The sequence below is a fragment of the Ruegeria sp. YKSD179 genome (assembly GCF_059612885.1).
Genome location: NZ_JBXWRL010000035.1, coordinates 1 through 53,584 on the forward strand (window position 1 = coordinate 1; position 53,584 = coordinate 53,584).

Genomic DNA, 53,584 nt, shown 5'->3' on the forward strand with positions numbered 1-53,584 from the left:
TCCATGGTCAAAACCCGCTCAATTCCTGCGCCAGTCAACATATTCGCGACTAGCTTGGCGCTGATTGGTGTTCGGGCTTTGGTACGGCGATCCTGCCGGGCATAGCCGAAATAAGGAATCACAGCAGTAATCCGCGAAGCCGAAGATCGGCGCAGGGCATCTGCGATAATCAGTAGCTCCATCAGGTTGTCGTTTGCCGGGTTTGAGGTCGGCTGGACAATGAACATATCCTCGCCGCGGACGTTTTCGAAAACTTCGACAAATATCTCACCGTCATTGAACCTTTCAACCCTTGCATCAACTAGGCCTTGGTCAACGCCGCGATGCAGGCTCATACGTCGTGCTATGGTTTCGGCAAGCGGAAGATTGGCGTTCCCAGCAATTAGCTTGGGTTCGTGAAGTGTCGGCATCGGCTGATTATCCCCGGCAGCAATGGCTATGTGACAGATTCGTGATGTTGACACCGCTTAGCATGGCCTTACCGTCCCGCAAAGATAACGCAGCGGAGAAATTGAACATGGCCCAGATTGACTACTTTTTTGCGACACTGTCGCCGTATACTTATTTGGCAGGAACAAGGCTGGAAGAGATTGCCGCAAAACATGGTGCGACGATCAACTACAAACCGCTGGATATCATCGCGTTGTTTGGTCGCACCGGAGGGACCCCACCCAAAGACAGGCATATTTCGCGGATCGAATACCGGGCACAAGAGTTATTGCGTCAGTCAAAAAATCTTGGGATGGATTTCAATTTGCAACCAGCACATTGGCCGACCAACGCTGCACCGTCATCCTATGCGGTGATTGCCGCGATTAAGGATGGATCAGGCGACGTCGGTAAACTTTGCCACTCGCTTTTGCGGGCGTGCTGGGCCGAGGAAAAAGACATTGCCGACGACGCGGTCATTCGTGATTGCCTTGAAAAAGCAGGCTTTGACCCGAATCTTGCCGACAGTGGTCTTTTGGTTGGTGCGGAAACCTATGCAGCCAATTTGGAAGAGGCTGTAGACAGGGGAGTCTTTGGCGCGCCCTTTTACATCACCCCGGATGACCAGAGGTTTTGGGGGCAGGATCGTCTGGACGATTTGGACCGGCACTTGGCCGAGATGAAGTAGTCCCTGTTTTCGGACGTATTAAACCGAACAACTGATCAGGTAGGGGGTAAAGCCCCTTACCCCTGCAACAGGCTCAAAAATTGATCGATCTGCTCGTTTGTAATGGACCAGTCACAAACCAATCTGCATGTCAGCAATTCTTCTTCGTCAGAGCCATCTAGCGTACCGGCCCACAAATGGTAAACCGCACCAGCCTGGTGAAGGCGTTTGTGCTGTTTACGAGTAAGGTTTGCAAAAATCATGTTGGCGTGCGGTTCATACGGAAATTCAGCACCCGCGTCGCGTAGGCCATTTGCTAGCCTGTTACAATTGGCGTTGGCCTGACGCGCGGACTTCAGCCAAAGATCATCTTTTAGATAGGCTGCCATCTGCGCCGACAAATAGCGATGTTTCGAAAACAGATGTGCCCCGCGCTTTCGGCGCAACTCGAATTCCCAGGCTTTACTTTCGTCAAAGAACACAACGGCTTCGACCCCCATCAGCCCATTTTTTGTACCGCCAAAACTAACCGCGTCAACTCCGGCCTTCCATGTCATATCTGCGGGCGAGCAATTCAGCGCGACTAAGGCGTTAGAAAATCGGGCACCATCCAAATGAACGGGCAGGTTGAATTCCTTGGCTACCGAGCAAAGTGCTTGCAGCTCTTCCAGAGTATACACCGTTCCCCGTTCCGTTACCTGAGTGATCGAAACCGGTCCACGTTGCGGCCCGTGCACGCCACGGGTTTCTTCGCCAGTGATGGATTGGCGCAGGGCATCGGGCGCCATTCTGTCGCCGCCAGGCACGAGGGTCAGTTTTGCGCCGCTGTAAAATTCCGGCGCGTTGCACTCATCCTCGTGTATATGAGCTACGGGAGAGCAGAATACCGTCTCCCATGGTTTGGAAAGAGTGGCCAGAGCCAGAGAATTCGCTGCGGTGCCAGTAGCAACCAAATAAACCGCCGCGCCGGGGGCCTCGAATATCCCGCGAATTCGATCTCGAACTTCGTTCATCAAAGTGTCGGCGCCATAGGCCATCTGATAGCCATCATTTGCTTTGGCCAGGGCAGCCAGAACTTCGGGATGAACTGGACCGGAATTGTCAGAGGCGAAATGCATTAGGTCGGCTCCTCAATAATGTAATCTTCCCATTCCTCTGTGGGGGTCTCAAATTCCGAGACAGTGCGACGTTGAACCGAGATTCCGGCTTTGTGAACGCTGTTCGGCGTACCAGACAATAACGGGTGCCAATCATAAAGGGGCCTGCCTTCCCACAAAAGACGGTAGGCGCAAGTTTGCGGCAGCCAGTAGGCGTGATCGTCGATATTGTCCGGCCTCATTACGATGCACTCCGGCACAAATTGATGCCGAATATCGTATTGGGTGCAGCGACAGGTCTCATCATCAAATAAGCGGCAGGCTACGCAAGTAAGCGCAACCTCACCGGTATCCTCATCTTCAAGCTTGTTCAGACAGCACTTCCCGCACCCGTCGCACAGCGCCTCCCATTCCTTCGGGCTCATCTTCTGCAGGGGCTTACGCTCCCAAAACTTTGGGGTCAGGCCAGATCGATCAATCGGATCAGCTGTCATAGAGCCGCCAGAATATCTTGGGCTTGCGCGCAGTCGTCATTCATTCTTGCGATCAAATTATCAAGTCCGTCGAAAGTCATTTCCGGCCTCAGATATTCAACTAAAGCAACGGATAGAGTCGCGCCGTAGAGATCGCCCGAGAAGTCAAAAAGATAGGTCTCAATATTTGGAATTTCGCCTTTAAACATGGGTCGAGTGCCAACAGACGCTGCGCCGCAATAGCTGCCCTGATGCGGTCCGCCAAGAACGTCAACCAATACGGCGTACACTCCGAATCTTGGCGGGTGGAGTCCTTCGATTGACATATTAGCGGTTGGAAATCCAAGCTCACGCCCGCGCTGCTCGCCACCGATTACTTCGCCTTCAATCCGGTGCCAATGTCCGAGCATAGCTGCAGCATCACGCGGCCTCCCGTCGCTCAATGCCTCCCGAATTGCTGTCGACGACACAACGTTTTCCGAACGTTCTTTCAGCGGAGCAATGGTTACCCCAAAGTCCATTTCCTGCCCAAACTTCACCAAGTCGGCCGCTGTCCCACTCCTTGCCTTGCCAAAGCAGAAATCGGCCCCAACGACCACGTGCGACAAGCCTAATCCGTTGCATATCACGTTTTGTGCAAATTCTTTAGGTGTGAGCCCGGCGAGCCCAGCATTAAACGGTAGCTCGTACAGCTTTTGGACACCCAACTTTTCCAATCGGTGTGCCCGGGCATTGCCACGCATCAAGCGAAATGGAGGCGCGTCAGGCGCAAAAAATTCACGTGGGTGTGGTTCAAAGGTCAGAACACCCAGTGGCGCATCCGGCGCCACATTGCGAGCCATTTCAATTACTGACCGATGGCCTAAATGCACCCCATCGAAATTCCCGATCGCTACGCTTGCGCCTCGATTCTCTGGCTCGACAAACTGAAAGTCACGGATGATCTGCATAACGACTGCCTAGCGGGACTGAGAACAGGGTTCAAGCATCTCATTGCGCTGAGCACACTCCGAAATTTGCATTTGTGGCGCAAAACCCAAACTATCTGTCTTATCGACCAACTTTGAAAGGATAATCCATCCGCAATGGGTAAACCTGCGGGGTCTAAAGCGCCCAAAACAACGTTGTTTTGTCCGAAAATCAGTCGAACTTGCGAGAAGGTGCCAGCACCATGGCTTCGCCAACCAATACCTTCTTGCCATCAACCGAACAATGGCAATCCAGCTTAACCCGGCGCTTGGAAAAGTCGATATCGATCACTTTGACCTCGGCATAAACCATGTCTCCGGGGCGAACGGGTGCGAGGAACTTCAGGGATTGGCCCATATACACCGTTCCGTGGCCGGGAAGCTGTTCGCCAATTACGGCTGATATCAAACCGGCTGTTAGCATGCCATGAGCAATACGACCTTCAAAAATCGTGTCGCGCGCGTAGTCATCGTCCAGATGCACAGGGTTTCTGTCGGTCGAGATCTGCGCAAACATCTCGATATCTTCGTCGGTTACTACTTTGCGCAGGTACCGGGTCATACCCATTTCGATGTCTTCTATGCAGATCGTCCCGCGAGGAAGATTGTCCAACATGATGCCCTCATCAAGAATCGTATGAGCAACAAAAGACCGTCAATTGTGCTCTGTTGGCAACTTTATTACTTCGCAACTGCAGAAAATCAAGTCTTTTTTATCTACCGCAAACGCCCAATCGAGTAAGTTGGATTGATATTTTCTTTTTCGTTGTGGGATCTTAAGGCATCTTCGTTGGGGTGGAGCGACGTTTTCGTTTCTACAGCGGATAATCCGCCAGTAATGAACAAGGAATCGAGGCCTTCGCCCATGCCGCCAGCAATATCAGTTTGCGGCCCGTCTCCGATCACAAGAATATCTGAGTCCGCAATGTCTGCCCCGAGTTCCAATAGCCTGCGCCTCGCCAGATCATAGATAGGCGGATGTGGTTTTCCAAAATACAGACTCTCACCGCCCATCTCGGTGTAAAGCTTTGCCAACGCCCCCGCGCACCATTCGCGTACCTCGCCGCGGTCAACGACGATATCGGGGTTCGCGCAAAGTAACTTCATGTCCTTCTGTTTGGCATAAAGGAAGTCCGGTCTGTTTACCGCCGGGTCTGCCATTGGATCAAAAGGTCCGCAGCAGACGATCCCGTCAGCCTGGTCAAGTGGTACACGTTCAATATGCAATGGATGATCCAGCAGTTTCAGCGGTTCAAAGAAACCGGCGTCTCGTTCCCATTCGCCCATAAAATAGACTTTTTCACCGACCGCGCCGCGAAACATTGCTGACCTCGCCGAGTCGCCACTTGTAGCGATGGTATCATAAGTGTCGCGCGGCACATTGAATTGGACAAGTTGTTCTGCAACACCTGCGCGGGGCTTAGGGGAATTGGTCACCAGAACTACACGACCACCTGTTGCGCGATAGGCTTGCAATGCTGCTACGGCCTCGGGATAGGCTGTAATACCATTGTGAACGCAGCCCCACAAATCGACAAAGAGTGCTTTGTATCGATTGGAGATTTCCGAAAGCGTGGAGATGATTTGGGTCATGGGTTCCTCATGGGGCGGGACGTATCATGTACCGATCCCTATGACAGAGGCTTCTATGATTGGCTATAGGAGGCCTTGTTATCTTCCGCACAACAACAGAAATTTTTTGGCACTCAGAAAGACTTACGAGAAATCTTTTTTCATCATGCTGAATAGGCTTTCGCGCGCGCGGATGCATTAAGAAGACTAAGCGCCCATGTAGGGCGCTTTGAGGTCGCGTATTACACTTTAAGGTTTGGTATGATTTGTTTCTTCCGGCTCATGATGCCCGGCAGAACAACAGAGTCGCCTTCCACTGTCACGCCAAAGCTCTTTTGAGCCACTGATTTGACCACGTCGTTGGGCACCAACAAGGTTGCCTCTTCATTCAGGATGTCGACAACGAACAAAAGGACTTGATCGACACCGTCTTCTTTCGACACCTCGATCATAGTTTCCGCCAAGCTCGCCTTTCGATCCAGTACGACACCAGGCGCGGTAGTTTCCAGAACTGAGACTCGGAACTTGGTTCCATCGACCTCATATTCCTTGCTGTCCATTCGGATCAACTCGGCGTCCGAGAAAGAAGAGACATCGGATTTTGCCGCAAACATCTCAGCGGCATAGGACGAGATATCTAATCCAAGTTCCGCTGCAAGGCTCTCGGCCACTTTACGATCGTGCGGGGTGGTTGTGGGTGAGCGGAACTCCAGAGTGTCGGACAGGATGCAAGTCAGCGCTGCGCCCTTGGCCCAGTCAGGCATTTTAGCCGCGTCTTCGCCCATCAAATCAACCAGAATGGTCGCTGTACATGCAAGTGGGCGTACGGTGATGTCGATCGGGCCCTTCGTTTCCAGCCCACCAACCAACTTGTGGTGGTCGATGATCGCGCGGATATCAGCTTGGTTTATGTTGTCGGGCAACTCTGCTGGATTGTTCGTATCAACGATGACAACAGGCGCGCTTTCGGTAACCTCGTTGATAATGCGTGGCTTTGGCAGATCCCAACGATCCAGCATGAAGGCAGCTTCGGTGTTGGGTTCGCCCAACAGCACGGCTTCGGCCTGTTCGCCTTTTACTTCGTTCAGATACCAAGCCCAAACTATAGGAGAACCAGTCGAGTCAGTGTCGGGTGATTTATGGCCAAAAACTTGGATTGTCATATCAGTGTCCTGAGGATGTACGATTTGCGGGCCTTATAGGGCTGGCAGAACCTGTTGTCACGCGACAGGACGGGGCTGCGACGGTTGGTCTGGCTTGGACCGCAGGTTAGAACGGTGCTCTTTCCAGTTTGTATCCAGCCAACTCAAGTTGGCGCAACAGGCCGTGAGTATCCGCCAGATGCCCGGCGCCTACTGCGATGACTACTGTTTGGTCTTTCAAAGGCAGAATTTTTTGCAGCCAATTGTTGTTTCGTTGCACAAGCAGCTGGTCTTCAAAACCTTCCCACTCTGCCTCAAATTCCTGGGGCGTCAGGCCTGAGGCCCTTTGTCCCTGTATTTTCGCCAATTGAATGATTTCCGCGTGCTTTTCCTCGAGATAAGCATTTGCCATGGTCATGAGTTGGTCATCACCTGACTGCAGCGCGCCTGCCAGCCTGACCAAAGACTGCACCTGTTCTTCCAGTGAATGGCTGTCGAACATGGCAATTAACTCTTCGACGCTTTCCAGAGAGTGTCTTGGGATCGCGTGTTCTTTGGCTATCTCAGTCAGGCGGGCATCCATGCCCCGGTCGAAATCCGGTGTTTCCATCAGGCAAGGTGGAATGCCTAGCATCATGCTCAGGAACCAAGGCCGCATTTTGGCGGCCATCCACCCTGGAATTCCACGCTCTGCCAGATTTGCGGATAGGGCCGCCCATTCTTCTTCGGCCATCAGATCGATCAGTGTTGGGCCCGAGGTAATCATTACTGGGCTAAAATCCTGCGCCAGATCCCGCTCGAAAGCGTCCATTTCTTCCTGAGTGATTTCGAAGTAGAAGGCATCTGCCTTTGACAAGGTTGGCGTCAGCCTTTCGACCACGTTGCCCATCCTTTCGTCATTGGTGTGCAACGTGCCGATCAAATGTAACACCGTATTGTCTTTCCGAGCGATCCAATGGTTGCCTTCGGGGAAGACAATTGAAGACAACGCTTTATCCAATTCTGCCCTTTCCTCAGACGACATTTCCAGCCGCAGATCGCGTCCTTCGCAGGCTCCGTACGCCGAAATCGGCAGAAGTAAGCAAGTGAGTAGAATCAACACGCGCATAGTTATCTTTCTGCCTCGTTCACGATGGTCACAGTGAGGTTTTAGCCCCCTGACTTTAATCCATGCAAGACGATATGTTTTCAGGACCGGGTCTGGCATTCCCTGCCAATCTGCCTAGCATGGTCCCATGGACCGCGAGCAGGATCTCTATCCCCCCGTCAAGGCTCTGTTAGAGCGTCAGGGGTACACAGTTAAAGGCGAGGTTGGCGCCGCAGATATCGTCGCCGTCAAGGGCGATGATCCGCCCATTATTGTAGAGTTGAAATTGAGGTTCACTTTGGCCTTGTTTCATCAGGCAATTTCGCGACTCACGATAACGGATCAGGTATATATAGCGGTTTGCAAACCTAAAGGTCGCACTGCTCGGCGTGCTCTCCGAGATAATCTGTCTTTGTGCCGTCGACTAGGGCTTGGGCTGATTACAGTTAAACCCGATGGCAGGGTCGAAGTACAATGTGACCCCGGACCATATGCGCCGCGTAAAAATCGAAGCAAGTCTGTCCGATTGTTACGCGAATTTGACCGGCTCTCAGGCGATCCGAACGCGGGAGGGGCAACGCGGCATGGAATTGTGACGGCGTATCGTCAGGATGCTCTGAAGTGCGCCGCTTATTTGGCCGAACATGGGGCGACAAAGGGCTCAGAAGTTGCAGGCTCAACCGGTGTTAGCGGAGCGACTCGGTTGATGCGTGACAATCACTACGGATGGTTTGAAAAGGTAGAAATAGGCGTCTATACCCTGACAGCCGTCGGGTCCGAAGGTTTGAAGCACTGGGCTTATAGTTGGGAAGAAACCAGCTGAGCAACTTGTTGACGAGCGTACACTAAAAAATTTTCCTGACATTGTTGACTCGTCCCCGATCACCCCTTAGCTATGCGTCGTTATCACTCGGAGACGTCGAGTGCTAACGCCTCGCTTTTTGGCGAGGGGAGGATAAACAAACTTTGAGCCCAAGGAGCTGCAAAGATGGCATTGAAACCGCTTCATGACCGTGTGCTGGTTCGTCGCGTGGAAAGCGAAGAAAAAACCGCAGGCGGCCTGATTATTCCCGACAGCGCAAAAGAAAAGCCAAGTGAAGGCGAAGTCGTTGCGACCGGCGAGGGAGCACGCAAGGACAGCGGCGAATTGATCGCGATGGCTGTTAAAGCTGGCGACAAGATTTTGTTCGGCAAATGGTCGGGCACCGAGGTTCAGATCGACGGCGAAGAGCTGCTGATGATGAAAGAAAGCGACATCATGGGGATCATTGAGTAAGCCGAATGCTTTCTCTGATCTTCATCACAACATAATTTCTCAAGGAGAAACGAAATGGCTGCAAAGGACGTCAAGTTCGACACCGACGCCCGTAACCGTATGCTGGCGGGTGTAAACATCCTGGCCGACGCGGTAAAAGTGACCCTGGGCCCTAAAGGGCGCAATGTGGTTCTGGACAAGTCTTTCGGTGCACCTCGCATCACCAAAGATGGCGTAACTGTCGCCAAGGACATCGAACTGGAAGACAAGTTCGAAAACATGGGCGCGCAGATGGTGAAAGAAGTCGCCAGCCGCACCAATGATGAAGCCGGTGACGGTACCACTACGGCAACCGTTCTGGCTCAGGCTATCGTCAAAGAAGGCCTGAAGCAGGTTGCTGCCGGACTGAATCCGATGGACCTGAAGCGCGGCATCGACCTGGCGACCGCCAAGGTCGTTGAGGGAATCCAAGCGGCTTCGCGCGAAGTCAAAGACTCGGCAGAAGTGGCACAGGTCGGTACCATCTCGGCCAACGGCGAAGCAGAGATCGGCCAGCAGATTGCAGACGCGATGCAGAAGGTTGGTAACGAAGGCGTTATCACCGTCGAAGAAAACAAAGGTCTGGAAACCGAGACCGACGTTGTCGAAGGTATGCAGTTCGACCGTGGTTACCTGTCGCCTTACTTTGTCACCAACGCAGACAAGATGATCTCAGAACTCGACGACTGCATCGTCCTGTTGCATGAAAAGAAACTCTCTTCGCTGCAGCCAATGGTTCCGCTGCTTGAGCAGGTGATCCAGTCGCAAAAGCCGCTGCTGATCATCGCAGAGGACGTTGAAGGCGAAGCGCTCGCAACTTTGGTTGTGAACAAACTGCGTGGCGGCTTGAAAATCGCGGCTGTCAAAGCACCTGGCTTTGGCGATCGTCGCAAGGCCATGCTGCAGGATATCGCGATCCTGACCGGTGGTCAGGTCATCAGCGAAGACTTGGGCATGAAGCTTGAAAATGTCACAATGGACATGCTGGGCACTGCCAAGAAGATCGAAATCACCAAGGACGAAACCACCATCGTTGACGGTGCAGGCGAGAAAGCCGAGATCGAAGCACGTGTTGCTCAGATCCGCACCCAGATCGAAGAAACCTCTTCTGACTACGACCGTGAGAAGCTGCAAGAACGCGTTGCCAAACTGGCAGGAGGTGTTGCTGTTATCCGCGTCGGCGGCATGACCGAAGTTGAAGTGAAAGAGCGTAAAGACCGTGTTGACGATGCTCTGAATGCAACCCGCGCTGCCGTTCAGGAAGGTGTTGTTGTGGGCGGTGGTGTTGCGCTGGTTCAGGCAGGCAAAGCACTGAACGAACTGGAAGGCGCAAACGCGGACCAGAACGCTGGTATCAACATCGTCCGCAAGGCGATCGAGGCGCCGATGCGTCAGATCGCTGAAAACGCTGGCGTGGACGGTGCCGTAGTTGCTGGCAAGGTTCGCGAGTCCTCAGATGCCGCGTTCGGCTTCAACGCACAAACCGAAGAATATGGCGACATGTTCTCGTTCGGCGTCATCGACCCGGCCAAAGTTGTCCGTACCGCTCTGGAAGATGCGGCATCGGTTGCGGGCCTGTTGGTTACCACCGAAGCGATGGTTGCAGACAAACCTGCCAAAGAAGGTGCAGCGCCAGGCGGCGGTATGCCTGACATGGGCGGAATGGGCGGCATGATGTAATCTGCTCAGGTCTCAGACTTGTCCGCGGGGTCGCCCTTGGGCGGCCCCGTTTCGTTTTTGGCACAACCGATTTCAGATTAAGTTCCGAAAAACCAACAATCAAACCGGCATCGCTGTCTGCCGATTCAGAGTGTGCAAAGGTGGCCTGAACCGATATGTGGTGGATATGAGACTGTTCCTTTTGACCGCTTTGACTATGTGTGCATTTGCGGCGAACTCTATCCTCAATCGCATGGCGATTGACAGCGGGGCGGCCGATCCTTCTGGTTTTGCGGTGGTTCGGGTTCTTACAGGTGCGTTGACGCTTGCTGCGTTGGTGCTTTGGAGCGGTAAAAAACTGCCCGTGCTACATCGTCGACGCGTGATCGGAGCAGGCGCGCTGTCTGTCTACATGGTCGGTTTCTCATTGGCTTATGTAACGCTTGATGCAGGCCTGGGCGCACTGATCCTGTTTGGGGTCGTGCAGATTTCTATGTTTTCTTTTACGGCATTGACTGGGCTGGTGCCCACGTCCCGTCAACTGATCGGCGCGGGTATAGCCTTGTTCGGGCTTGCATACGTTCTATGGCCGACCGGCGCTGTGCAAGTTGACACCAAAGGCGCTCTTTTAATGACCAGTGCTGGTATAGGATGGGCGGCGTATTCGTTGGCTGGGCGGTCCGAACCTGATGCTTTGTCTGGCACTGCGGCAAACTTTGTCGTGGCGTTGCCAGTGACCGCCATCGCTTTGAAAATCTCGGGCATGTACTGGCAAATGACAGGTATGGGTTTTGTCCTGGCTGCCTTGTCTGGCGCAGTGACATCTGGGCTGGGATATGCCTTGTGGTATAGTGTTCTGCCCGGACTTTCGCCCGCAATAGCTGCGGTCGTACAACTTAGTGTTCCCGTCATTGCCATCATCGGAGGCGTGCTGTTGTTAGGCGAGGTCGCATCTTTTGAACTGTTACTCGGTGCAGTCATGGTTTTGGGCGGGATTGGGTTGGCGGTCGGCCGCTTGCCGCGCCGCTAGGGCTTCCATCAGGACGGCGCAGCCCTTAACTAGCGGGCATGAAGTTGCTTCTCGCCACGTTTTTCTTTTTAGTTCCAGCAGCGGTCAGCGCGAAATGCGTTGTCCTGTTGCACGGCTTGGCACGCACTGAGGCTTCATTTTCTGTTATGGAGCAGCTCTTCAAAGCGCACGGCTACACAGTTGTGCGGCCCGGATATCCTTCGACAGACCTGCCGATATATGATTTGGCCAACCAGACGTTGCCCGAAGCATTTACGGGTTGTGGGGACGACAAAGCCAACGTGGTTGCGCATTCCATGGGCGGCATCCTTTTGCGTTACTGGATGCAAGACAATCAGCCGGAAAATCTGGGCCGAGTGGTAATGTTGGGTCCGCCAAATCAGGGTAGTCAATTGGTAGACGAGTTGGGGGACTGGGAAGTTTTTGGCCTGCTGCACGGTCCTGCGGGGCTGGCATTGGGGACCGGTCCAGAAGGCGTTCCACGCCTCCTGCCGCCGGTTGAATTTGAGCTCGGGGTAATTGCCGGTGAAAACTCGCTGAATCCCTTCTTTTCCTCGCTGATTGATGGACCAGATGATGGCAAAGTCTCAGTGGAGACCACTAAGGTCGACGGCATGTCCGATCACATCGTAATGCCGGTGACACATACTTTTATGATGAATAACCCACGTGTGATGGCGCAAGCGCTTCACTTTATCGAGTTTGGAGAGTTCGACCCCCAAATTACTTGGCTGGATGGGGTTTTGGACGTGATCGACGAAATCTGTATTGGCCAAGATTGTGCAGAACCAGCTTCGGATTCGACTAGATGACGGCACTGGAGTTGACGTTTTCCGGTGCAGATGTGCTGTTGCCGGAGTATGGCTTAGCTCGCGCTGACCTTAGCATTGCTGATGGTTTGGTGCAGTCAAAACAAACTGGGCGGTGCATTGATTTATCCGGGTATATCGTTTTACCCGGAATAGTTGACCTGCATGGTGACGGGTTCGAGCGCCATATTGCTCCGCGACGTGGAGCAATGAAGCAGATTGCCGAAGGCATACTTTCGGTTGAGGCGGAACTGGCCGCAAATGGAATTACGACTGCTGTCTTGGCCCAATTCCACAGCTGGGAGGGCGGGGTTCGCGGCCCGGAATTTGCTGATCAAGTTTTCAGGGGTATCTCTGAGGTCAAAGATAGTGTTGTTACCGATCTGATCCCGCAGTTGCGATTTGAAACGCATATGCTTGACGATTTTGCGGGACTACCTGAACGCGTCGCCGCGTGGGAGGTTCCCTATTTGGTTTTCAATGATCACTTGCCGCATGACCGACTGGCCGAAGGGCGCACGCCGCCGCGACTTACCGGGCAAGCATTGAAAGCTGGTCGCAGCCCAGAGAACCACTTTGAGTTGCTGAAGACCTTACATGCGCGCCGAAACGAAGTTCCTGCGGCATTGGATGAACTTTGCATGGCCCTTGCCGCGAATGGCGTCCGATTGGGTAGCCACGACGACGCGACCGCTGAAACCAGATCGCAATGGCGTACGCGCGGAGTACGAATATCTGAGTTCCCTGAGACACTTGCAGCCGCAGAAGCGGCGCGGCAAGAAGGGGATTTCATCGTACTTGGATCCCCAAATGTAGTACGCGGGGGATCGCACAAAGGAAACGTGAGCGCGCTTGACTTAATTTCGATGGGTCTGTGCGATGCGCTTGCTTCTGATTACCATTACCCAAGCCCGCGTCGCGCGGCTCTGATGTTGGCAAATAGCGGGTTTATGGATTTGGCTGGCGCTTGGAATCTCGTATCTTCTGGCCCCGCGCGCGTGTTGGGAAAGACTGATCGAGGGTCTTTATCAACCGGAAAACGTGCAGATTTGGTGATATTGGACTCCAAAACGTTCCGGGTTGCGGCCACTTTGTCCGCTGGGCGATTAAGTTATATGTCAGGCGATATTGCTGCCCGGTTTGCTGCCTAAAGTCCAGCGAAGACCTATTTGGTATTCGTAGAGCGCATCAGCGAATGACGCGGTTGAAATGTCCCATCTTTCGACCGGCCTTGACCTCAGCCTTGCCATAAAGATGTAAGGCCACGTCTCGTTCCTGCACAAGATCAGCCACTTTATTCACGTCGTCGCCAATCAGGTTTTCCATCACCACATCCGAATGACGCTGTCCATCGCCCAGAGGCCACCCTGCAACCGCTCGAATATGCTGCTCGAATTGATCCACAGCACATCCATTCTGCGTCCAGTGTCCAGAATTATGAACTCGAGGAGCGATCTCGTTAACTATCAGGCCTTCTGGTGTCACGAACAGCTCGACTCCCATTACGCCCACGTAATCCAACGCGTTCAATATGTTGGCCGCAAGCAATACCGCGTCTGTGCGCATCGCGGGTGGGAGACGAGCCGGGACTGTCGTCGTATGCAAGATGCCATTGCGGTGAACGTTTTCGCCCGGATCGAAACATGAAACTTGGCCGTCCAATCCCCGCGCGGCAATGATTGAAATTTCATGGCTGAAGTCGATGAAACCTTCGAGGATGGCAGGCGCTCCGGCCATCTCCGAAAGCGCTGTTTCAGCATCTTCGGGCCTTTGCAGCCTGACCTGACCTTTTCCATCATAGCCAAACCTGCGGGTCTTTAGAATTGCTGGAGCACCAATCTGTTCAATTGAAATACGCAGACTTTCGAGATCGGTGACATCAGCGAACGGTGCTGTTCGGAGCCCAAGACCCTGCAGAAAGGCTTTTTCGGTCAGACGATCCTGACTAACACGCAAAGCCTCGCGTCCCGGATGGATTGGGCGGTGAGCCTCCAGCAGGTCCAAGGTTTCGGTCGGGATGTTTTCGAACTCGTAAGTGATGACGTCCACCGAAGCAGCAAAGGATGTCAGCGCATCGGCATCGTCATACGCGGCAGTTGTTACATGGGCAGCCACCTGGCCCGCAGGCGGGTTAGGGCCGGGCTCGTAGATGTGGCTTACAAATCCCAGTCGGGCTGCAGCAACCGAGAGCATCCGCCCAAGCTGACCACCACCCAAAATCCCGATTTTCGCGCCGGGTTGCAGTGCCTTACTCATCAACGGGTTCCTTAGGAATAGAAGCGGACAACGCGTCACGCCAGGCGTCCAGCCGTTTGGCTAGCCCTTCGTCCTGTAAGGCAAGAATGCCTGCTGCCATCAACCCTGCATTTGAGGCTCCAGCCGATCCAATGGCCATTGTTGCAACCGGGAAGCCCTTGGGCATCTGAACGATTGAATAAAGTGAATCAACGCCCGACAACGCGCGGGTTTGCACAGGAACACCTATAACCGGCACCCGTGTTTTCGAAGCCATCATGCCGGGTAAATGGGCTGCTCCTCCTGCGCCGGCGATTATCACCTGCAACCCGCGAGACACAGCGCTTTTTCCGTATTCCCATAACCGATCCGGGGTACGATGAGCTGAGACAATGCGTTTTTCATAAGCGATGCCCAGTTCATCAAGAATATTGGCGGATTCCTTCATGGTGGACCAGTCCGACTGGCTGCCCATGATGATTCCAACTTTGATCTCGCCCATCCGCCAGCACTCCGCCCTTAGAAAGAGCGCGCACTATAGCCAAATCCACCTTGGTGGCAATGTAGAGCAGGGTTTTCAGGCGATGATATCTGGGGTCAGACGATCTTCGATCAATCTAATAATGTCTTTGAGGCGAAGTTTCTGCTTTTTCAGCCGTTTTATTGTTAATTGATCTGATGTACCCTTGGCCTGCAGTGCTTCAATCGCTTCGTCAAGATCGCGGTGTTGCCGTCGAAATACTTCGAGTTCGACCCTCAAAACCTCGTCAGTCTTCATGGAAATGTCAGTGGGCGCATTCATGGGCGACTCATGTTTTTGGCGGTGCTTCCCACACAAGATAGTGTCTTGATTTGAATCGGGCCAGCCCTTGTGGACATCCTGAATTGTTCCCATATGTTATTGCAAGCGGTTGCCAGAACGGGGCCGCCACATACGTCGCTTTGGCAAAAAAGGACGAATATACGTGTCGAAACTTACTCTTGGCTCCTACCCGCATCTTTTGGGGTTCGAGCAGTTGGAACGCCTTTTGGAGCGGTCAGCAAAGGCCGGAAACGAAGGATATCCACCCTACAATATCGAGCAGACTTCTGATTTTTCATATCGAATTACTCTGGCGGTGGCAGGGTTTGCCGAAGAGGACCTGTCGATTACGATCGAGGATCGTCAACTTGTGATCCGTGGCCGTCAAAACGACGACAGCGAGGGTCGTATATTCTTGCATCGTGGTATTGCGGCACGTCAGTTTCAGCGCATGTTTGTGTTGGCCGACGGGGTCGAAGTGGGCGAAGCGATAATGGAAAATGGTCTGTTGCACGTGGATCTGACCCGCGCCGTTCCTGAAACCGTGGTGCAAACAATCAACATAAAAAAGGGGTAAGGGCTATGAATACACCTATTGAACTCAACACCGAAGGTGACCGCATCGTTTACGTCAAAACGGTCGAGGTTGCTGACCTGCCAAGCGATCTTAGGGATCAGGCGGGCGATTTGGACCAACTTTATGCCGTACATGATTCTGATGGACAACGATTGGCACTGGTAGCGGACCGAAAGCTTGCATTCGTTTTGGCGCGCCAGAACGACATGTCTCCTGTCCCGGTGCACTGAATCGTCGGCGAGGTAAAATTCACTATATAAATGACGTGACATTCCTGCCGGGTCGGGCAATGGATGTGCCCTGATGGGGTGCGACCACGAGCCAACTTACGGAGACGCGGGAATAATCATGAGCTGGTTTGATTTTGATTGGGTAGATGCGTTTACCGACCGCGCATTTGGTGGAAACGGGTGCGCCGTGGTTCATGATGCGGCGCATCTGCCGGATGACGTTTGCACGTCATTCGTGCGCGAAACCTCTTTGGTGGAGTGCACCTTTACCGGACCATCCGACATTGCTGATGTTCGTGTCCGATATTTTTTGGCCAGCAGGGAAATTCCTTTCGCCGGGCATCCAACGATTGCCACGGTTCAAGCACTTCGTGCACGTAACCTGTTTTCAGGCGACAGTTTAACTCTGGAGACAGGTGCGGGAATCGTCTCTATCCACCTGAAAGGTGATGAAATTGAGATGACGCAGGTCGCGCCCGAGTTTGGTGATTATGTCCCGGTTGATCTTGTCGCTGCTGCGATAGGCCTACCCGCAGAGGCTATAATTTCACCACCGCAATTTGTTTCTACCGGACTGCCCTGTTGCGTCACGATTCTGCGCGACCACGATGCCTTGCGCGCCGCGCGGCTTGCTTTGGACCCATTGTCCAAAATCGCAGAGTCCGTAGGTCTTGCCAGTTCGGATTTGGCCGAACCTTTCCTAGTGACACTGAATGGTGCGACTAACGCAGGGGATACCTTTTCACGCCTTCTTATGGTACCGCCCAGCCCGCCCGAGGACCCTTTTACAGGTTCCGCGACTGGAGCCATGGCCGCCTATCTTTGGCGTCACGGTTTAATGCAAAAAGATACCTTCATAGCCGAGCAAGGACACGATATGGGTCGGCCTGGGCAAGCAACGGTGACCCGTGTAGGACCAACAGATGCAATGACTGGCGTAAAGGTAGCTGGTCAAGGATTCGTCCTGATGCGTGGGCAGGTGGATCTCCCGGTTTAGGCAACATATCAAGAGCAGCCTGTTCCTTTTCATCAGCACAGTCACCGATGCATGTCCGACGCTTGGTACCATGCTGTCGCTTTGTCCTGAAAAGGGTGTCTGTGAAGACACCACCCTAATTTTACCCTGCAATCAGGCCCATACTCTCCAATTTAAGCAGAACCTGATGGGCGCAATTGTCCACTTCGACATTTTCTGTTTCAACGCGCAACTCAGGATCTGCTGGAACATCATAAGGGTCAGAGATTCCGGTGAATTCCTTGATTTTCCCCTCGCGGGCAAGTTTGTACAAACCTTTACGGTCGCGGCATTCACATTCTTCAATGCTTGTTGCAACGTGCACTTCACAGAAAGCGCCAAATTTCTCAATCTCTTCACGAACCGCGCGACGGGTGGTCTCGTAGGGTGCAATTGGGGCGCAAATTGCAATTCCGCCATTTTTGGTGATCTCACTGGCGACATAGCCGATCCGGCGGATGTTCAGGTCGCGATGTTCTTTCGAAAAGCCCAACTCGGACGAAAGGTTTTTCCTGACTATATCGCCATCCAACAGCGTCACTGGGCGGTCACCCATCTCCATCAGCTTGACCATCAACGCATTGGCAATAGTGGATTTACCCGAGCCGGAAAAACCGGTGAAAAAGACGGTAAAGCCTTGTTGCGAGCGTGGTGGAAAGCGATTGCGCAACTCCTGCACGACCTCGGGGAAAGAGAACCATTCCGGAATATCCAATCCTTCGCGCAAACGGCGACGTAGTTCAGTGCCTGAGATGTTCAGGATTGTAACCTGGTCTTTGTCCAGGATTTCGTCATGAGGTTCGTATTGCGCCCGTTCTTGCACATAAACCATCTGTTTGAAATCAACCATTTCGACGCCAATTTCATCTTGGAACTTGCGAAACAAATCCTGGGCGTCATACGGGCCGTAAAAGTCATCGCCCTTGCTGTTTTTGCCAGGGCCAGCATGGTCGCGGCCAACGATGAAATGGGTGCAACCGTGATTGGCGCGGATCAGGCCATGCCAGACGGCCTCACGTGGGCCGGCCATGCGCATTGCTAGGTTCACCAAAGACATTGAGGTCGTGGATGCAGGGTACTTGTCCAAAACGGCCTCGTAACAACGCAAGCGGGTAAAGTGATCTACGTCGCCCGGTTTGGTCATCCCAACGACAGGATGGATCAACAAGTTGGCCTGAGCCTCTTTTGCGGCACGGAAAGTCAATTCCTGATGCGCCCGGTGCAGTGGATTTCGCGTTTGGAATGCCACGATGCGACGCCAACCCAGTTTACGGAAATAAGCACGCAACTCGTTCGGTGTGTCCCGGCGAGCTTTGAAGTCATAGTGGACAGGCTGTTGGATACCTGTAACTGGGCCGCCCAAGTAAACTTTCCCGGCCGCATTGTGCAGATAGTTCACCGCAGGGTGCGCTTGGTCATCTGCGCCAAAGACCATCTTGGCCTCGTGATGCTTGTCTGGCATCCAGCGGTCGGTCACGGTCATTGTGCCCAGGATAACCCCTTCGAGATCGCGCAAAGCAATGTCCTGTCCCAGTTGAATCCGCTCGGCAAAATCCTCGCTGACATCCAACGTGATTGGCATCGGCCACAAGGTACCGTCAGCAAGCCGCATATTATCTACGACGTTGTCGTAGTCAGCTTCGCTCAGGAACCCTTTTAATGGATTGAAACCGCCATTCATCAACAGCTCCAGATCGCAGATCTGGCGCGGCGTCAGATCCCAGCTTGTCAGATCTGCTGCTTCGGCCTTAAGTTTTTGAGCAGACTCGTAAGACACGTAAAGCTCAGGGATTGGTGCCAAGTTGCTTAACATCGTCATAGGAATACTCGTATCTGTTAGATTTTCACGTTTTTCGAAGTGTTGCCAAACGATGTGCCCCGGACTTTCGACAAAGTCCAGAGAGTCCCTGAAACAAAGGATGAAATATGAGGTTTTTACGGAGCTTGGGAAAAATTCCCAAACCCAGAATTATTGACAGGTAAATTTTCCCTTGTTTTCAGTTTGGGGGTCGTCTGTTAGGCAATTTGTTCTTCTTGCTTTAATCGAAGTTCAAGATCCGAGGCCCTCTCCACCGGTAACGCTGGCACAGATTCGGAAACGCCGCGAAGTTGGAAATCGCGCAGTTCGTCTGGGTTTGTTTCAAGGCCAGCTGCAAGCAAGACCGATTGGGAAACGAGGAGTTCGACCCGCAGGGCTTTGGTTTCTGCTTCGAGGCGGCTGGCCACATTGACTGCGTCTCCGATTATTGTTCGGGGTGCGTGTTTGGCTGCGCCAATCTCACCCAGAACCAGATCACCTAAATGCAGTCCCATGCCTATTCTGATTTCTGGACTACCCTCAGCCTTTAGTTGTTGATTGAAACGCTCAAGGGCATGCCCAACCCCCGCTGCGGCATTCAGGCCTGCCAACGCGGAACTGGCCGCGTCTCTGGTTTCAAACATCGCCAACAGACCGTCGCCCATGTACTTGTCTACTGTGCCCCCATTTGCGGTGATCGCCGGTACGATGGCGTCGAAAAACCGGTTCAGCAGAAAGACGATATCATATGGCAACTGCCCGGCAGTTAGGGCGGTGAAGCCGCGCATATCCAAAAAAAGAACCGCTAGCTGCCTTTCCTGCCCTTGACTGGCATGAGCCCTGCCGCGCCCTCCGTCAGGACGAAAAACTCGGAACACGGTCAAAGGTGCTGTCGGGCGTACCTGACAGGCCAGTCTCATACCATCAGGTGCGCCGACGGCCGACAGGCTTCGGGCCTCAATGTCACTTGGTGCCGGTAATTGGTCTCCGCCGTCTTCGACAAATATTCGGCAAGTGGTGCAACGCCCCTTGCCGCCGCACAACGCCGTGTGGGGCACACCATTTGCCTGGGATATTTCCAGCAAGGTCATGCCTTTTTCTGAAACGACTTCGGGGCCATTAACATAACGCACCCGAACGGAATGCCGCCGGCGCCAAAACTTGCGCCCTAGGTAGGTCAATCCGGTCAAAGCCAGTGCCAACCAGAATACCGTCATCGATGCGTCGGTGACGCCAAATAGTGCATCGAACTCTTCTGGAGAAGGCCAATTGTAATGCTCAATATATTGTTCGCGCAAAAACGGGTCGGCAAAGTCTGCCCACAATCGGCGCCCCTCGGTCAACACGCCAGCGAGTGCAAAACCAGGAACAAATACGGCAAATCCAATCAGGTATGGTACAATGGCCCGCCACCAATTGGTCAAGCGCAGCCACATATGCAAGCCAATACACCCATGTATCCAAACCAGAAGGATCAGCAAACTCTGCATCCAGATGGCGGTGCTGGGCCACATCAAGACGATGATGTACCCCATCTCGTCATTGACGCCATAAATTTCATGGGCGTAACGGGTTTGCACGATATGTGCGATTAGCTGAATGGGAATCAGTAACCCTAAAACTGCTTGCAACGCCATGCTTAATGGCATCCGAAGCGTCCGCCGCTGTGCTAACGACAGCAAAGCCAGTGTCGCATGGATGAACAGGGCGACATACAATATGGCACTAAACACATTGTGCCGAGAGACCAACTGACGACTTTCTTGCATCCCATGCAACAGGTCGGTATGAAACAGTCCCAAGCCTATGTTAATAAAGTGGAAAAACGCGAACACAAATAGCACCAGGCCAGTTGCGATCCTAAGTCGGGTTGCCCATCCGCCGCGCCAAAGTGCGTTTTCCAATGAAATCATCCATATCGTGCCCTACTAACGCCGAGTCTGATATGGTGAAGGGCAGGGGTCAATAGACCCCAACCGCAGTTTGCCGACGCACTTGGGTCAGTGAACCTGCTATTAGGCGCAGGAAAAATTTTTAATCGTGCTCCGCCAGAAACTTTTCCGCATCCAACGCGGCCATACAGCCCATCCCGGCACTGGTGACCGCCTGCCGATAAATATGATCCGTTAAGTCACCCGCCGCAAAAACGCCCGGAATCGATGTTTCGGTCGAGCCTGCCTTAGTCACGACATAGCCGCCCATGTGCGTCTCGAGGCTGTCTTTAACCAGCTCATTCGCAGGTGCGTGACCGATCGCGACAAAGACACCTTTACAGGGTATCTCTGTTATTTCCCCACTTTTCACGTTTCTCACACGAACTGCTTCGACACCTAACGGTGTATCAGTGCCGACGACCTCCTCCAGCTCATGGAACCAAAGAGGTTCTATTTTTTCATTCTTCAAGAGCCGATCCTGCAGGATCTTTTCGGCGCGCAATTCATCACGACGGTGTATTAGGGTCACCTTGCTGGCAAAATTTGTCAGAAACAAAGCTTCTTCGACGGCAGTGTTGCCACCCCCAATAACCACGATTTCCTCGCCTCGATAGAAGAACCCGTCGCAGGTGGCACAAGCTGAAACTCCAAAGCCCTTGAATTTTTCTTCGGATGGCAAGCCGAGCCATTTTGCACGGGCGCCAGTGGCCAAAATCACCGCATCAGCAGTGTAAATCGTACCGCTGTCACCAGTGGCTGTGAAAGGGCGTTTGCTTAGGTCTAGGTCATTGATGATGTCGCCGATAACCTCACAGCCCATTGCCTTGACATGATCCTGCATGCGTACCATCAGGTCCGGGCCTTGGACTTCGGTGTCCCCTGGCCAGTTTTCCACTTCGGTCGTGGTGGTCAATTGGCCGCCTGGTTCAATCCCTTGCACCAATATGGGCTCCAACATTGCGCGGCTTGCATAAACGCCTGCGGTGTATCCGGCCGGCCCTGATCCAATAATCAGAACCTTCGTGTGTCGTGTCTCTGCCATGGTGCCCCCACTCAATCTGCCTGCCTCGGGCTGCAGCCCGCCGCGATTGGATATAGCGACGGCAGCAGGGGGCTTAAAGCCCTTTTGAACAATGAAGTTGATATGCCAGGTTTTCGTAGAAAAGAGATGGAATGCGATCAAAATGCAGAATGTTGCGCTGAGGCGAAAGATTATTGCGCATTAGCAGGGCGCTGTTATAAGAACTGGTAAATTTCAGGAGTCATTGATGGTTACGACGCGGCTGGATGAGATCGATCGAAAAATTCTGGCTGAACTGCAGTCCGACGGTCGAATGACTAATGTCGAGCTTGCAAAACGTGTCGGTATTTCCGCACCTCCATGCCTGCGGCGCGTGCGCACGTTGGAAGACGCAGGGTATATACGTGGTTATCACGCTGAGGTTGATGCCCGCGAATTGGGTTTTGAAGTTCAGGTTTTTGCTATGGTTGGACTGGAGAGCCAGGCTGAAACCGAACTGAGCACTTTTGAAGAACGATGCCGCGAATGGCCGCTGGTTCGGGAATGTCATATGTTGAATGGCGAAGTGGACTTTATCCTGAAATGCGTAGCGCCAGATTTAAGCAGCTTTCAACAGTTTCTAACGGGTGAATTGTTGACGACACCCAATGTGGCCAGCGTAAAAACGTCACTTGTTATCCGAGGCGCAAAAGACGAGCCAGGCGTGCCATTTGACGTCTTGGAAGAACGGATGAACCGGACCGCCTGACCGTGTTTTTTGTTTGGTCAGCTTTGCAGGGCGGCAGCAATGAAACCACAGTCAAATAGATCACCCAACTAAATAAAATCTGCATCATGCCCCCGCACTGGCATTAACGATCAATGCATTACGCGGTTATTGCATCAATTTCACCGTCTCCGGCGCGCGGCACCAGCAACGGCCCGAAATCACTCAACGAATCTATGTGGTGAAATAAGTTGAGATAAATGGAGCGCAAGGAATGACTGATCGTTCGAACGGCATTTGAGCCAGGGTGATAGGTTTCAAACTGCAGTCCGTCGACGCGGATCACAGAGTGTCTTCGCAAGCAGATGTGAAACAGTTCGACAGGCGTCGGCGGGAGGGTCTGGATTACACCCATTCCGTCCTGAAACTCGCTTACTGGGGTAAGCATCGGCTGACCGCCATTCAAATGCCGCAGATGTGGCGGTGTGCTCAATAGTCGAGCAGCCGGGCCAGCGATAACGCCAGACATCGGCTTTTGCATCCCAAAGGTGTCCGCCATGATTCGCGTCAGAGGCCTAGTTCGGCCGCGTGAGTCTTCGCGCCCCGGAATCAGCGTAACGGAGCCTTTCCACAACACCGTTTCAGATGATCCACCATGAGTCAGAACTGAATCGCCGGGCAACAGATCTTCGATGGCCATAGGCCCTTGTTGCGTTTCCACTAAGGAACCGCGCGTGAAGGCACAGAATGCATCTTCGAACATTGGCAATGCGGGTGCAATGTGGCGTGTTTGCGAAAAGTCCCCGTTTTCCAGTAACGCACTGACTTCATAGCGCCGCAGTTGCGGTTTTTGCTTTGCCCCTGGCTGAGGTGCTTCGCGCAGCAGAGGCGATGTCTCGACGGCGTTTCTCGCCGCGCGGGCCAGTGAATTTGGAATAGCCATTTATTCCGTCCCCTCTTGTACTTCCGTGCAGGCGGGCTGAACCCCTCGCATACCCGCCAGACGGTCTTGTTCATTGCCTTCGATCAACAGGGCAGCCGCAGAACGGATTTCACAGTGAAACCGAACCGCAAAAAGAAACACTTTGTTTTGGCCAATTTAATGACCCCCCAGACAAACTCTTTAACTGCAGGCTTTGACCACCTGCGCGCACATGCTCCGAAAAAAAACGACGCAAACCCATCTGCGACGTCGCACACCAGACCGGAGCACAGTTTGGCGTGCGTTTTGCCCATTGGAACTGGCAGCTTAGTTCCGAAGGGGCCCGCATCAGAGCCGACCTGCCAAGCGGCGCGCAACTCTGGCGGAATGGCTTGAAACCCGCTTCCATGGCATTTCCGGTTCGTGCGCCATTACGGCCGCAACAACGGCGGTCAGAAAGCGTGATTTTGGCTTCATTTTCTTGTCCTGCTCTGCATCGGGCTAGCGCCCTTGTTTCCGTTACAACACTAAATCTGACGCGGGTTTGCGGCAGGGATAAGGCTGATCCGGGATGAATTGAGGACAAATTGAAGGTTTCGTGTACCTCTTTGTTAACCTGACGGGTACTCTCAGACCAAAATCCAAGGTAACACCCTGACCACTTGTGAAAAATTGAAACGATTCTGAGTCAGGTAAACACAATAATTGTGGCGGAAAAGTGGCGGAGTTGCCATATTTACGCCCGAAATTAAAGTCTTATCGCCGCAATCAAGCGCCCATAGTCTGCCTCTTTGGCGTGGGTGGCGCGTCGATAGGAAAAAAACTTTTCCGGGTCAGAATATGTGCAATGCCGCGTCCATTCAGACTGTCCCACGCCAGCTTCGCGAAGTCTGTGCAGGCCAAAGGCAGGTAGGTCAAAATGCAGTCTGTCGCCCTGTCCATTGGCAAAAAATCTGGCATTGTCGTGCGATGCCATCAAAAACTCGTCCATAAATTCAGGGCCAACTTCGTAAGCCCGCTGCGAAATTGTAGGACCAATAACGGCTGAAGTATTACTCCGTCTGGCGCCGAGCGTTTCCATCGCGTCCAGTGTCGCTTCCAAAACGCCGTCCAGTGCCCCACGCCAGCCTGCATGCGCGGCACCAATAACTTTTGCATCTGGATCAGAGAATAAAACTGGTTGGCAATCTGCGGTGAGGACGGTCAGGGCGAGACCAGGTGTGGAAGTAACAAGGGCATCCGCCTTGGGTTTACTTCCTTCGATCGGCGAATCCACAGTTAGCACAGCGGGGGAATGCACCTGATGTACCCCAACCAACGCATCCGGCCCAACCTCCATTGCCTCAGCGACACGTCGGCGATTCAATGCCACGGCTTCAGTCAGATCTGATGAACCAAAACCACAATTCAATCCGGCAAAGATCCCGGAAGACGCGCCGCCGCGCCTGCTGAAGAACCCGTGTTTGACAGGCGATAGCAATTCCGAGGTGAGAATTTCCAAGGTCATGGCTCCAATCCCGGTGGCAGCGCTGCAGATGGCGGATAAATACCAAGCACCTTGAACAGGTTTCCCATTTCATTGGGATGCGTCAACCGTCGATGTGCCAAGATATGCGCTTCGAGCGCCTGGCCTTGAAGTGACGAGGCCAAGTTCTGTGCCCGCGCAGTTATCCCCAAGCGCTCCAAATACACGCCTTGCGGGGTGAGGCGCGAAAAACTGCATCCTGCCGATTGGGCTGAGCGCGCTATGGCTTCGAAATCTACATGAGCCGTCAAATCTGCCTTTCCCGGCTCTTCAAGTGGATCGGAATGTTTGTGGTCCCGAAGGGCCTGAAAGGTGTCGCCCAATGCCCGCCAATCACCGTAATCGACGATCAGGGCCATGCCGCCACAGGTCGCAATCCGTTCCGCAGCCGAGGATATGATTGGAACTGCCGCTGCACAACATTCGACCAGATCACCGTCATTAGTGTCAGTGAGTCGGTCCTTGAGCAAAGTTTGAGCGGCCCGCGTCCCAAGGCCAAAATTTAAGGATTTTCCGTCCGACCCAACCAACCGTTCGCGCCATCCATCGCCATCCCTTAAGAACTGGCGAATCGGTAGTGCGTCGAAAAATTCGTTTGCGATAAGGAATAGCGGAAGTGCGGGCAAATCTGAGATTGAGGAGATCCACTTTGGCGAGTAATCCCGCAACGTTTCACGCTGAATTTCTCGCAGGGTCGGTGATGCTTCGAGCAAAAAGATTTCAGCGGCATCGTGAAATCCGGGCACTTGTCGCGTCGCACGGAGAATATCCGCCATCAACGTTCCGCGCCCAGGTCCCAATTCGGCAAGGCAAATTTGTGCGGGCCGGCCCTGATCCACCCAACATTGCGCGATGCATAGCCCGATCAATTCTCCGAACATCTGACTTATTTCGGGTGCGGTTGTGAAATCACCCCGCGAACCCAGTGGATCGCGGTTGGTATAGTACCCATGTTTTGGGTGTAACAAGCATTCCGTCATATAGTCGGCCACGGTGAGCGGACCGTTTTGCTGAATTCGCGCGATAAGAATATCTTTTAAGCTCATGCGTTTCGCCGGGCGCGTAAGGCAAACCAAACGCCCAGTGCAATCATTGGGAGTGACAAAATCTGCCCCATTGTCAGTCCGTATCCGCCAATATGAAAAGCCAATCCTAGTGGGTTTCCTGCCGAAACGAATTGCACATCAGGTTGGCGAAAGAATTCGACGATGAATCTCGAAATGCCATACCCCGCTAAAAAGACGCCCATGACAAACCCGGGAGTGCGAAAACAATCGCGACGATAAACCAGCCACAAAAGCAACCCACCCAAAAGCAACCCTTCCAATATCGCCTCATACAGTTGCGAGGGATGCCGTGCGCATACGCCAGCAATAACTCCGGGACAGTCCTGCGCAGCAGCGCCGGGAAAAATAACAGCCCAAGGCAACTCAGATGGTCGGCCCCATAGTTCGGCATTGATAAAATTTGCCAATCGTCCAAGAAACAGCCCGGGCGGAACCGTATACGCGACTAAATCGGCTAATGATAAAATTGCTATGTCATGTCTTCGCGCGAAAACATATGTCGCGATCACGACACCCAAGAGCCCGCCATGAAACGCCATACCACCTTGCCAGACCATCAAAATCTCTAGCGGATGCGAAAGGTAATATCCGGGTTGGTAGAACAGAACAAATCCCAAACGCCCACCCAGAATCACGCCCAGGATGATCCACGTAATGAAATCTTCCAGCTGTTCGGGCTTGATGGGCGGTGTATCTGCGGGCCAAAGAGTAGGCCGACGAAGCGCCCCAGCAGCCATGCGCCATGCGATCAGAATGCCCGCAATATAAGCCAGCGCGTACCATCTGAGTGCAAGTTCCATCCCGAAAATCGAAATCGAAAAAAGTTCGGGGGATAATTCGGGGAAGTCTATTACAGCCTGCATGTGCGTCTCATTGCCCGGGGTGCACGGGTCAAGTCAACCTTGAGCCTGCGCGATACATTGCCCATATAGGAATTGAGTACGCTATCGGAGTACAGACATGCAGACCCGTAACAAAATTTTGGACGACATGTCCCAACTTATGACCAACGCTATGGGTGTTGCCCAGGGCGCCCGGGAAGAAGCCGAGAATGCGATGAAATCGATGATAGATCGTTGGTTGGCTGATCGTGATTTCGTGACACGCGAAGAATTTGATGCTGTTCGCGCCATGGCCCAAAAAGCACGCGAAGAAAATGCAGCGTTAGAAGCGCGTCTTGCGGAAATTGAGGCGCAACTGAACAAGTAGCGTGCAGGCTACTGTCGACTTCAGAAAAAAATGGCAAAGATGTACACCGCGCGGCCCATACGTGGGATCTTGCGGTGCGGTGTATCTTGACGCATCGCGGCAATTAATCAAGGCAAAGCTACAATCTTTGCCAATATTTTGATCGGCGTTGCCTACTATCCACAACTTATTGCACATTTCCCCAAAAATGGGGGTTGCCACAGACTCTGCCACATCGCACCATATTTAGTACAGGCCCAAGGGGGAAGCCCGGCTTGTAGAGCAGGCAACTAGCGCTGGGGCGCTGCCAGCCCCCAACTGCTAGAGATTAGTGAGGTGGCATAATGGCCCTTTCCGAGCAGTATCTCGAAGAAGATCTTCATCCAATCGACATTGTTGAACATCTTGCCGAACATCACGACTGGGATTTCGACCGGATCGGTGATGATCAAATTGCCATGGCAGTGGAGGGGCAGTGGCGAACTTATTCAATTACACTGGCTTGGTCCAACTATGACGAAACGCTGCGTATGGTCTGTTCGTTCGAGATGGAACCGCCAACAGACCGTGAGGCTGAACTGTATGAACTGCTCAATAAGATGAATGACCAGTGCTGGGCCGGAGCATTCACATACTGGGCTAATCAGAAACTGATGGTTTATCGCTATGGTCTCGTTTTGGCTGGTGGCCAGGCAGCCAGCCCAGAGCAGATTGACACGATGATAAACGCTGCAGTTCTGAGCGCAGAGCGTTATTATCCTGCGATCCAACTGGTTACTTGGGGCAATCGAACCCCGGAAGAAGCGATGCAAGTCGCCATTGCAGAGGCCTACGGCCGCGCGTAAAGCTTTGCCCCGAACTGCATCGCATGGGAGGGGCAAGGATGGATGTGTCGCATGTTGCTGAACGGGGACTCGTGCTTCTGGGATGCGGCAAGATGGGATCGGCGATGTTGGCGGGCTGGCTGGATCACGGTCTGCCCGCAAGGTCGGTTTGGGTGATTGATCCATTCCCCTCGGATTGGTTGAAATCGCAAGGTGTAAGAATCAATGCCGCTCTACCTGAAGCACCTGCCGTAGTTTTGGTTGCGGTCAAACCACAGATGATGGGCGAGGCTCTACCAACCATCAAGGCGTTGGGCGGCGGTGAAACTCTGTTCATATCCGTTGCGGCCGGTTCTTCGATCGACACATTTGAGCAGATATTAGGTGGCGAAACACCAATCGTTCGTGCGATGCCCAATACCCCGGCCGCCATCCGACGGGGAATAACGGCGCTGGTCGGAAATTCAAAAACCTCTGACACAGACATGGCGTTGGCGGAAAACCTTCTGTCAGCCATTGGCGAAACTGTTCGTTTGGAAGATGAGCATCAGATGGACGCTGTCACTGGCCTCAGCGGTTCGGGGCCAGCCTATGTCTTTCACCTGATCGAAACTCTCGCCGCAGCGGGTGAGGCTCAGGGTCTGTCGCCTGATCTGGCGATGAGGTTGGCTAAGTCAACGGTTGCGGGTGCCGGGGCTTTGGCGATGGCGGCCGAAGAAGACCCGGCACAACTACGCAAAAATGTAACCTCGCCAAACGGTACTACCCAAGCAGCTTTGGAGGTTTTGATGCACACAGAAGAAGGTTTCCCCAACCTTTTGCACCGAGCAGTTCAGGCGGCGACAGAACGTTCGAAGGAGCTGTCGCGTGAGTAAGATATCGTTCGATGACTTTCTCAAGGTCGATATCCGTGTCGGCAAGGTGGTTCGTGCGGAACCTTATCCAGAGGCACGTAAACCCGCGATCAAGATGTGGATAGACTTTGGTGACGAGATCGGCGAGCGCAAGACATCCGCTCAGGTAACGGCTCATTATGATCCTTCGGGTTTGGTCGGAAAACAGGTTATGGCCGTCGTCAACTTTCCGCCGCGCCAGATCGGGCGGTTCATGTCCGATGTGTTAGTTCTGGGATTGCCGGATAAAGACGGAGAGGTTGTGCTGATCAGTCCAGATCAACCAGTACCGCTTGGTGGCAGGATGCATTAGTTGCTGTGCGATATGGGTTAGGCTGCCCCTATACCGCACTAGGGCAAAGTAACCGAAAGAATGCGCACAACAATGGTGCACGTGGCACTGGACAATATCTCAACAATCGCCGTAGGTCGCCGCTTGCCAAATCCTGTCTAGCCTTCGACTGCTTCTCGCCAATGCTTGCGGCATAATGAAACATAAGTTTCATTTCCGCCAATTTGTACCTGTGCACCTTCGGTTATCGCATTGCCGTTCTCGTCCTGACGGATGACCATGGTAGCCTTGCGTCCGCACTTGCAGATTGTACGTACTTCTCGCATTTCATCGGCTAACGCCAAAAGGGATGCCGATCCAGGAAACAGCTTTCCCTGGAAATCGACACGCAAACCGTAAGCCAGCACAGGTACGTTCAGATCATCTACTGCGCGGGCCAGTTGCCACACCTGATCTTCGGTCAGAAACTGCGCCTCATCCACAAAAACACATGCCACAGAACCCGCGTTCAAGCGGTTTTGAATCATGTTGAAAACATCATCATCTTCTCGGAAGGTGTCCGCTTGTTCCGAGATCCCAATTCGCGATGCTATGCGCCCCGAACCCGCGCGTCCGTCGATTTTTGCGGTCAGTAGGTATGTCTCCATACCCCGTTCGCGATAATTATGGGATGCTTGCAATAATACGGTCGATTTTCCCGCGTTCATCGTTGAATAGTTAAAATACAACTTTGCCATGGCGCGGGTCTAATTCGCCCGGACGTGCGGGGCAAGACAACAATTAGCGTACAATACGCGACGCCGCCATTGCAGTTGCCGGGGTTGAGCATGAGCTCTTGGGGATGGATACCCCCGCTTCCACAACAGCGCCGCCGCAGGCCAACATTTGGCCAGAACGTAGCAAGGCGAAAATCCAGCCCCACCATTACTCTTTACCGGCTCGAACGGCCGCCACTCACTCACAAAATCCCTGCATATCTGAGGGATGCTTGAATTATGGCATTTCATTTGTGAGACAAATATGGGAAATTTGCCCACCCTTTCCCCGACACGGACAGAATTGGGGCGGTTGCGTAGGAAGCAAAGGTAGCACACATGGCAGATATCGGGGCCTATTTGAAAAAGCACACCGAGGCATTGGTGAAAGATGTCGGCATCGAAGCCGCGTGCGAAATTACCGGCAAGTCCAAGGCAACACTTGGGCGATATTACTCGGACAATGCGGAACACACTGATCGGTTTATGCCGGTAGATGCGGTGGCGAGGCTTGAAACTGTTGCGACCTATCCGCATGTGACGTCGGCGTTGGCGGACCTTCAAAACATTACTTTGTCCTACGACTGCCGAAATTCGGATACTCCGCGCACCGGAGGTGTGAATGCGGACGTTATCGCTTTAAGCCAACGATTTGCGATGTTGATGACGGAATATCACGCCGCAATCGAAGACGGCATAATAACGATGAACGAGGCAAAGCGTCTGCTAAAGGAAACCAGTCTTTTACAACAAGTACTGATCGAGATGAAGCTACATTTGGAAGAGGAAAGCGTCAGCTAATCGACCAGCTTTTACCCTATCACTTTCTATGTAGTTCAGCGACTGCGTCGGTCTTCTCAAGCGTGCCGTTTGACCAATACAGAGCCGACTGAATACCCCGCGCCAAATGAGCAGATCAGTCCAACGTCTCCTTCTTCCAGGTCATCCGAATATTTGGAAAACGCGATAATAGACCCTGCAGATGACGTATTCGCATAATCCTGCAGTATATTTGGTTGCTCACCGGGTTCGGGTTCGCGCCCCAGTACCTTTTTCCCAATGAAATCATTCATGGTTTTGTTTGCTTGATGCAGCCATAGGCGTTTTAGATCTCTGCTGGTTATCGATTCTTCTTCCATATGACTGGAAATATGCTTGCTTACCAGCGGCAGTACTTCCTTAAATACTTTGCGACCGTTCTGCATGAATTGCATATCGCGCCTGTCGACCAGGCCGTCGGGGCGCGAGCGGCGAAGGAAACCATTGTTGTTTCGGATGTTGTTTGAAAATTGGGTCGCGCAACGGGTCGAAACTATTTCGAAATGCGGTCCCTTCGCGTCTTCCATGCGTTCAATCAGAGTTGCTGTTGCAACGTCGCCAAATATGAAATGGCAATCTCGGTCCCGCCATTCCAAATGGCCTGAACATATCTCGGGATTGACAACAAGCGTTGATCTGACCGAACCCGAACGTACCATATCGGCAGCTGCCTGTATTCCGAAGGTAGCGGACGAACAGGCGACATTCATGTCAAACCCAAAGCCATTTGTTCCCAGTGCTTGTTGGATTTCGATTGCAATTGCAGGGTAGGCGCGTTCGTGGTTCGATGCCGCGCAAATCACCAAATCCACCTCTTGCGCCGAACGCCCGGCTTTTTGCAGGGCCTTGTTGCAGGCGTCGACAGCCATTTCGGTCATTATCCCGGGCTCTTCGTCCGATCGCTGCCTCAAGGTCGGATGCATGATTTCGGGATTCAGAACGCCGGATTTGTCCATAACATAGCGGTTCTCAATTCCCGAGGCCTTTACGATAAACTCCTCGGACGAATGTTGTATCGGTTCCACCTCACCGGCGTCGATGGCTTTAGCGTTTTCCGCGTTCTTCCTGTCGGCGAAAGAATTGAACGCTTCGACAAGCTCGGCATTTGTTATGACGTTTTTGGGCGTAAAGACTCCGGTACCGGTGATGGCGGGCGTATACATGGCGCGTCCTGAATGTTTCGGATCTGCACAAAATGCAATCACACATGAGTTTGATCAAGAGATGTTGACCCTAGGGAACTTGAATAGATCTTTAACTTCACATATTGAATGGTTCAAAAAATGAAGTAAATCGCTTTGGAAGCGTGGAGTCTCCGTATGACAGACGACATTAGTTCCCGACTGGCGCGCCTTAGTCCTGAAATTCAGGCAATGATGGGTGTGTATGCTCTGTACTGGAAACTGGAAGAGAGTTTTGACCAAATCGAAACCGATCTGAGTCATCAGGAATGCCACATGTTGATTAAATTGGATGAACCGAAGCGCATGGGAGTTCTTGCCGCAGATATGTTGACCGTCCCGTCTACAATCACCGCTACCGCGGATGCTTTGGAAGCATCGGGCTATCTTTCACGTCAGCGTGACCCCGAAGACAGGAGGGCTTGGCTACTGGTGTTGACGGAGCAGGGCAACCATGCCCGCAGCATGCTTGAAACAGCGGCGGGAGAGGTCTTTCACCGCGCCTCTGGCTTGAATAACACGGAAACAGCCGAGTTCGCGCGCTTGGCGCGAAAAATCCGAGATAACATTATAGAAACTGGAATTCCCGAAGGATTGAAGAAATGAAATTGCTGATTTTTCTGAGCATTTTTCTGTCCACTGCCACCACACCTGTTTTCGCCGATCAAACAACGAAACCTGTCAAACTGATGCAGGTCCGTGAAACCACGCCGGGTTTCTCGCGTCAATTCTTTGGACGAGTCGCCGCACGGCAAACTGTAGATTTGGCTTTCCAGGTCGGCGGTCAAATAGTCGATATGCCGATAACCGAGGGATTCGTCATCCCGAAGGACGGGTTAATTGCGCGTTTGGATCAGGAGCCATTCGAATTAAGACTGAACCGGGCAAGACTGCAAAAGGATCAAGCTGATCGAACCGTTGCGCGTCTGTCGCGTTTGCGTGGCACAGCCGCCAGTCAAGTTGCCGTGGACGACGCGGAGACAGCGGCGCAATTGGCGGCTATTGCTGTTCGGGACGCCGAATATGAACTGGAACACGCCACACTTACCTCACCTTTTGACGCGTTAGTGTCCAGCCGGGCAGTTGAAGCGTTCACAACAGTTTCAGCAGGCACGCCAATTGTGCGAATTCACGATATGTCGGAGTTGCGGATTGAAGTGGATGTGCCCGAGATTCTTTTCCAGCGCACGGGTCAGCAGGATGACATCGAAATCACGGCAAAGTTTCCTGTCAGTGACGAGATATTTCCACTGGAGATTCGCGAATTCGATGCCGAGACTTCCAGCGTGGGACAGACATTTCGCATTCAGTTTGGCCTAACACCACCAGAAGGCCTGCAAATCTTGCCTGGCTCGTCCGTGACTGTCACTGCAAAGGTGCAAGATAACCGCACTGGCATTGTTGCTCCGGCAACTGCAATAATTGCCGATGCAAAAGGTGACTTGGGCGTGATGGTGTTTTCTCCTGTCGGCGCAGATGAGGGAACAGTGAGCCGTGTTTCCGTAAAGATCGAGCCAACGCAAACAGGTGATGTGCGCGTTCTGGAGGGGCTCTCGGATGGTGACGAAATTGTTGTTGCGGGTGGAAGCTCATTGGATGACGGTCAAACCGTCCGCCGCTTCACTGGCCTTTCCAACTAAGGTTCTGATCAATGAATATCGCTCGTTCTTCAATTGATCGGCCTATTTACACGTGGCTGATTATTCTTATCGCCTTATTTGGGGGCATCTGGGGATTTTTTTCGCTGGGGCGATTGGAAGACCCGGCCTTTACCATCAAGAATGCGGTCATCATTACAGAATACCCGGGTGCGACGGCCGAACAGGTCGCCTTGGAAGTCTCGGAGCCTTTGGAATCCGCCATTCAGCAGATGGGCGAGGTGGACACCATTACGTCCGTAAATCAACCTGGCCGTTCAATCATTGAGGTAGAAGTCAAGTCCACCTACGACGGAGACCAGCTCCCCGATATTTGGACCCGTTTACGAGCCAAAATACGGGACGCGGCACGTGCATTGCCGTCCGGCGTTGGCGCGCCTTTCGTCAATGATGGGTTCGGCGATGTCTTTGGGTTGTTCTACGCTGTGACTGCCGAGGGTTTTTCGGATTCTGAAAAGCATGAGTTGGCAACGTTTTTGCGACGGGAATTGCTAAGCGTCGAAGGCGTTGCCGATGTCGAAGTTCAAGGCCTGCCGGAAGAAGCCATCTTCATCGAACCCAACCTGGCAATAACCGTGAACCAGAATGTACCGCTACAGGCTATAACTGACGCGATAACAAATGCAGATTCGGTAAACTCCTCGGGTTCCTTGCGGTCGGACAGTGACCGAACAACAATTCTGACAGCGGAAGGATCGGACAGCGTTTCGGCCATTGCTGGGTTGTCTGTTGGATCACAGGGTCAGGTCATCAACCTTTTTGACACAGCCGACGTCTACCGTGCTCGGCAAAGCGACCCCGAGGTTATTATCCGATACGATGGGGTCGAAGCGTTTACGCTCGGTATCGCTGGTTTGGCGACCGAAAACATCGTTGAAGTGGGCAAACGCGCAGATGCCAAGTTCGCGGATCTTGATGCTGATATTCCATATGGCGTTGAAATTCTTCCCATATATCAGCAGCATGTCGTGGTAGAACAGGCTTCGAACGATTTTCTCGTGAACCTAGCCATGTCAGTGACCATCGTAGTCGCTGTTTTGGGCATTTTTATGGGATGGCGGGCAGCTGTTGTTGTTGGCGCAACCTTGCTGCTGACCGTTGTCGGAACGCTGTTGTTCATGTCCCTGTTTTCGATCGAGATGGAACGGATCTCGCTGGGTGCGTTGATTATTGCCATGGGAATGCTGGTGGATAACGCCATTGTGGTGGCCGAAGGGATGCAGATCGCAATGTTGCGTGGTAAACCCTCGCGCGACGCTGCCGAAGATGTCGCGTCGAAAACGCAAATACCTCTGCTTGGTGCCACTGTGATTGGCATAATGGCATTTGCCGGTATCGGCCTAAGCCCGGATGCGACCGGAGAGTTCCTGTTTTCGCTATTTGCTGTAATCGGCATCTCGCTGCTGCTTAGTTGGATTTTGGCGATTACTGTGACCCCGATGCTGGGACACTATTTCTTTAAACAGGGCAAAGAGGGCGAGATCGATGCATATGGAGGAATTTTGTTCCGCGTCTACGGGACGATCCTGCGCTGGGCCCTGAGATTTAAGTGGCTGGTTGTTGCGGGTCTCATCGGGATTACGGTCGCATGCTACGCTGGCTTCGGACTGATGAAGCAACAGTTTTTCCCCGATTCAAATACACCGTTGTTTTTTGTGCACTACAAACTGCCCCAAGGTACGCCAATTGCACGTACTGCGCAGGACATGGCCGTTTTCGAGAACTGGCTTAGCGAACGGGAGGATGTCGTATCGGTCACAACTTTTGTGGGTCAGGGGGCAACGCGTTTCATGCTCACTTACTCGGCAGAAAAGCCGAACCCAAGCTATGGTCATATGGTCATTAGAACAGCGAGCCTTGACGATATCCCAGGTTTGCAGGCGGATTTAGCGGCATTTGGGGCTTCGCAATTCCCAGAAGGCGAGTTCCGCACAAGACGGTTGGTTTTCGGGCCGGGCGGTGGCGATCCGATTCAAGCGCGCTTTTCAGGCAGTGATCCGGTTGTTCTTCGTCAGCTTGCGGAAGAGGCTGTTCAAGTCATGTCTCAGGCTTCGCCGAATGCATTGCATGTGCATCATGATTGGCGTGAAAAAGAATTGGCAGTGCAGCCGATATACGCCACCGAACGGGCGCAGACGGCTGGCGTCGCGCGTGAGGATATTGCAGCGACCCTACAGTTCTCGACAGACGGGATAACGGGTGGAGTTCTACGCGAGCGCGACCGACAGATTCCGATTATTCTGCGTAGGTCGGCAGATGGAGACTATTCCATTGTCGATCAGGTTGTTTATTCAGATCAGTCCGAGCGTTTTTTGCCTATCGAGCAAATGGTAGACGGGTTCGAATACAGATCATTAGATACGCTGGTGCATCGTCGCGACAGGGTTCTGACCATTACCGTTGGCGCAGACATTCCGCCTGACATGACTGCAGCTCAGGTCCATTCAGAAGTCCGAGCAGCAGTCGAAGCAATTGAACTTCCTTTAGGTTACGACATGGAGTGGGGCGGCGAGTATGAAAATTCAGGTGACGCTCAACAAAGCCTGGGTCGGCAATTGCCGTTGAGCCTGTTGATCATGGTTCTGATATCGGTCCTTTTGTTCAATGCAATCCGGCAGCCGATCATCATATGGTTGCTTGTGCCAATGTCCGTCAATGGAGTCGTGATCGGCCTGCTGGGAACTGGACTGCCCTTCACATTCACGGCGCTTTTGGGGTTGCTAAGCCTTTCGGGTATGTTGATCAAAAATGGCATCGTGCTGGTCGAGGAAATTGATTTGGTTCGTGCTACGGGTGAGCCTCTTCGCAAAGCTATCATCGAGGCGTCCGTGTCACGTCTTAGGCCTGTTATGCTGGCGGCTATAACCACGATTTTGGGTATGGCCCCACTTCTGACCGACGCATTTTTCGTCTCGATGGCAGTTACGATCATGGGCGGGTTGGCCTTTGCTACGATCCTCACAATGGTCGCAGCACCGGTTTTTTACTCAATTTTCTTCTCTCGCGAAGAGAAACGAGAGTTTGCTTCTGTTTGACCAAGCGAGGGCGGTAGGTTCAGCCGCCTTCATCCATCTCTGAGTCATAGTGAAAATAAAAGCATGACAGCTTGTTGCCGTCCGGATCGCGAAGGTAAGCGACGTAGAAGTCGGGCTTGTAGCGGTTTCTAATACCCGGGACGCCTTCATTCATTCCGCCGTTGTTAATACCAGCCGCATGAAATTGTCGAACCTGATCCGCGCTTTTGGCCGGAAAGGCAATCATCGTCCCGTTACCTACGCTGGCCGGCTTGGCATCAAATGGTTGGCATATCCAAAACCCGGTTCCTTGGCCCGCATTTTTTCCCCAGCCAGCCCAACCACTTGACCAGCCGGGAAGGCGCGGTTGCTCAAGGACGGAAAATATCGCGTCGTAAAACCGAATGGCGCGACTAAGGTCGTTCGTTCCGTATGTCGTGAATAAATTCATAGGACACCTGCACGGACTGACTGGTCAACGATGCAGTAGGTTACCAGATTCTCAAAGAAAAGAGACCCCGGTAACTACCGGGGTCCTACTAGTCTTTTGTTGAAATCATGCGTTAGCCCTGTAGGGATTTTACCCCTACATCGCCCTCTGTTTGCGCCTTTATGGCCATTGCAACCGCATGGCTGGCGGCAGCAGTGGTGTAATATGGAATTTTGTCGAACAAAGCGATCGATCGGATGGCTTTGCTGTCCTCAACCGCCTGCGCACCTTCGGTAGTGTTCATCACCAGTTGCACCTGGCCGTCTTTCATCATGTCTACGATGTCAGGACGGCCTTCGTACACTTTGTTCACGGCCTCACAGTCTACACCATGTCCTGACAGCCATGACTGCGTGCCCCGTGTCGCAACAAGCGTGAATCCCTGCGCGGCCAGAAGTTGCGCGGCCTCAAGCATCATCGGCGTCTTGTCCGCGTCCTTGATCGAAATGAACGCTCGACCGGACGAAGGCAATACCATCCCGGCGCCCATCTGAGCCTTGAGAAAGGCGCGGGGGAAATCGCGGTCCCAACCCATGACTTCACCCGTTGAGCGCATTTCAGGGCCGAGAAGTGTATCGACCCCGGGGAAGCGGGCAAAAGGAAGAACTGCTTCCTTTACTGAGAACCAAGGCATGTCTGGGTCGGCCAGCGTCATCTGGTCTGCGATCTCGGTGTCCTTGCCTTCTTGATAGGCCGGGCGCAGCGGGAAGTTCGAAAGCTTCTCGCCCGCCATTATGCGCGCGGCAATCGAAGCAATCGCGCTGTCCGTTGCCTTGGCGACAAATGGCACTGTACGTGAGGCGCGCGGGTTTACCTCGATAAGATAAATCTCATCTTCTTTGATCGCGAATTGGACGTTCATTAGGCCCACGACGTTCAGGGCTTTGGCCAGCTTGAATGTCTGGTTCTTGATTTCTTCGATGATTTCATTGGTAAGTGAATATGGAGGCAGAGAACAGGCGGAGTCCCCCGAGTGAATTCCGGCCTCTTCAATATGTTGCATTATGCCGGCGACATGTACTTCCGTTCCATCGCAAAGCGCATCCACGTCCAACTCAACTGCACCAGACAGGTAACTATCCAGCAATACCGGACTGTCTCCTGAAACGACTACGGCTTCGTTAATGTATCGCTTCAGCTGGTCCATATCGCGAACAATTTCCATTGCACGTCCGCCCAATACATAGGACGGGCGGATTACCAATGGAAATCCGATTTCTTCTGCGATTTCCAACGCTTCGGAATCGGTTGAGGCGATACCGTTCTTTGGCTGCTTCAAGTTCAATTCATTGACCAAGGCTTGAAAACGTTCGCGATCTTCGGCCAGGTCGATAGCATCAGGAGTCGTTCCGAGTATCGGAATGCCTTCCGCCTCAAGCGCGTTGGCGAGTTTCAACGGAGTCTGACCGCCAAACTGAACTATTACACCGTGCAATGTGCCGTTCTCCTGTTCCTTGGTCAGAATTTCCATAACGTGTTCAAACGTCAGCGGTTCAAAATACAGCCTGTCCGAAGTATCGTAGTCTGTACTGACTGTTTCGGGGTTACAGTTCACCATTATGGTTTCGTACCCTGCATCGGTCAGCGCGAAACATGCATGGCAACAGCAATAATCAAACTCGATACCCTGACCTATGCGGTTGGGGCCACCGCCAAGTATGACAACCTTTTTACGGTCGCTTGGCCGGGCTTCGCATTCAACCTCACCCATCATAGGGGCTTCGTAAGTCGAATACATGTATGGCGTCTGTGCCTCAAATTCGGCCGCGCAAGTGTCAATGCGTTTGAATACGGCTGTCACACCCAGGTTGCGGCGGGCACGACGAACGTTGTCCTCCGAGCGACCCGTTAGATTGCCCAGTCGCGCATCTGTGAAGCCCAACATTTTTAGCTTGCGGATACCCTCTTCGGTGACGGGTAGGCCGTCTGTGCGTATGGTTCGTTCGGCTTCGATAATTTCGCGAATGCGCGCCAAAAACCAAGGGTCGAATTTTGTCACGCCAAAGATCTCGTCATCGGTCAGGCCGTGCCGCATAGCTTGGGCGATGGTCCTAAGACGATCCGGCGTCTGCAGGCTGATTGCCTTCATGACTGCAGCTTTGTCGTCGGCTTCGTCCCATGACCCTACAGTCAGTCCGGGGATTTCGATCTCATCAAAACCTGTCAGTCCTGACTCCATCGATGCCAGCGCCTTTTGCAAGGACTCATGGATGGTGCGGCCAATGGACATTGCCTCGCCAACCGACTTCATCGCGGTGGTCAGATATGGCTTGGAACCCGGGAACTTTTCAAAGGCAAATTTCGGAATCTTGCTGACCACATAGTCAATGGTCGGCTCGAACGAGGCTGGCGTAACTTTTGTGATATCGTTGTCCAACTCGTCCAACGTATAACCCACGGCCAGTTTCGCTGCGACTTTGGCTATCGGAAATCCGGTCGCCTTGGAAGCAAGCGCAGAAGAACGTGACACGCGCGGGTTCATTTCGATAACAACCATCCGGCCGTCGTCTGGGTTGATCGCCCATTGTACGTTTGAACCACCTGTTTCGACACCAATCTCACGCAACACAGCAATCGAACCGTTCCGCATGATCTGATATTCTTTATCCGTCAAAGTTAGCGCTGGAGCGACTGTGATTGAGTCACCCGTGTGCACGCCCATCGGATCGACGTTTTCAATGGAGCAAACGATAATGGCATTGTCGGCAGTGTCGCGCACCACTTCCATTTCGAATTCTTTCCACCCCAAAAGACTTTCGTCGACCAAAATTTGGTTCACCGGTGACGCGTCCATGCCTGATCGGCAGAAGTGAATGAAGTCTTCGCGGTTATAGGCAACTCCGCCACCTGTGCCGCCCAAAGTAAAGGCGGGGCGTATAATTGCGGGCAGACCGATTTCTTCCAATTCGCCCAAAGCGATTTGAACACCTGCATCCAGATCTGCATTACCGTCTTCCTTGCGCGGCGCGGTAACAATTGTAGCTTTTGGATTCTCCAGGCCCAGACGATCCATTGCCTCTCGGAAGAGTTTGCGATCTTCGGCCATTTCAATGGCGTCGCGTTTAGCTCCGATCATCTCGACACCGAACTTGTCCAATACCCCCATCTCTTCCAAGGCAAGCGATGTGTTCAGGCCGGTTTGTCCGCCCATCGTGGGCAGTAGGGCATCGGGGCGCTCTTTCTCGATGATCTTGGCGACGACATCAGGCGTGATCGGTTCAATATAGGTCGCGTCTGCCAAACCGGGGTCGGTCATGATCGTGGCCGGGTTCGAGTTCACCAGAATGACACGATAGCCTTCTTCACGCAGCGCCTTGCAAGCCTGTGCACCGGAATAGTCGAATTCGCAGGCTTGGCCGATGACAATGGGGCCCGCCCCAATGATCATAATCGATTGGATATCGGTTCTCTTCGGCATGGCGTGGCCCCTTCGCTTTTGCACGAGTCGCGGACGCTGCCCAAGCGCCCAAATTGTCCTGCGTTATAGGGACCGGGCCAAAAGGTTCAAGAGGGATCGGAAACAGTGGCGAATTTGCCGCTTTCACCCCTTTCACTTGCTGCCTTTTTCTCTATATCGCGCATCACGGCAAATGGGGTCGCAATTGCAAATTCGTTTTGATCAGGGACCGGCTGGGCGAGGAACCCGTTTTCAGCGCCCCACCGACATTATCCGTGCGGATCAAGCCGCCGAAGTACCCGATGCTATGGCGGCGCTGGATAAGGCGCGCGCGAGTGGCGCTTGGCTGGCTGGATACGCCAGTTACGAACTGGGATATGCTTTGGAACCGCGCCTGACAAACCTAATTCCTGACGGAAGGCGCCTACCGCTGTTGTGTTTTGGCGTCTATGCTGATCCTGATCAATCTCCGTTGCCCAAGGTCGCCGGCGGGGTGTTGGACTTCAATCCACGTTGGGATGAAGCAACTTATTCCGAAGCCTTTCGAGCAGTTCATGACGCCATCGGGGCCGGAGAAATCTATCAAGCTAACCTGACTTTTCCTATAGACATAACTTTTGATGGAGACATCGGGAATTTGTTTGCTGCGTTGGCAGCAGGACAGCCAGTGGGACATGGTGCGCGGGTTGAGCAGGATGGGTTACCGGATTTGCTAAGCCGGTCGCCTGAGTTGTTCTTTCGCACTGACGCAGAGGGGCAAATAGAAACTCGCCCCATGAAGGGTACGCAACCTCGCGGCGATAACGTTGTCGAGGACGCCCAAAGGCGCGCCTTTTTAAGTGCAGACGAAAAAAACCGGGCTGAAAACCTTATGATCGTCGACCTCTTAAGAAATGATATCAGCCGTGTTGCACTTGCCGGATCTGTTAAGGTGCCAGAACTGTTCAAAGTCGAAACATATGCAACTGTCCATCAGATGGTGTCTTTGGTGCAGGCGCAGTTGCAAATGGGCATTGGTTTGTCTGAAATCCTGACAGCTCTGTTTCCCTGCGGTTCAATCACTGGGGCACCAAAAATCCGAGCTATGGAAGTTCTGTCTTCAGTCGAACCTTGGCCGCGTGACATTTATTGCGGCACCATTGGTTGGGCCGCTCCGGATGGGCGGTCCGAATTTAACGTGGCGATCCGTACACTGATGGTTGAAGACAACCAGGCAACCTTGAATGTAGGAGGAGGTGTAGTTTGGGGCAGCACTGCCCCGTCCGAATATGAGGAGGCGTTATGGAAAGCCCGCTTTGCCCGCCAGCTGAGCCTGATTTCCGCCTGATCGAAACGCTGGCCTTTCGGCCAAAAGAGGGGTTCATTCGACGGGACCGCCATCTTGCGCGCATGTCACGATCTGCGGCTACGCTTAGAATACCTTTCGACAAAGTTTCAGCGGTTGAAGCATTGAGTAAGGCAGAAGGGGAAAATGCACTGCGCTGTCGCCTTACGCTAGATACGAAAGGCAATTTTCATTTAACGACCGGAGCATTGGCAGGGAATCCATGTTTCTGGCAGCAGGCGATTTCAAAAGAAAGGTTGAACGCATCCGACTTTTGGCTTCGCCACAAGACCACTAGGCGTCATATCTATGACGCTGCCCGCGCATCATTGCCATCAGGCGTGGACGAAATGCTCTTTCTTAACGAACGGGGCGAGCTATGCGAAGGTACGATCAGTAACTTGTTTCTAGAAACGCCTGACGGTTGCCTGCTTACCCCGACGGATGCAAGCGGCGTGTTGCCTGGAATCCTTCGTGAGGAACTCATCGATACAGGTCAGGCCAGACCCGCAACGTTGAGATTGAGTGATTTGCAGAAGGCGAAAAATGTCTATGCGGGCAATTCCCTACGGGGGCTAATCCGGGCGGAGCTTGTTACAACGTGAAAAAGCACGAAAACTGGGCAGTAACTGAACCAAGCCGTAATAGGCTCAAGCTGGAGTTCGGCCTATTTTTTGTTGCGATCCCTGTAATTATCGCTGTGTTCTTTCCGCCTGACTGGATGTTTCCATCGCTTTTTTCGTTCACCGCACTAGGCATTGTCCTGTTGCACTTTACTCAGGGATTTTACTGGGCAGAGCTTAGGTACAACTGGCGAAATTGGTCGTGGAAGGAGTTGCTGGTCTTTTCAGTTTTTATGACCGCGATCTGTACATCCATGGTTATGTTGACCCGACCGGAAGCTGCATTTTTCCTTCTAATCAACAGGCCAGAGCTGCTGGCGTTTATCTGGGCTGGCTATCCTATTGCCTCTGCCTTGCCACAAGAGTTGTTGTTCCGGTCCCTGTTTTACCGACGTTATCATGCGATCCTTCCGCAAGGGCGAAAGGTTTACCTTCTCAACGCCGCGCTTTTTTCGCTTGCCCATCTTATGTACTGGAGCTGGATTGTCGCCGTTATGACGTTTGGCGGTGGCCTGCTTTTTTCTTGGGCATACCGCAAGCGTGGTTCTTTTTTCTACGCGGTTTTACTCCACGCGATTGCCGGAAACATAATCTTCGCTGTCGGGTTGGGCGTCTATTTCTATTCGGGCAATGTGAACAGGCCGTTCTGACGGTGCGACCTGCCTTGACTTTCCGCGCCCGACGGGGTGTATCGGCGCGACGAATTCTGTGCCCGAAGGGATATTGCATGCACGCCTACCGCAGCCACACCTGCGCCGCCCTGACCGCCGCCAATGTTGGTGAAACCGTCCGCCTTTCCGGTTGGGTGCATCGCGTACGAGATCATGGCGGTGTTTTGTTCATCGACCTGCGCGATCATTTTGGCGTGACACAAGTTCTGTGTGATGGGGACAGCGCAGCTTTCGCCGAACTCGAGACAGTTCGTTCTGAGTGGTGCATCCGTATCGACGGCACTGTCAAGGCTCGGGATCCGGAACTGGTGAACCCAAAACTTCCAACAGGTGAGATTGAGGTTTACGTTCGCGAGTTGGAAATACTCGGTGCTGCAGAAGAGCTGCCGCTGATGGTGTTTGGCGATCAGGAATACCCGGAAGAAACCAGGCTGCGCTATCGCTACCTGGACCTGCGTCGTGAGGCTATGCAGCGCAATATGACTCTTCGCTCTGACGTTGTGGCGTCGATGCGTCGCCGCATGTGGGATCAGGGCTTTCGTGAGTATCAGACGCCGATAATTACAGCATCCTCACCCGAAGGCGCGCGCGACTTTCTCGTCCCTTCGCGCCTGCATCCAGGGAAGTTTTACGCCCTGCCACAGGCCCCACAACAGTTCAAACAGTTGATCATGGTGTCTGGCTTTGACAAGTACTTTCAGATCGCGCCCTGCTTTCGAGACGAAGACCCTCGCGCGGATCGCTCGCCGACCGATTTCTACCAGCTGGACCTTGAGATGTCGTTTGTTGAACAGCAGGACGTCTTTGACACAATCCAGCCCGTTATGACCGACATTTTTGAAGAATTCGGAGGTGGTCGTAAGGTTGACCAGCACTGGCCACAGATTTCTTATAAGGATGCTGCGCTCTGGTACGGCACTGACAAGCCGGACCTTCGTAACCCGATTAAGATGCAAGTTGTGTCGGAACATTTCCGTGGATCCGGCTTTGCGATCTTTGCCAAATTGTTAGAGCAAGAGGGAACCGAAATCCGCGCTATCCCTGCGCCGGGCGGCGGCAGCCGTAAGTTCTGTGATCGAATGAATGCGTTTGCGCAAAAAGAGGGTTTGCCTGGAATGGGCTATATCTTCTGGCGAGAAGGCGAAAACGGTATGGAGGCGGCGGGACCGCTGGCCAAGAATATCGGCCCCGAGCGCACCGAGGCCGTCCGTTTACAACTGGGACTTGGCAAAGGTGATGCGGCCTTCTTTTTGGGAGGCAAGCCGAAAGCCTTTGAAAAAGTCGCGGGTAAAGCGCGTGACGTGATTGGCGATGAACTGGGTCTTGCCGAAAAGGATCGCTTTGCATTTGCGTGGATCGTGGATTTCCCGATCTATGAGCAGGACGAAGAAACCGGTGAGATTGACTTCGAACACAACCCGTTTTCTATGCCGCAGGGTGGAATGAAAGCCCTACAAGGCGATCCGTTGGATGTGCGCGGTTACCAATACGACCTTGCCTGCAACGGATACGAGTTGGTGTCCGGTGCAATCCGAAATCACAAGCCGGACATCATGCTGAAAGCGTTTGAATTGGCTGGTTACGGTGAAGACGAAGTCAAATCCCGATTTGGTGCGTTGTTTAACGCGTTTCACTATGGTGCGCCGCCGCACGGTGGTTGTGCTGCGGGCATCGACCGGATTGTGATGCTGTTGGCAGACGAAGCAAATATCCGCGAAGTCATGATGTTCCCGATGAATCAGCGAGCAGAAGATTTGATGATGGACGCGCCTTCGGACCCGACGCCGGATCAGTTGATGGAACTGGGGTTGAGAATTATTCCTCAAGATTAAGTACCGAACCGCCCTTACTTGTCAGGGCGGTTTGTTGTTTTTCGATAGGCATAGGTTCGAACGGAACCTCGACCTGTCTTGAGTTTGCTGTACTAATTCGCGTTGCTTGAGCAGAACTTGCGGTTCAATCTCGTTCAATCAGCTCGTCGAGGTTTTTTCGGCTGGATCGGATTGCCTTTGCCGTACGCCGCGTTTGAAAGTAGGCCCAGACGCACAGAATGGTTGCGGTTATGAAATACGCAATCTCCAATTCAGACGGCTCCGTGCTGCTCTAACCTGTTCTGAACCAAACCAGCAACTCTGGCGGCTTGTACTGTCACGGGTGTACCACTTGCGCGGACCAAAGCCAGCTGTTGTGCTGCATTGGCCAGAACCGTGTCGTTGGCATCCCGTGCAACACCACTTAAAAACTGGGCTGCGTAGTCCAAGCTGCGGTGGTCGGTCGGCCCAGTCAACACATCGGCAATCTGTGCCATATCATCCTGATAGGCTAAGGGATCGGGTCGTATTGTTTCGTCACGGATATAGTCAGATCCATCAGGCCGCCTATCTTCTGGAACATGCCGCAAGATCGCGGTTTGAAACTGGGCCAGAGATTTCAGTGGTTTGTTCAAAAAGCCATCTGCCCCTGCATTTATTGCCTCTGCCTCGGCCCCGTCATCGCCCGAGAGTCCCAGAATGACGTCAATGCGAATGACTTCATCGGCCAGTTCGGCGATCAAATCTGACCAAATGCCGTCAGGCAGGCCCATATCCACGACAATAACGGATGGGCGGTAAATCTGCAGATGCCGCCGCGCTGACTTTAGGCAGTCTGCCCGCCTGAAGCGCGCGCCGCTGTGCAAACACATCAAGCGGATTGCATCGCAAACATATCGGCTATCTTCGACCACAAGTACGGTCTGGCCGAGAAGCGGCCGCATTTTAGTGGGCGTGGGGCGGGTTATGAATTGTCCCGAATCGTCCATGGCAGAACTCCTAATCAGCAGATGCCCCACGCTAGGAACTCTCAGCTAACACCGGGTTAACGGGCAATTTGGCGCACTTGCCCTTTGGCCGGGCAGCGCCCATAACCGCTGCAACGCAGAACAGAGGAGATATCCATGATCGGTCGCCTGAACCACGTCGCTATCGCCGTCCCCGACCTTGATGCAGCTTCGGCACAATATCGCAATGCGCTGGGCGCAAAGGTGGGCGACCCTCAGGACGAACCTGATCACGGTGTTACCGTTGTCTTTATCGAGCTACCTAATACAAAGATCGAACTTCTGTATCCATTGGGTGAAAACAGCCCGATAAACGGATTCCTTGAAAAGAACCCTTCAGGTGGTATCCACCATGTCTGCTATGAAGTTGAAGATATCATTGCGGCCCGCGATCACTTGAAGGAAACAGGCGCCCGCGTTTTGGGTTCAGACGAGCCGAAAATTGGTGCGCATGGTAAACCTGTACTCTTCCTGCATCCCAAGGACTTTAATGGTTGCTTGGTCGAGTTGGAGCAAGTCTGAGGTGTGCCGATGACAATAACCGCTGCACTGGTTCTTTTTGCTGTTATTTGGTTTCTGACCCTTTTGGTGGTCTTGCCGGTGCGGATCAAAACACAGGGTGATCTGGGCGATATTGTACCTGGCACGCACGCCGGAGCACCCGAAGTTCACCATCTAAAAAAGAAAATCTGGATCACAACTGGAATCTCATTGGTGTTATGGGCGATTATCACCGGAGTTATTCTGTCCGGTTTAATCTCTGTTCGCGATTTCGACTGGCTCAACCAACTTGAGCCACGTGATTAAGCCCTAGACGTGAGTGTCCGACAACTTGTGATAGATATGTGTGAAAGTCGCTGCGCCGATGACAGGGATCACGAGGTTCAGCAACGGCACGGATAATGGGATCGCCATTAACGTTCCCGCTAGCCATATAGTCGTAGAATGTTTGGCGCGCAGTTTCTGCGCTCCTTCGCGTCCAAGCCGTCTCATTGCGGCCAGGGTGAAGTATTCGCGGCCCAGAAGAAATCCATTCATAGCCCAAAAGATGAAAGGCGCAAACGGCGGGAACATCGCATAGAAAATTAATGCCAAAAGGTTCGCCACGATTAAAACGCCAAGAAAGATTATCGTGTCCCACAAGGCGTCACCGATGGGAACAGGCGATACTTGGGGAAGGTTTGGGTAATACCGATCCTCTACAGCTTGCGCTACTTCGTCTAGAAACATCGAAGTGATGGCAGACGCTACGGGTACCATAAGAAAAATGGGTAAAATCAAAACCAGTACGATGCCAGAATAGTTCAGTACATCGTTTAGCCATGGCACGGCTCCAATGAAGGGCAAGGAAATTTCGCTTCCTGACCAGATATTGATCAACCAGATTGCACCGGCACAAGCAATAATCAACAATAACAGGGTCAAGCCGACGCCCCGCATAAGGACGCCCCGGAATCTAGGATCACCGATCTGGCCAAGCGCCGAAAAAAAAGCGTTCAGTACGATCATTCAGACACCCACTGTGTGAGTGCTGAAACATCTGGACGGGGTCGTTCGGGCGGTGACACGCTTTCAGTTGCGATGTGGATAAACCCGGCAACGCGTTCATTTTCAGCCAATCCCAATCCTTTTTTGCAAAACTCCCGGTCGTGTGCCTGCCAGCCAGATAGCCAATTTGCCCCCCATCCAGCGGCCAGAGCCGCGTTCAGCAACGCCAGACAAACGGCTCCGGCCGAGTATGTTTGTTCAATCGCGGGTATCTTTTCAGAAGGTTTTTGAACCTCGATGACAGTCACGGCCAGAAGACCCATATCGAACTGACTGCGAGCCTTGGCGATCTCTTCTGCGTTTTTACCCATAGCTGCAGCCCGGTTTTCCGTCAGGTCGGCAAGCCTTTGCAAAGCGCCAATTTCTAAAACAACAAAGCGCCACGGCTCTAATTTGCCGTGATCCGGACTACGCGCGGCAGCTGTTAAAAGCGGAAGCAACTGTTCACGGTTAGGCGCAGGAGCGACCAGCGTCTTAGCCGGGCGTGACCGGCGCGACTGCAGAAAGTCCAACGCTGCAGGGTTCTTCAAGGACATATGTTAACTTTCTTCACATGGGCGGTGCTTATCTCGGCCCGTAGGGTCATATTTTCAAGGGCAGACTGGTAGGAATGGCAAATCAATTGCAACATCAAACCGGAAAACAGGAGTTCGAGTTGAATATCTTGCCCAGTTTGTGTTGTACCTAAATGTCCTGACGGTCCGTTTCGCGAATCTGATAAACACCCTCCGGCAAGTCCAGAGCTGCAGCGAGGTCACGAACCTGCTCAGGCGAAAGGGTGATCTTTTGAACCTTGTCCGTTCTTGGATCCAGTTGTTCAATCGTTACGCACTCGGCAAAGCTGTTGATGACAATGTCTTCTTGCAAAGGCTTTGTGCCTTCGTCCACCAATGTGATGACTGTCGAGTCGAATTCATGCTCAATTGAAAACATGGCCCCACAGTGCCGATACAAATAGGGCATTGCAACCCGTTGTATTTCATTTCGCCAGTGGAACAACAAAGATTGCAACGTTATAGTAGCCTGCCGGAGAGATCGACTGAAAGGATTTGCTCATGCGCCGTCTCGCCCTGACGTTGGTTCTTGCTCTGGCGGCATGTGAATCTGCTTATGTCGAAGCCATCCCTTCGTCAGAATGGACACCAAAATCCTCAGAATCGCAGGAGCTGGCCGCGTCGTTCAACCAAGTCAGCAAGTCAGTGGCTGAAGCTTCGCGAACCGAATGCCGCCGCCGGACCCGAGCCGTCAATTGTGATTTCGTGATTCTCATTGATCTGGACCGACGCGCGTCGGCAAATGCGTTTCAGACGCTGGACGAAAATGGACGCCCATTGATCATTTTCACTCAGGCCATGATTGAGTCCACACAAAACGCGGATGAGATTGCATTTGTCATGGGTCATGAAGCGGCTCATCATATTCTGGGACACATTGCCCGTCAGGCTGAAAACGCTCGGGAAAGCGCAATTATCTTTGGAGATCTTGCGCGACGTCAAGGCGAAGACGCGGCAGGCATCGAACGAGCCCAACAATTGGGCGCAGAGGTGGGTGCGCAATATTATTCTCGGGCCTTCGAATTGGAAGCTGATCAACTTGGAACGATTATCACAAATGCGGCAGGATATAATCCTTTGATTGGATTGAAATTCTTCCAACGAATTCCGGACCCGGGCGATCGATTCCTGGCCTCACACCCGCCAAATGCTGAACGGGTGCAGGTCGTTCTGGATACGTCTGCCAAACTTGGGCTTACCAGATGACGACGCTGACGTGTCTGGGTGTGGTTTTAACTGATCGTGGATCGAAATATGCGGTTTCCGGCGGAAAGGTGAAGAGCCGTGAACAAATCGACGCGATGCTGGCCGAACTCAAATCCGACAAGGCGTATTCAAAAGCCACGCATAACTCTTGGGCCGCGGTATTGCCCGCAGGGTCGTTAAAAGCCGACGACGGAGAGGCCGGCGCGGGGATGGTAATCCTTCGAATGATGGAGCGCGCAGAACTCAGTGAGCATTTGATCATCGTAACTCGCTGGTACGGAGGAAAAAAATTGGGCGGCGACAGGTTTCGTCGTGTACAGGACGCAACGCGAGCCTATCTGGACAACCTGGGATGACGATTTTGACCTGTGTCAAGGGCACGAGACACTGAAAGTAATAGCCTTTCCCAAAGCGTGTTACGGAAAGGAGGTCTCATGTCGGACCGCGAACTGTTGAAACGCCACGCAGCGCTTGTTGACCAAATGGCCGACCGATTAGGGGTGGACCTACAAGAGGCGGCTATCGCTGGCGCTGTAGCGATGGATGAGATTTCTGATGCGGTATTGAGGTGCACGAAATGCGCGAACCCCGTTCATTGTGAAAGTCTTTTGGCACAGCCTGTCAATATAGACCATTCGCCGGAATACTGTCGCAATCGCGATCTACTGCGCAGGCTACGACCCTGATGTCGGCGGAAAAAATGCGAAAGCTCGGGCAGATCATGCCTCACCTGCGTTTAGTATTGCGTATGGGGCAAACTACCGGGATTGACCTTGCTGCCGCTCATCGTGAAGGAATTCTTGGTCACGATGATTGGGCTGAAATGGTGCAATCATGCCGTAAATGCGAATGGGCGAGTGGCTGTCCGGAATGGTTGAACCGAAACGATTTAGCGTCAGATGCGCCCCAAACTTGCCCTAACCGGGAAAGGTTGGCTGCACTAAAATCCAAAAAATCGAAAGCAAACTGATGGTTCCCAGTCCACTCGATGAAGCCGAGAAACACTTTTGGCTTACCCGTTCTGTTGCGCGTTGCATGGGGGTATCGTTCACCGATGCGATTGCGGAAGGCAGGTTAAAGGCTGATGGTTTTGCTGAATTGGTGGCGCGCTGCCAACACTCAGGTTGTAGCGAAAAGTGCTACTTCTGGCTGGCCAAGCAGCAGGCGCGGGCACAGGCCGCGCCTGAATTTTGCGTCAACGCAAAGGATCTGAACGCGCTGAACTAACCAAGATCAAAGCTTGGAGTGGCCGCCGTCACATAACGGTGCGTTGGCGCTGTGTTTGCAACCGCAAAAAAACACTTTCTTGCTGGCTTCTGCTGAAAATTTGACGGGTTCAATGCCTGATCCTTTGTGCGAACCGTCACAAAATGGCTGCCGTTTAGATTTGCCACATGCGCACCAGAAATAGGTTTTTCCCTCAGTTACCTCGATGGGATAGGGTGCCTTTTGGGCAATAGTCGGGGATTCTGACATATGGCTGCTCCGTTCTTCGCTGATGTCGTTTCAACACCCTAACGCAGTCTGTATCAAACGGCAGCCTGCCTTCGGTGAATCATACCAAAGTGCATAATTGCAGCGCTGTTTCGCTTTAAATCACAGATACGTTATCAACGCTGTTGCCAGACCGCTATCTTAGCCGTATCCTGATTTCGGCCCCGAAAAACTGGGCAATATCAGAAAAGTAATAGAGGACTGACGGACATGAAACTCAAATTCGCTGCTATCTGCGCCACGGCTGTAGTTCTGACCGCTTGCTCGCAGCAAGAGGAACCGACCCCGGTTTATATCACTCCTGAATATGATAAATACGGCACACCTAGCTGTCCGGCAGGTTATGGCCTGGCCACAACAGAGGCTGGTCAGACCGTATGTAACCCGGTCACACAATAATTTTAATTCAGGCGGCCCATTCTTGGGCCACCCGTTTTCTTAGGATCGTAAAGCCGCCCAACGGGCGGTTTTTTCTTCACATTTTTAACCGAACAGGCGATTTTCCGCCAATCCAAAATGCGGGAGCCAGCACATGCGCAACTTCTTTGTGCGACTGCACCACCGAACCCGGTGGAGCTGGCAGGGCCTTGTTGCAACTTACCGGGAAGAATATTCGTTTCGGGTTTGGGTATGGGCTAACCTGGTCTCGGCGACTTTGGCCTTCTGGTTACCGATTGGCAGCAGTGCACGGACATTAATCCTTGTGCTGGGACTGATGGTTCTTGTGTCCGAATTGTTCAACACCGCGATTGAGCGGGCAGTCGATCATACTTCTACTGACCATAGTAAACTTGCCGGCCAAGCTAAGGACGCCGCCAGCGCGGCAGTGGCATTGACGGCTGTTTCAGCAGGAATCGCCTGGGCACTAGCCATAATCCAACTAATCTGATCGGTGCGGTTATGACTTTGGGGAAATCCGCCCCCACAAGTCATATTCGCCAGCCTCGTCAACTTCGACAGTTACAATATCGCCCGGTTTCAACGACCCGAAGCCCTCATCAATAAAAAGATTGCCGTCGATTTCCGGAGCGTCCGATTTGGTCCGGCATGTGGCGGCCTCTTCGTCAATGTCGTCCACGATTACCTCAATGGTTTTGCCGACTTTAGCTGCAAGCTTGGCCTCGGATATGGCTTGGGCCTTTTCCATGAAGCGTTCCCAGCGGTCTTGCTTGACCTCGGGTGCAATGTGATCGGGGAGGTCATTTGATCGGGCACCAGCAACATTTTCGTACTGGAAACATCCCACGCGATCTAACTGGGCCTCATCCATCCAATCCAGTAATGTTTGAAACTCGGCCTCTGTTTCCCCCGGGTAGCCAACAATAAAGGTCGATCGCAACGTAATATCCGGGCAATCCCCACGCCACGCGGTAATCTCATCCAATGTCTTGGCGGCTGCAGCAGGGCGCGCCATGCGTTTCAGAACATCGGGATGAGCGTGTTGAAACGGAATATCCAGATAAGGCAGCACATTGCATCCCGCGTCCGCCATTAACGGTATCAGATCCCGCACATGGGGATAAGGATAGACGTAATGCAGCCTCACCCATGCGTCCAGCTGACCCAGCTCTCGAGCCAAATCCGTGATGTGGCTTCGTACGTCGTGATCTTTCCAAGGGTTGATGTCGTATTTCCGGTCCAAACCGTAGGCCGATGTATCCTGAGATATCACCAAAAGCTCGCGCACGCCGCTGTCGACCAGCTTTTCCGCCTCACGCAATACCGCATGGGCTGGCCTACTGACCAACTTGCCGCGCATATCAGGAATAATGCAGAACTTGCACTTGTGGTTGCAGCCTTCTGAAATTTTCAAGTAACTGTAATGGCGTGGTGTAAGTTTCACCCCAGAGGCAGGAAGCAGATCGACAAAGGGGTTTGGATCAGGTGGAACCGCAGCGTGTACGGCATCCAGCACCTGTTCATATTGGTGCGGGCCAGTTACAGCCAATATGCGAGGGTGGTGTTCCCGGATGTAATCCGGCTCGGCGCCCAAGCAGCCGGTAACGATAACTTTGCCGTTTTCCGCCAACGCTTCACCAATGGCGTCTAGGGATTCTGCCTTTGCACTGTCAAGAAATCCGCATGTGTTTACTATTACGGCATCTGCACCTGCGTAATCAGGGGAAATACCGTATCCTTCTGCGCGAAGCCGGGTCAGAATTCGTTCACTGTCCACCAGTGCCTTGGGGCATCCAAGGGACACCATTCCAAGCGTAGGTTGACCGCGACGCGGAGTATCGGTGATCTGCGCAGCAGGCGCGAGGTCGGGGCGAAGGTTTGGCGGGTTTGTCGTCATGGCGCGGCGTATAGAGGGGAAAGCTTCCCCTTGCAAATATCACTTTTTGAGGGCTGACTTAAATCAGAGCAGAAAAGCCGAACAAGGCAGGTGGCAGCTATGAAGTGGTTGGTAAGACTCCTTTTCATTTTTGCAGCAGTTTTCGGATTGATCATCGGTGCCCTGCTGTTGATGCCTGCGGATAAACTTGGAGCTATTCTCGCAGAACAGGTAAAAGCCAGTACCGGGCGTGAACTGACACTTTCAGGCGATGTCCATCTGTCCTTCTGGCCTGTACTTGGGATGGAAACCGGTCCCGTTACCTTTAGCAACGCCCCCTGGGCCGGCTCCGAGCCGATGTTAAGTGCCAAAAGCTTGTCTGTCGGTGTAGATGCTTTGGCACTTTTTTCTGGTGAAATGCGCGTTAAGCGAGTGATCGCTGAAAGCCCGGTTATACGGCTCGAAATATCTGACGGTCGAGGAAATTGGGTTTTGGGGAAT

The 53,584-nt window shown here is 52.9% G+C and carries 62 protein-coding genes; 33 read left to right on the top strand and 29 right to left on the bottom strand.

Going from position 1 to position 53,584, the window contains the following annotated elements:
- On the bottom strand, positions 1–410 hold a 410-nt coding region (gene prs, locus AC2FNE_RS15950), incomplete at its 3' end, for a ribose-phosphate diphosphokinase (RefSeq protein ID WP_496805786.1).
- A gap of 107 nt (positions 411–517) precedes the next feature.
- Between prs and AC2FNE_RS15955 the strand changes: the two genes are divergently transcribed.
- Entirely contained in the window at positions 518–1,117 is a 600-nt protein-coding gene (locus tag AC2FNE_RS15955; RefSeq protein ID WP_170607289.1) for a 2-hydroxychromene-2-carboxylate isomerase, read from the top strand.
- A gap of 56 nt (positions 1,118–1,173) precedes the next feature.
- Here the strand turns inward: AC2FNE_RS15955 and AC2FNE_RS15960 are convergent, their stop codons facing one another.
- From AC2FNE_RS15960 to AC2FNE_RS15990, 7 genes are all read right to left on the bottom strand, one after another.
- The gene (locus AC2FNE_RS15960; protein ID WP_170607287.1) at positions 1,174–2,214 is read right to left on the bottom strand and encodes a threonine aldolase family protein; all 1,041 of its coding nucleotides are present in this window, start codon (positions 2,212–2,214) and stop codon (positions 1,174–1,176) included.
- The gene (locus AC2FNE_RS15965) at positions 2,214–2,687 is read right to left on the bottom strand and encodes a YcgN family cysteine cluster protein (RefSeq protein WP_170478388.1); all 474 of its coding nucleotides are present in this window, start codon (positions 2,685–2,687) and stop codon (positions 2,214–2,216) included. Before AC2FNE_RS15965 ends, AC2FNE_RS15960 begins: the two co-directional genes overlap by 1 nt.
- A complete protein-coding gene (locus AC2FNE_RS15970) occupies positions 2,684–3,616 on the bottom strand; it encodes a bifunctional riboflavin kinase/FAD synthetase (protein ID WP_170607285.1) in 933 nt (310 codons plus the stop codon). Before AC2FNE_RS15970 ends, AC2FNE_RS15965 begins: the two co-directional genes overlap by 4 nt.
- A gap of 190 nt (positions 3,617–3,806) precedes the next feature.
- Positions 3,807–4,250, bottom strand: a complete 444-nt coding sequence (locus tag AC2FNE_RS15975; protein WP_496805787.1) for a MaoC family dehydratase — start codon at positions 4,248–4,250, stop codon at positions 3,807–3,809.
- 101 nt (positions 4,251–4,351) lie between these two features.
- A complete protein-coding gene (locus AC2FNE_RS15980) occupies positions 4,352–5,227 on the bottom strand; it encodes an HAD family hydrolase (RefSeq protein WP_170607281.1) in 876 nt (291 codons plus the stop codon).
- Between the two features lie 221 nt (positions 5,228–5,448).
- Complete coding sequence (locus AC2FNE_RS15985; protein WP_170607279.1) at positions 5,449–6,369, bottom strand: manganese-dependent inorganic pyrophosphatase; 921 nt, start codon at positions 6,367–6,369, stop codon at positions 5,449–5,451.
- Positions 6,370–6,475: 106 nt separating this feature from the next.
- On the bottom strand, positions 6,476–7,456 hold the full coding sequence (locus tag AC2FNE_RS15990; RefSeq protein ID WP_496805788.1) for a TraB/GumN family protein: 981 nt from the start codon (positions 7,454–7,456) through the stop codon (positions 6,476–6,478).
- A gap of 127 nt (positions 7,457–7,583) precedes the next feature.
- Here AC2FNE_RS15990 and AC2FNE_RS15995 point away from each other — a divergent pair, with 127 nt between their 5' ends.
- The 6 genes from AC2FNE_RS15995 (at position 7,584) to AC2FNE_RS16020 (ending at position 13,378) form a co-directional block, all read left to right on the top strand.
- The gene (locus AC2FNE_RS15995) at positions 7,584–8,258 is read left to right on the top strand and encodes a DUF2161 domain-containing phosphodiesterase (RefSeq protein ID WP_496805789.1); all 675 of its coding nucleotides are present in this window, start codon (positions 7,584–7,586) and stop codon (positions 8,256–8,258) included.
- A gap of 165 nt (positions 8,259–8,423) precedes the next feature.
- Positions 8,424–8,711 (top strand): co-chaperone GroES, encoded by a 288-nt coding sequence (gene groES / locus AC2FNE_RS16000; RefSeq protein WP_170478407.1) that lies wholly within the window; start codon positions 8,424–8,426, stop codon positions 8,709–8,711.
- A 54-nt stretch (positions 8,712–8,765) separates the two neighbouring features.
- Positions 8,766–10,409 carry a chaperonin GroEL gene (groL, locus tag AC2FNE_RS16005; RefSeq protein ID WP_170478410.1) on the top strand — a complete coding sequence of 548 codons (1,644 nt, stop codon included), beginning with the start codon at positions 8,766–8,768 and terminating at the stop codon, positions 10,407–10,409.
- Positions 10,410–10,575: 166 nt separating this feature from the next.
- The gene (locus tag AC2FNE_RS16010; protein ID WP_170607273.1) at positions 10,576–11,418 is read left to right on the top strand and encodes a DMT family transporter; all 843 of its coding nucleotides are present in this window, start codon (positions 10,576–10,578) and stop codon (positions 11,416–11,418) included.
- Between the two features lie 38 nt (positions 11,419–11,456).
- Positions 11,457–12,230: an alpha/beta hydrolase gene (locus AC2FNE_RS16015; RefSeq protein WP_170607271.1), complete on the top strand. Its 774-nt coding sequence runs from the start codon at positions 11,457–11,459 to the stop codon at positions 12,228–12,230.
- Complete coding sequence (locus AC2FNE_RS16020; protein ID WP_170607269.1) at positions 12,227–13,378, top strand: alpha-D-ribose 1-methylphosphonate 5-triphosphate diphosphatase; 1,152 nt, start codon at positions 12,227–12,229, stop codon at positions 13,376–13,378. The genes AC2FNE_RS16015 and AC2FNE_RS16020 overlap by 4 nt, the downstream gene beginning before the upstream one ends.
- 37 nt (positions 13,379–13,415) lie before the next feature.
- Here the strand turns inward: AC2FNE_RS16020 and AC2FNE_RS16025 are convergent, their stop codons facing one another.
- The 3 genes from AC2FNE_RS16025 to AC2FNE_RS16035 all read right to left on the bottom strand — a co-directional run bounded on the left by AC2FNE_RS16025 (position 13,416) and on the right by AC2FNE_RS16035 (position 15,264).
- On the bottom strand, positions 13,416–14,483 hold the full coding sequence (locus AC2FNE_RS16025) for a 5-(carboxyamino)imidazole ribonucleotide synthase (protein ID WP_496805790.1): 1,068 nt from the start codon (positions 14,481–14,483) through the stop codon (positions 13,416–13,418).
- Entirely contained in the window at positions 14,476–14,964 is a 489-nt protein-coding gene (purE, locus tag AC2FNE_RS16030; protein ID WP_170607265.1) for a 5-(carboxyamino)imidazole ribonucleotide mutase, read from the bottom strand. Before purE ends, AC2FNE_RS16025 begins: the two co-directional genes overlap by 8 nt.
- A gap of 75 nt (positions 14,965–15,039) precedes the next feature.
- Positions 15,040–15,264 (bottom strand): YdcH family protein, encoded by a 225-nt coding sequence (locus AC2FNE_RS16035; RefSeq protein ID WP_170478426.1) that lies wholly within the window; start codon positions 15,262–15,264, stop codon positions 15,040–15,042.
- Positions 15,265–15,427: 163 nt separating this feature from the next.
- Between AC2FNE_RS16035 and AC2FNE_RS16040 the strand changes: the two genes are divergently transcribed.
- The 3 genes from AC2FNE_RS16040 to AC2FNE_RS16050 all read left to right on the top strand — a co-directional run bounded on the left by AC2FNE_RS16040 (position 15,428) and on the right by AC2FNE_RS16050 (position 17,068).
- Positions 15,428–15,841, top strand: a complete 414-nt coding sequence (locus AC2FNE_RS16040) for an Hsp20 family protein (protein WP_170478429.1) — start codon at positions 15,428–15,430, stop codon at positions 15,839–15,841.
- A gap of 5 nt (positions 15,842–15,846) precedes the next feature.
- On the top strand, positions 15,847–16,071 hold the full coding sequence (locus AC2FNE_RS16045; protein WP_170478432.1) for a DUF1150 family protein: 225 nt from the start codon (positions 15,847–15,849) through the stop codon (positions 16,069–16,071).
- A 118-nt stretch (positions 16,072–16,189) separates the two neighbouring features.
- Positions 16,190–17,068 (top strand): PhzF family phenazine biosynthesis protein, encoded by an 879-nt coding sequence (locus AC2FNE_RS16050; RefSeq protein WP_496805791.1) that lies wholly within the window; start codon positions 16,190–16,192, stop codon positions 17,066–17,068.
- A 121-nt stretch (positions 17,069–17,189) separates the two neighbouring features.
- Here AC2FNE_RS16050 and AC2FNE_RS16055 read toward each other — a convergent pair whose 3' ends face one another.
- The 3 genes from AC2FNE_RS16055 to trxB form a co-directional block, all read right to left on the bottom strand.
- Entirely contained in the window at positions 17,190–18,905 is a 1,716-nt protein-coding gene (locus tag AC2FNE_RS16055) for a bifunctional sulfate adenylyltransferase/adenylylsulfate kinase (RefSeq protein WP_496805792.1), read from the bottom strand.
- Positions 18,906–19,102: 197 nt separating this feature from the next.
- Positions 19,103–20,788, bottom strand: a complete 1,686-nt coding sequence (locus tag AC2FNE_RS16060; protein ID WP_496805793.1) for an adenylate/guanylate cyclase domain-containing protein — start codon at positions 20,786–20,788, stop codon at positions 19,103–19,105.
- Positions 20,789–20,918: 130 nt separating this feature from the next.
- The gene (gene trxB, locus AC2FNE_RS16065; protein WP_170607260.1) at positions 20,919–21,860 is read right to left on the bottom strand and encodes a thioredoxin-disulfide reductase; all 942 of its coding nucleotides are present in this window, start codon (positions 21,858–21,860) and stop codon (positions 20,919–20,921) included.
- A 226-nt stretch (positions 21,861–22,086) separates the two neighbouring features.
- On the opposite strand from trxB, the gene AC2FNE_RS16070 reads away from it, so the two are divergent.
- Complete coding sequence (locus AC2FNE_RS16070; protein ID WP_170607258.1) at positions 22,087–22,587, top strand: Lrp/AsnC family transcriptional regulator; 501 nt, start codon at positions 22,087–22,089, stop codon at positions 22,585–22,587.
- 118 nt (positions 22,588–22,705) lie between these two features.
- Here AC2FNE_RS16070 and AC2FNE_RS16075 read toward each other — a convergent pair whose 3' ends face one another.
- The 5 genes from AC2FNE_RS16075 to lgt all read right to left on the bottom strand — a co-directional run bounded on the left by AC2FNE_RS16075 (position 22,706) and on the right by lgt (position 26,922).
- Positions 22,706–23,488, bottom strand: coding sequence for a Hint domain-containing protein (locus AC2FNE_RS16075; protein ID WP_170607256.1), 783 nt, complete (start codon positions 23,486–23,488; stop codon positions 22,706–22,708).
- 327 nt (positions 23,489–23,815) lie between these two features.
- Positions 23,816–23,944, bottom strand: coding sequence for a hypothetical protein (locus AC2FNE_RS16080; RefSeq protein WP_302477842.1), 129 nt, complete (start codon positions 23,942–23,944; stop codon positions 23,816–23,818).
- A gap of 271 nt (positions 23,945–24,215) precedes the next feature.
- A complete protein-coding gene (pgeF, locus tag AC2FNE_RS16085; protein ID WP_170607254.1) occupies positions 24,216–24,974 on the bottom strand; it encodes a peptidoglycan editing factor PgeF in 759 nt (252 codons plus the stop codon).
- Positions 24,971–26,038, bottom strand: a complete 1,068-nt coding sequence (locus AC2FNE_RS16090) for a class I SAM-dependent methyltransferase (RefSeq protein WP_496805794.1) — start codon at positions 26,036–26,038, stop codon at positions 24,971–24,973. Before AC2FNE_RS16090 ends, pgeF begins: the two co-directional genes overlap by 4 nt.
- Positions 26,035–26,922: a prolipoprotein diacylglyceryl transferase gene (gene lgt / locus AC2FNE_RS16095; RefSeq protein WP_170607250.1), complete on the bottom strand. Its 888-nt coding sequence runs from the start codon at positions 26,920–26,922 to the stop codon at positions 26,035–26,037. Before lgt ends, AC2FNE_RS16090 begins: the two co-directional genes overlap by 4 nt.
- A gap of 97 nt (positions 26,923–27,019) precedes the next feature.
- Here lgt and AC2FNE_RS16100 point away from each other — a divergent pair, with 97 nt between their 5' ends.
- The 4 genes from AC2FNE_RS16100 to AC2FNE_RS16115 all read left to right on the top strand — a co-directional run bounded on the left by AC2FNE_RS16100 (position 27,020) and on the right by AC2FNE_RS16115 (position 29,277).
- Entirely contained in the window at positions 27,020–27,268 is a 249-nt protein-coding gene (locus AC2FNE_RS16100) for an accessory factor UbiK family protein (RefSeq protein ID WP_170478459.1), read from the top strand.
- A 323-nt stretch (positions 27,269–27,591) separates the two neighbouring features.
- The gene (locus AC2FNE_RS16105; RefSeq protein WP_170478462.1) at positions 27,592–28,092 is read left to right on the top strand and encodes a type III secretion system chaperone family protein; all 501 of its coding nucleotides are present in this window, start codon (positions 27,592–27,594) and stop codon (positions 28,090–28,092) included.
- A gap of 38 nt (positions 28,093–28,130) precedes the next feature.
- The gene (gene proC / locus AC2FNE_RS16110; protein WP_170607249.1) at positions 28,131–28,946 is read left to right on the top strand and encodes a pyrroline-5-carboxylate reductase; all 816 of its coding nucleotides are present in this window, start codon (positions 28,131–28,133) and stop codon (positions 28,944–28,946) included.
- Positions 28,939–29,277 carry a tRNA-binding protein gene (locus AC2FNE_RS16115; protein ID WP_170478467.1) on the top strand — a complete coding sequence of 113 codons (339 nt, stop codon included), beginning with the start codon at positions 28,939–28,941 and terminating at the stop codon, positions 29,275–29,277. Before proC ends, AC2FNE_RS16115 begins: the two co-directional genes overlap by 8 nt.
- Before the next feature lie 137 nt (positions 29,278–29,414).
- Here the strand turns inward: AC2FNE_RS16115 and AC2FNE_RS16120 are convergent, their stop codons facing one another.
- A complete protein-coding gene (locus AC2FNE_RS16120; protein WP_170607248.1) occupies positions 29,415–29,993 on the bottom strand; it encodes a thymidine kinase in 579 nt (192 codons plus the stop codon).
- 357 nt (positions 29,994–30,350) lie between these two features.
- Between AC2FNE_RS16120 and AC2FNE_RS16125 the strand changes: the two genes are divergently transcribed.
- Positions 30,351–30,812 carry a hypothetical protein gene (locus tag AC2FNE_RS16125; RefSeq protein ID WP_170478472.1) on the top strand — a complete coding sequence of 154 codons (462 nt, stop codon included), beginning with the start codon at positions 30,351–30,353 and terminating at the stop codon, positions 30,810–30,812.
- Between the two features lie 56 nt (positions 30,813–30,868).
- Here the strand turns inward: AC2FNE_RS16125 and AC2FNE_RS16130 are convergent, their stop codons facing one another.
- Positions 30,869–31,993, bottom strand: coding sequence for a beta-ketoacyl-ACP synthase III (locus tag AC2FNE_RS16130; RefSeq protein WP_170607246.1), 1,125 nt, complete (start codon positions 31,991–31,993; stop codon positions 30,869–30,871).
- Between the two features lie 156 nt (positions 31,994–32,149).
- On the opposite strand from AC2FNE_RS16130, the gene AC2FNE_RS16135 reads away from it, so the two are divergent.
- Genes AC2FNE_RS16135 through AC2FNE_RS16145 form a run of 3 tightly spaced genes read left to right on the top strand, consistent with a single transcriptional unit; the run spans position 32,150 to position 36,704 of the window.
- A complete protein-coding gene (locus AC2FNE_RS16135; protein WP_170607244.1) occupies positions 32,150–32,617 on the top strand; it encodes a MarR family winged helix-turn-helix transcriptional regulator in 468 nt (155 codons plus the stop codon).
- Positions 32,614–33,651 (top strand): efflux RND transporter periplasmic adaptor subunit, encoded by a 1,038-nt coding sequence (locus tag AC2FNE_RS16140; protein WP_170607242.1) that lies wholly within the window; start codon positions 32,614–32,616, stop codon positions 33,649–33,651. The genes AC2FNE_RS16135 and AC2FNE_RS16140 overlap by 4 nt, the downstream gene beginning before the upstream one ends.
- A gap of 11 nt (positions 33,652–33,662) precedes the next feature.
- Positions 33,663–36,704, top strand: a complete 3,042-nt coding sequence (locus tag AC2FNE_RS16145) for an efflux RND transporter permease subunit (RefSeq protein WP_170607240.1) — start codon at positions 33,663–33,665, stop codon at positions 36,702–36,704.
- A gap of 19 nt (positions 36,705–36,723) precedes the next feature.
- Here the strand turns inward: AC2FNE_RS16145 and AC2FNE_RS16150 are convergent, their stop codons facing one another.
- Positions 36,724–37,134 carry a VOC family protein gene (locus AC2FNE_RS16150; protein WP_170607238.1) on the bottom strand — a complete coding sequence of 137 codons (411 nt, stop codon included), beginning with the start codon at positions 37,132–37,134 and terminating at the stop codon, positions 36,724–36,726.
- A gap of 112 nt (positions 37,135–37,246) precedes the next feature.
- The gene (carB, locus tag AC2FNE_RS16155; RefSeq protein ID WP_496805795.1) at positions 37,247–40,591 is read right to left on the bottom strand and encodes a carbamoyl-phosphate synthase large subunit; all 3,345 of its coding nucleotides are present in this window, start codon (positions 40,589–40,591) and stop codon (positions 37,247–37,249) included.
- A 184-nt stretch (positions 40,592–40,775) separates the two neighbouring features.
- Between carB and AC2FNE_RS16160 the strand changes: the two genes are divergently transcribed.
- From AC2FNE_RS16160 to aspS, 4 genes are all read left to right on the top strand, one after another.
- Positions 40,776–41,897 carry an aminodeoxychorismate synthase component I gene (locus tag AC2FNE_RS16160; RefSeq protein ID WP_496805796.1) on the top strand — a complete coding sequence of 374 codons (1,122 nt, stop codon included), beginning with the start codon at positions 40,776–40,778 and terminating at the stop codon, positions 41,895–41,897.
- On the top strand, positions 41,852–42,499 hold the full coding sequence (locus AC2FNE_RS16165) for an aminotransferase class IV family protein (protein WP_170607232.1): 648 nt from the start codon (positions 41,852–41,854) through the stop codon (positions 42,497–42,499). Before AC2FNE_RS16160 ends, AC2FNE_RS16165 begins: the two co-directional genes overlap by 46 nt.
- Positions 42,496–43,167: a CPBP family intramembrane glutamic endopeptidase gene (locus AC2FNE_RS16170; RefSeq protein WP_496805797.1), complete on the top strand. Its 672-nt coding sequence runs from the start codon at positions 42,496–42,498 to the stop codon at positions 43,165–43,167. The genes AC2FNE_RS16165 and AC2FNE_RS16170 overlap by 4 nt, the downstream gene beginning before the upstream one ends.
- 77 nt (positions 43,168–43,244) lie before the next feature.
- Complete coding sequence (gene aspS, locus AC2FNE_RS16175) at positions 43,245–45,020, top strand: aspartate--tRNA ligase (protein ID WP_170607230.1); 1,776 nt, start codon at positions 43,245–43,247, stop codon at positions 45,018–45,020.
- A 251-nt stretch (positions 45,021–45,271) separates the two neighbouring features.
- On the opposite strand, the gene AC2FNE_RS16180 is transcribed toward aspS, so the two are convergent.
- A complete protein-coding gene (locus tag AC2FNE_RS16180) occupies positions 45,272–45,988 on the bottom strand; it encodes a response regulator (RefSeq protein WP_496805798.1) in 717 nt (238 codons plus the stop codon).
- 135 nt (positions 45,989–46,123) lie between these two features.
- On the opposite strand from AC2FNE_RS16180, the gene mce reads away from it, so the two are divergent.
- Together mce and AC2FNE_RS16190 are read left to right on the top strand one after the other, a co-directional pair.
- Complete coding sequence (mce, locus tag AC2FNE_RS16185; protein WP_170607226.1) at positions 46,124–46,528, top strand: methylmalonyl-CoA epimerase; 405 nt, start codon at positions 46,124–46,126, stop codon at positions 46,526–46,528.
- A 9-nt stretch (positions 46,529–46,537) separates the two neighbouring features.
- Positions 46,538–46,813, top strand: a complete 276-nt coding sequence (locus AC2FNE_RS16190) for a DUF1467 family protein (protein ID WP_170478505.1) — start codon at positions 46,538–46,540, stop codon at positions 46,811–46,813.
- 3 nt (positions 46,814–46,816) lie between these two features.
- Here the strand turns inward: AC2FNE_RS16190 and AC2FNE_RS16195 are convergent, their stop codons facing one another.
- From AC2FNE_RS16195 to AC2FNE_RS16205, 3 genes are all read right to left on the bottom strand, one after another.
- Positions 46,817–47,515: an EI24 domain-containing protein gene (locus tag AC2FNE_RS16195; RefSeq protein WP_170607224.1), complete on the bottom strand. Its 699-nt coding sequence runs from the start codon at positions 47,513–47,515 to the stop codon at positions 46,817–46,819.
- Positions 47,512–48,090 (bottom strand): nitroreductase family protein, encoded by a 579-nt coding sequence (locus AC2FNE_RS16200; protein WP_170607222.1) that lies wholly within the window; start codon positions 48,088–48,090, stop codon positions 47,512–47,514. Before AC2FNE_RS16200 ends, AC2FNE_RS16195 begins: the two co-directional genes overlap by 4 nt.
- 148 nt (positions 48,091–48,238) lie before the next feature.
- On the bottom strand, positions 48,239–48,487 hold the full coding sequence (locus AC2FNE_RS16205) for a DUF8831 family protein (protein ID WP_170607220.1): 249 nt from the start codon (positions 48,485–48,487) through the stop codon (positions 48,239–48,241).
- A gap of 122 nt (positions 48,488–48,609) precedes the next feature.
- Between AC2FNE_RS16205 and AC2FNE_RS16210 the strand changes: the two genes are divergently transcribed.
- The 5 genes from AC2FNE_RS16210 to AC2FNE_RS16230 all read left to right on the top strand — a co-directional run bounded on the left by AC2FNE_RS16210 (position 48,610) and on the right by AC2FNE_RS16230 (position 50,541).
- Positions 48,610–49,314 carry a M48 family metallopeptidase gene (locus AC2FNE_RS16210; protein ID WP_170478516.1) on the top strand — a complete coding sequence of 235 codons (705 nt, stop codon included), beginning with the start codon at positions 48,610–48,612 and terminating at the stop codon, positions 49,312–49,314.
- Complete coding sequence (locus AC2FNE_RS16215; protein WP_170478519.1) at positions 49,311–49,670, top strand: YigZ family protein; 360 nt, start codon at positions 49,311–49,313, stop codon at positions 49,668–49,670. The genes AC2FNE_RS16210 and AC2FNE_RS16215 overlap by 4 nt, the downstream gene beginning before the upstream one ends.
- A 78-nt stretch (positions 49,671–49,748) precedes the next feature.
- A complete protein-coding gene (locus AC2FNE_RS16220; RefSeq protein WP_170607216.1) occupies positions 49,749–50,000 on the top strand; it encodes a DUF6455 family protein in 252 nt (83 codons plus the stop codon).
- A 14-nt stretch (positions 50,001–50,014) separates the two neighbouring features.
- Positions 50,015–50,284, top strand: a complete 270-nt coding sequence (locus tag AC2FNE_RS16225; RefSeq protein WP_367648178.1) for a DUF6455 family protein — start codon at positions 50,015–50,017, stop codon at positions 50,282–50,284.
- Positions 50,284–50,541, top strand: a complete 258-nt coding sequence (locus tag AC2FNE_RS16230) for a DUF6455 family protein (RefSeq protein WP_170607214.1) — start codon at positions 50,284–50,286, stop codon at positions 50,539–50,541. Before AC2FNE_RS16225 ends, AC2FNE_RS16230 begins: the two co-directional genes overlap by 1 nt.
- Positions 50,542–50,547: 6 nt before the next feature.
- On the opposite strand, the gene AC2FNE_RS16235 is transcribed toward AC2FNE_RS16230, so the two are convergent.
- On the bottom strand, positions 50,548–50,790 hold the full coding sequence (locus tag AC2FNE_RS16235; RefSeq protein WP_170607212.1) for a CDGSH iron-sulfur domain-containing protein: 243 nt from the start codon (positions 50,788–50,790) through the stop codon (positions 50,548–50,550).
- Positions 50,791–51,018: 228 nt separating this feature from the next.
- Between AC2FNE_RS16235 and AC2FNE_RS16240 the strand changes: the two genes are divergently transcribed.
- A complete protein-coding gene (locus AC2FNE_RS16240; protein WP_170478530.1) occupies positions 51,019–51,207 on the top strand; it encodes a hypothetical protein in 189 nt (62 codons plus the stop codon).
- A 133-nt stretch (positions 51,208–51,340) separates the two neighbouring features.
- Complete coding sequence (locus tag AC2FNE_RS16245; protein ID WP_170607210.1) at positions 51,341–51,697, top strand: diacylglycerol kinase; 357 nt, start codon at positions 51,341–51,343, stop codon at positions 51,695–51,697.
- 9 nt (positions 51,698–51,706) lie between these two features.
- Here the strand turns inward: AC2FNE_RS16245 and rimO are convergent, their stop codons facing one another.
- On the bottom strand, positions 51,707–53,104 hold the full coding sequence (gene rimO, locus AC2FNE_RS16250; protein ID WP_170607207.1) for a 30S ribosomal protein S12 methylthiotransferase RimO: 1,398 nt from the start codon (positions 53,102–53,104) through the stop codon (positions 51,707–51,709).
- Positions 53,105–53,203: 99 nt separating this feature from the next.
- Here rimO and AC2FNE_RS16255 point away from each other — a divergent pair.
- On the top strand, positions 53,204–53,584 hold a 381-nt coding region (locus AC2FNE_RS16255; RefSeq protein WP_496805799.1), incomplete at its 3' end, for an AsmA family protein.

What these genes read in the sequence shown, in the direction of transcription:
- AC2FNE_RS16130 (WP_170607246.1), bottom strand. Translation starts at nt 31,993, where the DNA reads ATGTATACGCCCGCCATCACCGGTACCGGAGTCTTTACGCCCAAAAAC.
- AC2FNE_RS16225 (WP_367648178.1), top strand. Translation starts at nt 50,015, where the DNA reads ATGCGAAAGCTCGGGCAGATCATGCCTCACCTGCGTTTAGTATTGCGT.
- groES (WP_170478407.1), top strand. Translation starts at nt 8,424, where the DNA reads ATGGCATTGAAACCGCTTCATGACCGTGTGCTGGTTCGTCGCGTGGAA.
- AC2FNE_RS16090 (WP_496805794.1), bottom strand. Translation starts at nt 26,038, where the DNA reads ATGAGCTTAAAAGATATTCTTATCGCGCGAATTCAGCAAAACGGTCCG.
- AC2FNE_RS16230 (WP_170607214.1), top strand. Translation starts at nt 50,284, where the DNA reads ATGGTTCCCAGTCCACTCGATGAAGCCGAGAAACACTTTTGGCTTACC.
- AC2FNE_RS16045 (WP_170478432.1), top strand. Translation starts at nt 15,847, where the DNA reads ATGAATACACCTATTGAACTCAACACCGAAGGTGACCGCATCGTTTAC.
- AC2FNE_RS15965 (WP_170478388.1), bottom strand. Translation starts at nt 2,687, where the DNA reads ATGACAGCTGATCCGATTGATCGATCTGGCCTGACCCCAAAGTTTTGG.
- purE (WP_170607265.1), bottom strand. Translation starts at nt 14,964, where the DNA reads ATGGGCGAGATCAAAGTTGGAATCATCATGGGCAGCCAGTCGGACTGG.
- AC2FNE_RS16220 (WP_170607216.1), top strand. Translation starts at nt 49,749, where the DNA reads ATGTCGGACCGCGAACTGTTGAAACGCCACGCAGCGCTTGTTGACCAA.
- AC2FNE_RS16010 (WP_170607273.1), top strand. Translation starts at nt 10,576, where the DNA reads ATGAGACTGTTCCTTTTGACCGCTTTGACTATGTGTGCATTTGCGGCG.
- pgeF (WP_170607254.1), bottom strand. Translation starts at nt 24,974, where the DNA reads ATGACCTTGGAAATTCTCACCTCGGAATTGCTATCGCCTGTCAAACAC.
- carB (WP_496805795.1), bottom strand. Translation starts at nt 40,591, where the DNA reads ATGCCGAAGAGAACCGATATCCAATCGATTATGATCATTGGGGCGGGC.
- AC2FNE_RS16215 (WP_170478519.1), top strand. Translation starts at nt 49,311, where the DNA reads ATGACGACGCTGACGTGTCTGGGTGTGGTTTTAACTGATCGTGGATCG.
- AC2FNE_RS16075 (WP_170607256.1), bottom strand. Translation starts at nt 23,488, where the DNA reads ATGGCTATTCCAAATTCACTGGCCCGCGCGGCGAGAAACGCCGTCGAG.
- AC2FNE_RS16245 (WP_170607210.1), top strand. Translation starts at nt 51,341, where the DNA reads ATGCGCAACTTCTTTGTGCGACTGCACCACCGAACCCGGTGGAGCTGG.
- AC2FNE_RS15960 (WP_170607287.1), bottom strand. Translation starts at nt 2,214, where the DNA reads ATGCATTTCGCCTCTGACAATTCCGGTCCAGTTCATCCCGAAGTTCTG.
- lgt (WP_170607250.1), bottom strand. Translation starts at nt 26,922, where the DNA reads ATGCAGGCTGTAATAGACTTCCCCGAATTATCCCCCGAACTTTTTTCG.
- AC2FNE_RS16180 (WP_496805798.1), bottom strand. Translation starts at nt 45,988, where the DNA reads ATGGACGATTCGGGACAATTCATAACCCGCCCCACGCCCACTAAAATG.
- AC2FNE_RS16240 (WP_170478530.1), top strand. Translation starts at nt 51,019, where the DNA reads ATGAAACTCAAATTCGCTGCTATCTGCGCCACGGCTGTAGTTCTGACC.
- AC2FNE_RS15975 (WP_496805787.1), bottom strand. Translation starts at nt 4,250, where the DNA reads ATGTTGGACAATCTTCCTCGCGGGACGATCTGCATAGAAGACATCGAA.
- AC2FNE_RS16200 (WP_170607222.1), bottom strand. Translation starts at nt 48,090, where the DNA reads ATGTCCTTGAAGAACCCTGCAGCGTTGGACTTTCTGCAGTCGCGCCGG.
- AC2FNE_RS16135 (WP_170607244.1), top strand. Translation starts at nt 32,150, where the DNA reads ATGACAGACGACATTAGTTCCCGACTGGCGCGCCTTAGTCCTGAAATT.
- AC2FNE_RS16205 (WP_170607220.1), bottom strand. Translation starts at nt 48,487, where the DNA reads ATGTTTTCAATTGAGCATGAATTCGACTCGACAGTCATCACATTGGTG.
- groL (WP_170478410.1), top strand. Translation starts at nt 8,766, where the DNA reads ATGGCTGCAAAGGACGTCAAGTTCGACACCGACGCCCGTAACCGTATG.
- AC2FNE_RS16165 (WP_170607232.1), top strand. Translation starts at nt 41,852, where the DNA reads ATGGAAAGCCCGCTTTGCCCGCCAGCTGAGCCTGATTTCCGCCTGATC.
- AC2FNE_RS16190 (WP_170478505.1), top strand. Translation starts at nt 46,538, where the DNA reads ATGACAATAACCGCTGCACTGGTTCTTTTTGCTGTTATTTGGTTTCTG.
- AC2FNE_RS16050 (WP_496805791.1), top strand. Translation starts at nt 16,190, where the DNA reads ATGAGCTGGTTTGATTTTGATTGGGTAGATGCGTTTACCGACCGCGCA.
- AC2FNE_RS16140 (WP_170607242.1), top strand. Translation starts at nt 32,614, where the DNA reads ATGAAATTGCTGATTTTTCTGAGCATTTTTCTGTCCACTGCCACCACA.
- AC2FNE_RS16070 (WP_170607258.1), top strand. Translation starts at nt 22,087, where the DNA reads ATGGTTACGACGCGGCTGGATGAGATCGATCGAAAAATTCTGGCTGAA.
- AC2FNE_RS16125 (WP_170478472.1), top strand. Translation starts at nt 30,351, where the DNA reads ATGGCAGATATCGGGGCCTATTTGAAAAAGCACACCGAGGCATTGGTG.
- AC2FNE_RS16120 (WP_170607248.1), bottom strand. Translation starts at nt 29,993, where the DNA reads ATGGCAAAGTTGTATTTTAACTATTCAACGATGAACGCGGGAAAATCG.
- AC2FNE_RS16210 (WP_170478516.1), top strand. Translation starts at nt 48,610, where the DNA reads ATGCGCCGTCTCGCCCTGACGTTGGTTCTTGCTCTGGCGGCATGTGAA.
- AC2FNE_RS16015 (WP_170607271.1), top strand. Translation starts at nt 11,457, where the DNA reads ATGAAGTTGCTTCTCGCCACGTTTTTCTTTTTAGTTCCAGCAGCGGTC.
- AC2FNE_RS15985 (WP_170607279.1), bottom strand. Translation starts at nt 6,369, where the DNA reads ATGACAATCCAAGTTTTTGGCCATAAATCACCCGACACTGACTCGACT.
- AC2FNE_RS16235 (WP_170607212.1), bottom strand. Translation starts at nt 50,790, where the DNA reads ATGTCAGAATCCCCGACTATTGCCCAAAAGGCACCCTATCCCATCGAG.
- AC2FNE_RS16080 (WP_302477842.1), bottom strand. Translation starts at nt 23,944, where the DNA reads ATGAAGCCAAAATCACGCTTTCTGACCGCCGTTGTTGCGGCCGTAATG.
- proC (WP_170607249.1), top strand. Translation starts at nt 28,131, where the DNA reads ATGGATGTGTCGCATGTTGCTGAACGGGGACTCGTGCTTCTGGGATGC.
- AC2FNE_RS15970 (WP_170607285.1), bottom strand. Translation starts at nt 3,616, where the DNA reads ATGCAGATCATCCGTGACTTTCAGTTTGTCGAGCCAGAGAATCGAGGC.
- aspS (WP_170607230.1), top strand. Translation starts at nt 43,245, where the DNA reads ATGCACGCCTACCGCAGCCACACCTGCGCCGCCCTGACCGCCGCCAAT.
- trxB (WP_170607260.1), bottom strand. Translation starts at nt 21,860, where the DNA reads ATGGCAGAGACACGACACACGAAGGTTCTGATTATTGGATCAGGGCCG.
- AC2FNE_RS15995 (WP_496805789.1), top strand. Translation starts at nt 7,584, where the DNA reads ATGGACCGCGAGCAGGATCTCTATCCCCCCGTCAAGGCTCTGTTAGAG.
- AC2FNE_RS15955 (WP_170607289.1), top strand. Translation starts at nt 518, where the DNA reads ATGGCCCAGATTGACTACTTTTTTGCGACACTGTCGCCGTATACTTAT.
- mce (WP_170607226.1), top strand. Translation starts at nt 46,124, where the DNA reads ATGATCGGTCGCCTGAACCACGTCGCTATCGCCGTCCCCGACCTTGAT.
- AC2FNE_RS15980 (WP_170607281.1), bottom strand. Translation starts at nt 5,227, where the DNA reads ATGACCCAAATCATCTCCACGCTTTCGGAAATCTCCAATCGATACAAA.
- AC2FNE_RS16145 (WP_170607240.1), top strand. Translation starts at nt 33,663, where the DNA reads ATGAATATCGCTCGTTCTTCAATTGATCGGCCTATTTACACGTGGCTG.
- AC2FNE_RS16035 (WP_170478426.1), bottom strand. Translation starts at nt 15,264, where the DNA reads ATGAATGCGCCCACTGACATTTCCATGAAGACTGACGAGGTTTTGAGG.
- rimO (WP_170607207.1), bottom strand. Translation starts at nt 53,104, where the DNA reads ATGACGACAAACCCGCCAAACCTTCGCCCCGACCTCGCGCCTGCTGCG.
- AC2FNE_RS16105 (WP_170478462.1), top strand. Translation starts at nt 27,592, where the DNA reads ATGGCCCTTTCCGAGCAGTATCTCGAAGAAGATCTTCATCCAATCGAC.
- AC2FNE_RS16150 (WP_170607238.1), bottom strand. Translation starts at nt 37,134, where the DNA reads ATGAATTTATTCACGACATACGGAACGAACGACCTTAGTCGCGCCATT.
- AC2FNE_RS16020 (WP_170607269.1), top strand. Translation starts at nt 12,227, where the DNA reads ATGACGGCACTGGAGTTGACGTTTTCCGGTGCAGATGTGCTGTTGCCG.
- AC2FNE_RS16025 (WP_496805790.1), bottom strand. Translation starts at nt 14,483, where the DNA reads ATGAGTAAGGCACTGCAACCCGGCGCGAAAATCGGGATTTTGGGTGGT.
- AC2FNE_RS15990 (WP_496805788.1), bottom strand. Translation starts at nt 7,456, where the DNA reads ATGCGCGTGTTGATTCTACTCACTTGCTTACTTCTGCCGATTTCGGCG.
- AC2FNE_RS16195 (WP_170607224.1), bottom strand. Translation starts at nt 47,515, where the DNA reads ATGATCGTACTGAACGCTTTTTTTTCGGCGCTTGGCCAGATCGGTGAT.
- AC2FNE_RS16100 (WP_170478459.1), top strand. Translation starts at nt 27,020, where the DNA reads ATGCAGACCCGTAACAAAATTTTGGACGACATGTCCCAACTTATGACC.
- AC2FNE_RS16055 (WP_496805792.1), bottom strand. Translation starts at nt 18,905, where the DNA reads ATGACGATGTTAAGCAACTTGGCACCAATCCCTGAGCTTTACGTGTCT.